General features: G+C 69.0%; 57 protein-coding genes (2 of these 57 only partly in view). 25 read left to right on the forward strand and 32 right to left on the reverse strand.

The window, feature by feature from the left end:
• Positions 1–117, forward strand: the end of a protein-coding gene (locus Psi02_RS18725) for a metalloregulator ArsR/SmtB family transcription factor (protein ID WP_203975788.1). It extends 825 nt beyond the left edge of the window; only the last 117 of its 942 coding nucleotides appear in the window; its start codon lies beyond the left edge, outside the window; it ends in the stop codon at positions 115–117.
• Positions 114–716, forward strand: coding sequence for a dihydrofolate reductase family protein (locus tag Psi02_RS18730; RefSeq protein ID WP_239094980.1), 603 nt, complete (start codon positions 114–116; stop codon positions 714–716). Before Psi02_RS18725 ends, Psi02_RS18730 begins: the two co-directional genes overlap by 4 nt.
• Here the strand turns inward: Psi02_RS18730 and Psi02_RS41090 are convergent.
• Positions 698–1,372, reverse strand: coding sequence for a nuclear transport factor 2 family protein (locus tag Psi02_RS41090; RefSeq protein ID WP_373317633.1), 675 nt, complete (start codon positions 1,370–1,372; stop codon positions 698–700). The genes Psi02_RS18730 and Psi02_RS41090 overlap by 19 nt on opposite strands.
• On the opposite strand from Psi02_RS41090, the gene Psi02_RS18740 reads away from it, so the two are divergent.
• Complete coding sequence (locus Psi02_RS18740) at positions 1,345–2,127, forward strand: GNAT family N-acetyltransferase (RefSeq protein WP_203975792.1); 783 nt, start codon at positions 1,345–1,347, stop codon at positions 2,125–2,127. The two genes, Psi02_RS41090 and Psi02_RS18740, sit on opposite strands and share 28 nt — an antisense overlap.
• An 84-nt stretch (positions 2,128–2,211) precedes the next feature.
• Here the strand turns inward: Psi02_RS18740 and Psi02_RS18745 are convergent, their stop codons facing one another.
• The 5 genes from Psi02_RS18745 to helR all read right to left on the reverse strand — a co-directional run bounded on the left by Psi02_RS18745 (position 2,212) and on the right by helR (position 7,540).
• On the reverse strand, positions 2,212–2,604 hold the full coding sequence (locus Psi02_RS18745) for an ATP-binding protein (RefSeq protein ID WP_203975794.1): 393 nt from the start codon (positions 2,602–2,604) through the stop codon (positions 2,212–2,214).
• A 158-nt stretch (positions 2,605–2,762) separates the two neighbouring features.
• On the reverse strand, positions 2,763–3,155 hold the full coding sequence (locus tag Psi02_RS18750) for an STAS domain-containing protein (RefSeq protein ID WP_203975795.1): 393 nt from the start codon (positions 3,153–3,155) through the stop codon (positions 2,763–2,765).
• Between the two features lie 85 nt (positions 3,156–3,240).
• Positions 3,241–4,497 (reverse strand): PP2C family protein-serine/threonine phosphatase, encoded by a 1,257-nt coding sequence (locus Psi02_RS18755; protein ID WP_239094981.1) that lies wholly within the window; start codon positions 4,495–4,497, stop codon positions 3,241–3,243.
• Positions 4,498–4,499: 2 nt separating this feature from the next.
• Entirely contained in the window at positions 4,500–5,300 is an 801-nt protein-coding gene (locus tag Psi02_RS18760; protein ID WP_203975797.1) for an alpha/beta fold hydrolase, read from the reverse strand.
• A gap of 92 nt (positions 5,301–5,392) precedes the next feature.
• On the reverse strand, positions 5,393–7,540 hold the full coding sequence (gene helR / locus Psi02_RS18765) for an RNA polymerase recycling motor ATPase HelR (protein WP_275415207.1): 2,148 nt from the start codon (positions 7,538–7,540) through the stop codon (positions 5,393–5,395).
• Between the two features lie 665 nt (positions 7,541–8,205).
• Here helR and Psi02_RS18770 point away from each other — a divergent pair.
• Positions 8,206–8,733 (forward strand): EF-hand domain-containing protein, encoded by a 528-nt coding sequence (locus Psi02_RS18770; protein ID WP_203975799.1) that lies wholly within the window; start codon positions 8,206–8,208, stop codon positions 8,731–8,733.
• A 546-nt stretch (positions 8,734–9,279) separates the two neighbouring features.
• Here Psi02_RS18770 and Psi02_RS18775 read toward each other — a convergent pair.
• The 4 genes from Psi02_RS18775 to Psi02_RS18790 form a co-directional block, all read right to left on the reverse strand.
• Positions 9,280–10,380: a winged helix DNA-binding domain-containing protein gene (locus Psi02_RS18775; RefSeq protein WP_203975800.1), complete on the reverse strand. Its 1,101-nt coding sequence runs from the start codon at positions 10,378–10,380 to the stop codon at positions 9,280–9,282.
• 174 nt (positions 10,381–10,554) lie between these two features.
• On the reverse strand, positions 10,555–10,809 hold the full coding sequence (locus Psi02_RS40725) for a winged helix-turn-helix domain-containing protein (RefSeq protein WP_275415208.1): 255 nt from the start codon (positions 10,807–10,809) through the stop codon (positions 10,555–10,557).
• 312 nt (positions 10,810–11,121) lie between these two features.
• Complete coding sequence (locus Psi02_RS18785) at positions 11,122–12,426, reverse strand: PAS domain-containing sensor histidine kinase (RefSeq protein ID WP_203975809.1); 1,305 nt, start codon at positions 12,424–12,426, stop codon at positions 11,122–11,124.
• A gap of 92 nt (positions 12,427–12,518) precedes the next feature.
• Entirely contained in the window at positions 12,519–13,739 is a 1,221-nt protein-coding gene (locus Psi02_RS18790) for an MFS transporter (RefSeq protein WP_203975811.1), read from the reverse strand.
• Positions 13,740–13,880: 141 nt separating this feature from the next.
• On the opposite strand from Psi02_RS18790, the gene Psi02_RS18795 reads away from it, so the two are divergent.
• Positions 13,881–14,339: a MarR family winged helix-turn-helix transcriptional regulator gene (locus Psi02_RS18795; protein ID WP_203975813.1), complete on the forward strand. Its 459-nt coding sequence runs from the start codon at positions 13,881–13,883 to the stop codon at positions 14,337–14,339.
• Positions 14,340–14,394: 55 nt separating this feature from the next.
• On the opposite strand, the gene pdxR is transcribed toward Psi02_RS18795, so the two are convergent.
• Complete coding sequence (pdxR, locus tag Psi02_RS18800; protein WP_203975815.1) at positions 14,395–15,834, reverse strand: MocR-like pyridoxine biosynthesis transcription factor PdxR; 1,440 nt, start codon at positions 15,832–15,834, stop codon at positions 14,395–14,397.
• Between the two features lie 82 nt (positions 15,835–15,916).
• Here pdxR and Psi02_RS18805 point away from each other — a divergent pair, with 82 nt between their 5' ends.
• A complete protein-coding gene (locus Psi02_RS18805) occupies positions 15,917–16,489 on the forward strand; it encodes a TIGR03086 family metal-binding protein (protein WP_203975817.1) in 573 nt (190 codons plus the stop codon).
• A 124-nt stretch (positions 16,490–16,613) separates the two neighbouring features.
• On the opposite strand, the gene Psi02_RS18810 is transcribed toward Psi02_RS18805, so the two are convergent.
• Positions 16,614–17,219 (reverse strand): cysteine hydrolase family protein, encoded by a 606-nt coding sequence (locus Psi02_RS18810; RefSeq protein ID WP_203975819.1) that lies wholly within the window; start codon positions 17,217–17,219, stop codon positions 16,614–16,616.
• A gap of 263 nt (positions 17,220–17,482) precedes the next feature.
• Here Psi02_RS18810 and Psi02_RS18815 point away from each other — a divergent pair, with 263 nt between their 5' ends.
• Positions 17,483–17,848 carry a hypothetical protein gene (locus Psi02_RS18815; RefSeq protein WP_203975821.1) on the forward strand — a complete coding sequence of 122 codons (366 nt, stop codon included), beginning with the start codon at positions 17,483–17,485 and terminating at the stop codon, positions 17,846–17,848.
• Positions 17,849–17,890: 42 nt separating this feature from the next.
• On the opposite strand, the gene Psi02_RS18820 is transcribed toward Psi02_RS18815, so the two are convergent.
• On the reverse strand, positions 17,891–19,060 hold the full coding sequence (locus tag Psi02_RS18820) for a PAS domain-containing sensor histidine kinase (RefSeq protein ID WP_203975829.1): 1,170 nt from the start codon (positions 19,058–19,060) through the stop codon (positions 17,891–17,893).
• A 494-nt stretch (positions 19,061–19,554) separates the two neighbouring features.
• Between Psi02_RS18820 and Psi02_RS18825 the strand changes: the two genes are divergently transcribed.
• From Psi02_RS18825 to Psi02_RS18840, 4 genes are all read left to right on the forward strand, one after another.
• The gene (locus tag Psi02_RS18825; protein WP_203975831.1) at positions 19,555–19,992 is read left to right on the forward strand and encodes a cupin domain-containing protein; all 438 of its coding nucleotides are present in this window, start codon (positions 19,555–19,557) and stop codon (positions 19,990–19,992) included.
• 175 nt (positions 19,993–20,167) lie between these two features.
• A complete protein-coding gene (locus tag Psi02_RS18830; RefSeq protein ID WP_203975840.1) occupies positions 20,168–21,928 on the forward strand; it encodes a ferritin-like domain-containing protein in 1,761 nt (586 codons plus the stop codon).
• A gap of 185 nt (positions 21,929–22,113) precedes the next feature.
• Positions 22,114–22,836: a nuclear transport factor 2 family protein gene (locus tag Psi02_RS18835; protein ID WP_203975842.1), complete on the forward strand. Its 723-nt coding sequence runs from the start codon at positions 22,114–22,116 to the stop codon at positions 22,834–22,836.
• Between the two features lie 55 nt (positions 22,837–22,891).
• Complete coding sequence (locus Psi02_RS18840) at positions 22,892–23,374, forward strand: Ohr family peroxiredoxin (RefSeq protein WP_203975844.1); 483 nt, start codon at positions 22,892–22,894, stop codon at positions 23,372–23,374.
• Here the strand turns inward: Psi02_RS18840 and Psi02_RS18845 are convergent.
• Complete coding sequence (locus Psi02_RS18845; RefSeq protein ID WP_203975846.1) at positions 23,361–24,377, reverse strand: enolase C-terminal domain-like protein; 1,017 nt, start codon at positions 24,375–24,377, stop codon at positions 23,361–23,363. The two genes, Psi02_RS18840 and Psi02_RS18845, sit on opposite strands and share 14 nt — an antisense overlap.
• Positions 24,378–24,519: 142 nt before the next feature.
• On the opposite strand from Psi02_RS18845, the gene Psi02_RS18850 reads away from it, so the two are divergent.
• Positions 24,520–25,281, forward strand: coding sequence for a GNAT family N-acetyltransferase (locus Psi02_RS18850; protein ID WP_203975848.1), 762 nt, complete (start codon positions 24,520–24,522; stop codon positions 25,279–25,281).
• Here Psi02_RS18850 and Psi02_RS18855 read toward each other — a convergent pair.
• Positions 25,251–25,982 carry a C39 family peptidase gene (locus tag Psi02_RS18855; RefSeq protein WP_239094982.1) on the reverse strand — a complete coding sequence of 244 codons (732 nt, stop codon included), beginning with the start codon at positions 25,980–25,982 and terminating at the stop codon, positions 25,251–25,253. The two genes, Psi02_RS18850 and Psi02_RS18855, sit on opposite strands and share 31 nt — an antisense overlap.
• Here Psi02_RS18855 and Psi02_RS18860 point away from each other — a divergent pair.
• Together Psi02_RS18860 and Psi02_RS18865 are read left to right on the forward strand one after the other, a co-directional pair.
• Complete coding sequence (locus Psi02_RS18860; RefSeq protein ID WP_203975852.1) at positions 25,955–26,671, forward strand: purine nucleoside phosphorylase YfiH/LACC1 family protein; 717 nt, start codon at positions 25,955–25,957, stop codon at positions 26,669–26,671. The genes Psi02_RS18855 and Psi02_RS18860 overlap by 28 nt on opposite strands.
• Positions 26,672–26,698: 27 nt before the next feature.
• Positions 26,699–28,909 (forward strand): hypothetical protein, encoded by a 2,211-nt coding sequence (locus tag Psi02_RS18865; protein WP_203975854.1) that lies wholly within the window; start codon positions 26,699–26,701, stop codon positions 28,907–28,909.
• A gap of 97 nt (positions 28,910–29,006) precedes the next feature.
• Here Psi02_RS18865 and Psi02_RS18870 read toward each other — a convergent pair whose 3' ends face one another.
• Positions 29,007–29,606 carry a TetR/AcrR family transcriptional regulator gene (locus tag Psi02_RS18870; protein WP_203975856.1) on the reverse strand — a complete coding sequence of 200 codons (600 nt, stop codon included), beginning with the start codon at positions 29,604–29,606 and terminating at the stop codon, positions 29,007–29,009.
• A gap of 97 nt (positions 29,607–29,703) precedes the next feature.
• Here Psi02_RS18870 and Psi02_RS18875 point away from each other — a divergent pair, with 97 nt between their 5' ends.
• Positions 29,704–30,321 carry an NAD(P)-dependent oxidoreductase gene (locus Psi02_RS18875; RefSeq protein WP_203975857.1) on the forward strand — a complete coding sequence of 206 codons (618 nt, stop codon included), beginning with the start codon at positions 29,704–29,706 and terminating at the stop codon, positions 30,319–30,321.
• Positions 30,322–30,527: 206 nt separating this feature from the next.
• Here Psi02_RS18875 and Psi02_RS18880 read toward each other — a convergent pair whose 3' ends face one another.
• The 4 genes from Psi02_RS18880 to Psi02_RS18895 form a co-directional block, all read right to left on the reverse strand.
• Positions 30,528–31,388: a calcium-binding protein gene (locus Psi02_RS18880; protein ID WP_203975859.1), complete on the reverse strand. Its 861-nt coding sequence runs from the start codon at positions 31,386–31,388 to the stop codon at positions 30,528–30,530.
• A gap of 136 nt (positions 31,389–31,524) precedes the next feature.
• Entirely contained in the window at positions 31,525–32,442 is a 918-nt protein-coding gene (locus tag Psi02_RS18885; RefSeq protein ID WP_203975861.1) for an NADPH:quinone oxidoreductase family protein, read from the reverse strand.
• A gap of 247 nt (positions 32,443–32,689) precedes the next feature.
• Entirely contained in the window at positions 32,690–33,643 is a 954-nt protein-coding gene (locus Psi02_RS18890; RefSeq protein ID WP_203975863.1) for a sigma-70 family RNA polymerase sigma factor, read from the reverse strand.
• The gene (locus tag Psi02_RS18895) at positions 33,640–35,061 is read right to left on the reverse strand and encodes an MFS transporter (RefSeq protein ID WP_203975865.1); all 1,422 of its coding nucleotides are present in this window, start codon (positions 35,059–35,061) and stop codon (positions 33,640–33,642) included. Before Psi02_RS18895 ends, Psi02_RS18890 begins: the two co-directional genes overlap by 4 nt.
• 128 nt (positions 35,062–35,189) lie before the next feature.
• On the opposite strand from Psi02_RS18895, the gene Psi02_RS18900 reads away from it, so the two are divergent.
• Positions 35,190–35,492: a hypothetical protein gene (locus tag Psi02_RS18900; RefSeq protein WP_203975867.1), complete on the forward strand. Its 303-nt coding sequence runs from the start codon at positions 35,190–35,192 to the stop codon at positions 35,490–35,492.
• Positions 35,493–35,583: 91 nt separating this feature from the next.
• Here the strand turns inward: Psi02_RS18900 and Psi02_RS18905 are convergent, their stop codons facing one another.
• Entirely contained in the window at positions 35,584–36,162 is a 579-nt protein-coding gene (locus Psi02_RS18905; RefSeq protein ID WP_203975870.1) for a TetR/AcrR family transcriptional regulator, read from the reverse strand.
• A gap of 151 nt (positions 36,163–36,313) precedes the next feature.
• On the opposite strand from Psi02_RS18905, the gene Psi02_RS18910 reads away from it, so the two are divergent.
• On the forward strand, positions 36,314–38,422 hold the full coding sequence (locus Psi02_RS18910; RefSeq protein ID WP_203975872.1) for an MMPL family transporter: 2,109 nt from the start codon (positions 36,314–36,316) through the stop codon (positions 38,420–38,422).
• A gap of 59 nt (positions 38,423–38,481) precedes the next feature.
• Here the strand turns inward: Psi02_RS18910 and Psi02_RS18915 are convergent, their stop codons facing one another.
• The 3 genes from Psi02_RS18915 to Psi02_RS18925 all read right to left on the reverse strand — a co-directional run bounded on the left by Psi02_RS18915 (position 38,482) and on the right by Psi02_RS18925 (position 41,295).
• A complete protein-coding gene (locus tag Psi02_RS18915) occupies positions 38,482–39,666 on the reverse strand; it encodes an MFS transporter (protein ID WP_203975874.1) in 1,185 nt (394 codons plus the stop codon).
• Positions 39,667–39,803: 137 nt separating this feature from the next.
• Complete coding sequence (locus Psi02_RS18920; RefSeq protein WP_203975876.1) at positions 39,804–40,583, reverse strand: GntR family transcriptional regulator; 780 nt, start codon at positions 40,581–40,583, stop codon at positions 39,804–39,806.
• A 160-nt stretch (positions 40,584–40,743) separates the two neighbouring features.
• Complete coding sequence (locus Psi02_RS18925; RefSeq protein WP_203975878.1) at positions 40,744–41,295, reverse strand: helix-turn-helix domain-containing protein; 552 nt, start codon at positions 41,293–41,295, stop codon at positions 40,744–40,746.
• Between the two features lie 36 nt (positions 41,296–41,331).
• Between Psi02_RS18925 and Psi02_RS18930 the strand changes: the two genes are divergently transcribed.
• Complete coding sequence (locus Psi02_RS18930; RefSeq protein ID WP_239094983.1) at positions 41,332–42,669, forward strand: alpha/beta hydrolase; 1,338 nt, start codon at positions 41,332–41,334, stop codon at positions 42,667–42,669.
• Between the two features lie 45 nt (positions 42,670–42,714).
• On the opposite strand, the gene Psi02_RS18935 is transcribed toward Psi02_RS18930, so the two are convergent.
• Complete coding sequence (locus tag Psi02_RS18935; protein WP_239094991.1) at positions 42,715–43,728, reverse strand: hypothetical protein; 1,014 nt, start codon at positions 43,726–43,728, stop codon at positions 42,715–42,717.
• Between the two features lie 254 nt (positions 43,729–43,982).
• Here Psi02_RS18935 and Psi02_RS18940 point away from each other — a divergent pair, with 254 nt between their 5' ends.
• The 4 genes from Psi02_RS18940 (at position 43,983) to Psi02_RS18955 (ending at position 47,062) form a co-directional block, all read left to right on the forward strand.
• Positions 43,983–44,249, forward strand: a complete 267-nt coding sequence (locus Psi02_RS18940; protein ID WP_203975880.1) for a hypothetical protein — start codon at positions 43,983–43,985, stop codon at positions 44,247–44,249.
• 223 nt (positions 44,250–44,472) lie between these two features.
• Positions 44,473–45,018, forward strand: a complete 546-nt coding sequence (locus tag Psi02_RS18945) for a SixA phosphatase family protein (RefSeq protein ID WP_203975882.1) — start codon at positions 44,473–44,475, stop codon at positions 45,016–45,018.
• Positions 45,019–45,137: 119 nt separating this feature from the next.
• A complete protein-coding gene (locus Psi02_RS18950) occupies positions 45,138–45,698 on the forward strand; it encodes a TetR/AcrR family transcriptional regulator (RefSeq protein WP_203975884.1) in 561 nt (186 codons plus the stop codon).
• Complete coding sequence (locus Psi02_RS18955; RefSeq protein ID WP_203975886.1) at positions 45,695–47,062, forward strand: threonine/serine exporter family protein; 1,368 nt, start codon at positions 45,695–45,697, stop codon at positions 47,060–47,062. Before Psi02_RS18950 ends, Psi02_RS18955 begins: the two co-directional genes overlap by 4 nt.
• 59 nt (positions 47,063–47,121) lie before the next feature.
• Here Psi02_RS18955 and trpD read toward each other — a convergent pair whose 3' ends face one another.
• The 3 genes from trpD to Psi02_RS18970 form a co-directional block, all read right to left on the reverse strand.
• Positions 47,122–48,180 (reverse strand): anthranilate phosphoribosyltransferase, encoded by a 1,059-nt coding sequence (gene trpD / locus Psi02_RS18960; protein WP_203975888.1) that lies wholly within the window; start codon positions 48,178–48,180, stop codon positions 47,122–47,124.
• 184 nt (positions 48,181–48,364) lie between these two features.
• The gene (locus Psi02_RS18965) at positions 48,365–49,075 is read right to left on the reverse strand and encodes a hypothetical protein (RefSeq protein WP_203975891.1); all 711 of its coding nucleotides are present in this window, start codon (positions 49,073–49,075) and stop codon (positions 48,365–48,367) included.
• A gap of 124 nt (positions 49,076–49,199) precedes the next feature.
• Positions 49,200–50,147, reverse strand: a complete 948-nt coding sequence (locus Psi02_RS18970; RefSeq protein ID WP_239094984.1) for a helix-turn-helix transcriptional regulator — start codon at positions 50,145–50,147, stop codon at positions 49,200–49,202.
• Between the two features lie 161 nt (positions 50,148–50,308).
• On the opposite strand from Psi02_RS18970, the gene Psi02_RS18975 reads away from it, so the two are divergent.
• Complete coding sequence (locus Psi02_RS18975) at positions 50,309–51,790, forward strand: MFS transporter (RefSeq protein ID WP_203975895.1); 1,482 nt, start codon at positions 50,309–50,311, stop codon at positions 51,788–51,790.
• A 161-nt stretch (positions 51,791–51,951) separates the two neighbouring features.
• On the opposite strand, the gene Psi02_RS18980 is transcribed toward Psi02_RS18975, so the two are convergent.
• From Psi02_RS18980 to Psi02_RS18990, 3 genes are all read right to left on the reverse strand, one after another.
• Positions 51,952–52,269 (reverse strand): hypothetical protein, encoded by a 318-nt coding sequence (locus Psi02_RS18980; protein ID WP_203975897.1) that lies wholly within the window; start codon positions 52,267–52,269, stop codon positions 51,952–51,954.
• 250 nt (positions 52,270–52,519) lie between these two features.
• The gene (locus Psi02_RS18985; protein WP_203975899.1) at positions 52,520–52,960 is read right to left on the reverse strand and encodes an ester cyclase; all 441 of its coding nucleotides are present in this window, start codon (positions 52,958–52,960) and stop codon (positions 52,520–52,522) included.
• A gap of 257 nt (positions 52,961–53,217) precedes the next feature.
• Entirely contained in the window at positions 53,218–53,373 is a 156-nt protein-coding gene (locus tag Psi02_RS18990) for a DUF6131 family protein (RefSeq protein ID WP_203975901.1), read from the reverse strand.
• A 326-nt stretch (positions 53,374–53,699) separates the two neighbouring features.
• Here Psi02_RS18990 and Psi02_RS18995 point away from each other — a divergent pair, with 326 nt between their 5' ends.
• Complete coding sequence (locus Psi02_RS18995) at positions 53,700–54,338, forward strand: nitroreductase family protein (RefSeq protein ID WP_203975902.1); 639 nt, start codon at positions 53,700–53,702, stop codon at positions 54,336–54,338.
• A gap of 60 nt (positions 54,339–54,398) precedes the next feature.
• Positions 54,399–54,686, forward strand: coding sequence for a DUF1905 domain-containing protein (locus Psi02_RS19000; protein WP_203975904.1), 288 nt, complete (start codon positions 54,399–54,401; stop codon positions 54,684–54,686).
• 275 nt (positions 54,687–54,961) lie between these two features.
• Here Psi02_RS19000 and Psi02_RS19005 read toward each other — a convergent pair whose 3' ends face one another.
• Positions 54,962–55,348, reverse strand: the end of a protein-coding gene (locus Psi02_RS19005; protein ID WP_239094985.1) for a DUF3616 domain-containing protein. It continues 621 nt past the right edge of the window; the window shows 387 of its 1,008 coding nt (coding positions 622–1,008); its start codon lies off the right edge, out of view — the gene reads right to left on this strand; the stop codon is at positions 54,962–54,964.

Below are 55,348 nucleotides of genomic sequence, written 5' to 3' on the forward strand. Positions count from 1 at the left end.
GACACCGACGACACCGACGACACCCACGACACCGACGACACCGACGACACCGACGACACCCACGACGCCGACGGCACCGCCGACGACGCCGACACCGACACAAGGAGCACGAAGTGACAGAGCAGACCGCCGGCCGCAGAGTCGTCACCAACATGAGCCTGTCCCTCGACGGCCGCTACGCCGGGCCGGACGACCCCCAGGACATGGGCTGGGTGATGCCGTACGCCGTCACCGACGTCGCCCGCGACCACCTGACCAGACTCTGGGAGCCGGCGACGACGGCCCTGCTCGGGCGGGTCAACGCCGAGGGGTTCCTCGGTTTCTGGCCCGGCGTCATCGGCATGGAGGGCGCCGACCCGCGCGACGAGGGCTTCGCGAAGTGGCTCGTCGACACCGACAAGGTGGTCCTGTCCTCAACCCTCGGCGAGGCGCCGTGGGAGCGGACGACGATCGTCGACAAGCCGACCGCCGAGGTGGTCGCGGACCTCAAGGCGACCGAAGGCGGCGACATCCTCGTCCTGTCCAGCGCGAGCGTCATCAAGGCGCTGCTGGCGGCCGACGAGGTCGACCGGCTGGCGATCACGATCTTTCCGATCTTCCTCGGCGGCGGGCCGCGCCTCTTCGACGACGGTCTGCCCGCGGGGCGGTGGGCACTCGCTAGCCAGGCCGCGGGCGAGCACGGCACGTTGGCTCTCGTCTACGACCGAGTCCGCTGAGCCGGCCGACTGTCGTTCCGACGCTGCTCAGAGGGCCGACCCGATTGATCGGATTGGCCCTTTCGGCTTCTCGGGGAACGCGGGACCGATCCTCCATCGAGGCCGCAGGAACTCACGCGCTTCCTCACTGGCGGATCTCCATGTCCGTCACGAGGCCGCCGAGGAAGCGATATAGGTGCGTGACCTGGCCGTCCATGATGACCGCGCCCTCCTTGTCGCGCTTGCACCGTGACGGCGAGGCGACCGTCGCTCTCCCTCGTGAAGCCGGTGGGTACGACGGTCGGCTCGATGTGAGCCCACTGGCGCGTCCAATATTCGCGTACTTCATCGTGCCCGCGGACGGTGCCGCCCTCCCAGCCGTTCGGCCACACGACATCGACCGCCAGCGCTGCGAGCAGCGCCGGCATGTCGCGCCTGTTGAAGGCCGCATAGAGATCGGTCAGTGCGCGCTGCGGGTCGAGGGACTCTTGGGGGCTCATACCGCTCAGTCTCGGCCACACCACGGAGCACCTGCACGCCTGTTCACACCCGGTGAAATCTCCAGCTCGGCATCTGGGGCGCCCTGTTCCAGCCGTCACGAAATGAAACCCCTTTGCGCCGTTCATCCTTTCACTGCTCGAATGTACGGATGAATCATGACGAAGTGCTGGCGACATTCGATGCCCAGATGCGGCGGAACGCCCGTCCCGACGGCCCCGGAGCCCGGGTCGAGAGAGCGGGGACGACAACACGGCAGACCGGCGGTGAGAGCGGTTGGAACGGCGTCCTGTGGTCCGGCCTCGACGCGGAGTCCGCGGACGCGGCGATCCTGGAGCAGGTGAAGCACTTCACCGAGCTGGGGCTGGAATTCGAGTGGAAGCTCTACGCCCATGACCTTCCGCACGACCTGCCCGAGCTGCTCCGCGCGGCCGGGTTCACGTCCGAGCCGGAGGAGGCGCTGATGGTGGCCGAGGCCGGTGTGCTGTCCACCGCCGTCGTTCCTCCTGAGGGGATCACGTTGCGCGAGGTGACCGACGCGGCCGGGGTGGAGCTCATGGCGATCGTGCACGATCAGGCCTTCGAGACCGACGGATCCAGGATCAGAACGCAACTCCTGAAGCAGCTCACCGAAGCTCCGGACACCGTCGTCGCGGTCGTCGCCATGGCCGGCGACGTTCCGGTCAGTTCGGCGCGGATGGAACTCCCGCCGGACGCGGACTTCGCCGGGTTGTGGGGCGGCGGCACCGTCGAAGCTTGGCGCGGCCGAGGCCTCTACCGCGCTCTGATCGCCTACCGTGCCCGCATCGCCGCCGAGCGCGGCTACCGCTATCTGCAGGTCGACGCGTCCGACCAGAGCCGGCCGATCCTCGCCCGACTCGGTTTCGCGCAGCTGAGCACCACCACGCCGTACGTGTATCAGCCGAGGAGCTGACGTTCCCCCAGTAACGACGAGGCCGTCGCGGAAGCAAGATCCCGCACACGCGGCGGAGTCGAGGTCCGGGGGAGCGGCATCGCATCAGTGGGCGGGCAGTCGCATCCTGAGCTGGAGCCGTGATCGTCCGCTCTCCTGGTCGACGGCGACCTCGTCGCACAGCTGACTCATCACCCACAAGCCGAAACCGCGGGTCGCGCCGGGGGACGGACGTTGGTGGCGGAGGTCCTGGGGAGTGAGCAGGCCGGCGGTGTCGGCGACTTCGACGACGAGATGTGTCCCGTCGTTCCAGGCGCTCACAGAGCCAGATCCGCCGCCGTGTTCGAGGACGTTGATCGCGGCCTCATTGACCGAGATCACCAGGTCGTCGATCCGCTCTCCCGTCAAACCCGCATCGGCCGCATGCTGATGGAGTTGCTCCCGTAACAGAGCAAGGTCGGCGGTGATCGGCCAGTGCTCTCGCCAATCGGTGCTCACGAACATGTCCCTTCTCGGGGTGAACGCGGTCTCGGTTCTCACGGGCGACCGGCTCACCACCAGGACCAGGACGGATGTTGAGGGGTAACTACCCGCCTGGGGGCGCCCAATCCAGCCATCGGCTGGACGCGGAGCCCCGGCGGCGCCGGCGCGCGGGCTCAGCCTGCGGACGGAGATTGATCGGCGGAAGGCGCGGCGCGCAGCAGGGCGACGGCGTCGGCACGAGTGGGCTGTACGGCGAAGAACTGCACCAGTCCAGTCACCTGGAAGATTTTGAGAAGCCGGGGCCCTAACCCGGCCACGGAGATCGACCCGCCGCGCGCGGTGATCAGGGTACGCAGGGCGAGGAGAATCCTGATCCCCGTGGAGTCGCAGAACGTCAGCTCAGACAGATCAAGGATCAGTGAGCGATGGTCGTCGGCCAGCAGGTGGACGGCCCGTTCCCGCAACTGCTCGGCGTTGGTGTAGTCCAATTGGCCCTCCAACGCCAGGATGAGCGTCTGCGGCAGCGTGTCGTCAGGGTACGTGGCGAGGCTGACGGCGGCGGTCACGAGGACTCCTGTGGCAGTGGGCGGGCAAGGGACCCGGCGGGTACGGACGACGGCGGGAAGCCGGGCTTCGGGCGGTTCATCGGCGTCATGTCGGCTCCTGAATCAGGGAGGCAGGGACGCCGAGGGCCAGCGCGGCGGTGTCGTCCTCCACGCCCTCTCCGAAGGCGGCCAGCAGATCGGTGACCGCCCTGATGGCCCCGGATGCGGTCGTGGGGGCGAGATCGGCGGCGAAGGCGAGCAGCGCTTCGTCGCCGTAACGAGCTCCGGCGGCCACGTCCGTGAGCGCCTCGGTCAATCCGTCGGTGTACAGGAGCAGGGTGTCGCCGCCGGTGATCCGTACGGTGGTGGCGGTGAACCGAGCGTCGGGAAGGATGCCGACGAGCAGCCCGCCGGGGGTGAACTGGTAGTCCGCGGTGCCGTCGGCCCGGAGCAGCAGCGCCGCCGGATGCCCGCCGCTGGCAAGGGTGGCGGTGAAGCCGTCACCGTCCGGGACGAGGAGGCCGTAGATGACGGTGCAGTAGCGCGGATCGTCGCTCGAGTACTCCTGCCGCAGGACCGCGTTGAGGTTCCCCAGCACCGCCACCGGATCGGGATCGTAGGCGGCTGCCGCGCGCAAGGTGTAGCGGGTCAGTGAGGTCACCGCCGCGGCGTCGGGTCCCTTTCCGGCCACATCGCCCAGGAAGACTCCCCACCGGCCGTCGCCGAGAGGGAACAGGTCATAGAAGTCGCCGCCGAGTTGGTCGGAGGAGGCGGTGTGGTAGTACGCGGCGGTTTCCAGCCCCGGCACGGTCAGCAGGGTCGGGGGCAGGAGAGTGCGCTGCAGCGTCGCGACCAGGCTCTGAAGACGTTCGCGTTCGAGGTCGGCTTCCTGCCGGGCGCGGAGCAGTTCCCGTTCGTACGTACGGCGGTCGCGGGCGTCGAAGATGGTCGTGCGGATCAGCAGCGGCCGGCCGTCGGCGCTGTTCTTGACCGTGGAGGTGACCAGAACGGGCAACTGCGAGCCGTCGGCGGCCCGGAGTTCGAGGGCGACCCCTCCGATTTCCCCTTGCATGCGGAGCAGGGGGGCGAAGTGCGTTTCGTGGTAGAGCTTCCCCCCGACGGTGAGCAGGTCGGCGAACCGGCGCCGCCCCACCAGGTCGTCGCGGGTGTAGCCGAGCCATCTCAGCAACGTGGTGTTGACCTTGGCGATCTGGCCGTCGAGGAGAGTGGACAGGTAGCCGCAGGGCGCGTTCTCGTACAGGTCCTCGGCGCTGTCCTCCAGCAGGGCTGTGAAGATCGTTTCCTCGGTGACGTCCCCATTCTCGGGTCCGGTCGAGCTCGGAACGTGTCCGATGCCGGACATCATCAGGAGTCGGCGGCGAAGGAGGCGATCGCGCGGGTGGTGGCTTCGGGCGCACTCAGCTGCGGACAGTGCCCGACGGCGTCCAGGGTGACCAGACGGCTGCCGGCGATCTTGGCATGGATGAACGCACCCACTTCCCGCGGGGCGATGACGTCGCTGGCACACTCGATCACCAGGGTCGGCACGGTCACCTTCTCCAGGTCGGCCCGGTTGTCGGAGAGGAACGTGGTACGGGCGAAGACGCGTGCCATCCGCGGGTCGGTGCGGCAGAAGCTGTTGGTCAGCTCCTCACCCAGTTCGGGACGGTCCGGATTCCCCATGATCACAGGTGCCATCGCCGCCGACCAGCCCAGATAGTTGCTGTCCAGGGACTCCAGCAGCTCTTCGATGTCGGCCTGCGTGAAGCCGCCCCGGTAGCCGGCGTCGTCGACATACCGGGGTGACGGGGTGAGGAGGACAAGTTTGGCGAACCGGTCCGGTTCTCGGATCGCCGCCAGCACCCCGATCATGGCGCTGACCGAGTGTCCTACGAAGACGACCTGTTGCAGATCGAGTTCCCGGCAGATCTGCAGGACGTCGTCGGCGTAGCCGTCCAGCGTGGAATACCGCTCGGTCCGCCAGGCCGACGGATCCGACCGGCCCGAGCCGACGTGGTCGAAGAGCACCACCTGGAAGTCTTCGGCGAGCGCCGGCGCCACCAGACGCCACAGGTTCTGATCACAACCGAATCCGTGTGCGAGCATCACCACCGGTCCGCCGTTCTTTCCGGTCACCACGACGTTGTACCGGCTACGTACGTCCATGTCGTACATCCTCGCATTCATCCCTCCGATGGTGTGCCGGTGCCCGGGAACGCCACGGGCTCGGCCCGGAGCGGGCGTTCGCCCGGACGGCGTCAGGAGCTCGTGAGGATGACGAGTTGCTGGGTTGCCCGGGTCATGGCGACATAGCGGTCGACCGCTCCTTCGATGTCCCTGCCGAACGACTCCGGGTCGATGAGGACGACCAGGTCGAACTCGAGCCCCTTCGACAGCTCCGGGGTCAGCGACCGGACGCGGGAGGTCGCCCGGAACGCGGGATCTCCGATCACGCAGGCGATCCCGTCGGCATGCGCGGCGAGCCAGGTGCCGAGGATCGAGCCCAGATCCGAGGCGGATCCGTGTACGACTCGGACGTCGTTGCTGCGGATGGAGGTCGGCACGTTGGCGTCCGGGAGCACGGCCCGGATGACCGGCTCGGCTTCCGCCATGATCGCTTCCGGAGTCCGGTAGTTGATGCTCAGGGAGGCCAGGCTGATCCGGTCGAGCCCGACGCGCTCGAGCCGTTCCTGCCACGACTCCGTGAACCCGTGCCTGGCCTGGGTGCGGTCCCCGACGATGGTGAAGCTCCGGGACGGGCAGCGGAGCAGCAACATCTGCCACTCCGCGTCGGTCAGTTCCTGCGCCTCGTCCACGACGATGTGCGCGAACGGGCCGGCGAGCAGGTCCGGGTCGATGCCGGGCAGTACGGTCTCGTCGACCAGGTTGCGCTGCAGGTCCTCCCTGCGCAACTGCGTCACCAGACCCTCACCGTCGTCATCGGCCTCGATCAGGTTGTCGACGACCCTGGCCATGTACTCGCGCTGGGCGGCGAGAGAGGCGTCGTCCCGGCGCTTGCGCAGCGCCGCCTCCGGGTCGCCGAGCCGCTGCCGTGCGGCGTCCAGGAGCGGCAGGTCGGACACCGTCCAGGCCTGGGCGTCCGCGCGTTGCAGTGTCCGAACGTCGTCGGGGCCGAGCCAGGGAGCGCACTTGCGCAGGTAGGCCGGTACCGACCACAGGTCTCCGACGAGGTCGGCCGCTTCGATCAGCGGCCACGCGCGGTTGAGGGCCGTGAGGAGTTCCCTGTTCTGCAGCAGCGACTTGCGGAGCCGGTCAGCCGGGGCGTCGCCGTCGTGCTTGTCCATCAGGATCGTGAGCAACTCCGCCAAGATCTGGTCGCGCGCCTCGTTGTGGGGAGTGCCGGGTTCCGGTGCCTCGAACGCCTCGGCCCAATCGTCGGGGCTGAGCCAGATGTCGGACCAGTGGGTCGTGACCGTCATCCCCTTCGCGGGCGGGTGCTCGTAGAACCTGACGGCCGGCTCGATCGCCTTCACCAGGTCCGCGGACGCCTTCAGGCGGGCCACGTCCGGATCTGTCTCGATCGCCGCCGCGGCTCCCTCGGGGACGAGGTCCCGCAGGGTGCAGGTCTGCACGCCCTCCTCTCCGAGGCTGGGGAGGACGTCGGCGACGTAGGCCAGGTAGGGCTGGTGCGGACCGATGAACAGCACGCCGCCCCGGTGGTGACCGAGACGAGGGTCGGAGTAGAGGAGGTACGCGGAGCGGTGCAGCGCGACGACGGTCTTCCCGGTGCCCGGACCGCCGTCGACGACGAGTGCGCCGCGGGACCCCGCGCGGATGATGGCGTCCTGGTCGGCCTGGATGGTGCCGAGCACGTCTCGCATCCGGTCCGACCGGTCGCTGCCCAGGCTGGCGATGAAGGCGGACTGGTCGTCGAGCGCGGCGTGCCCTTCGATCCCGTCCGAGGTGAACACCTCGTCCCAGTAGTCGCTGATCCGGCCGCGGGTCCAGCGATACCTGCGGCGGCTCGCCAGGCCCATCGGGTTGGCGTGGGTGGCTCCGAAGAACGGCTCAGCCGCGGGGGAACGCCAGTCGAGTAGCAGCCGGCGACCCGCGCTGTCCGTGAGGCCGAGCCGTCCGATGTACACGGGCTCGGGGTCGTCTGAACCGACCATGTGTCCGAGGCACAGGTCCAAGCCGAAGCGACGCAGGGCTCGCAGACGAGCGGTCAGCCGATGGACCTCCAGGTCCCGGTCCAGCGCCTGCCGGCCTTTGCCGCCGGGCGACTTGCGCTCGGCATCGAGGCGCCCGGACAGGTCGGTGATCGACTGCTCGAGGCTCTCCGCGATGGCCGAGAAGTGCTGCTCGTCGCCGGCGATCAGCGCCGGGTCGGCCTTGGGGGAGAGGTGGTCGGGAAGGTCGAATGCGCTGGTGGTCAGGGGTTCCACGTCATCAGCTCCGCTCTGGGTCGCTTGCGCCATTGCACGCGGCAAGGCGTCTGGACCGGTGTGACGAACCTGGTGGCATGACGGGCAAGGCTCCGCCTGATGTGGAGCCGAGTTCCCGCAGCCGCACCGCGAGTTCCACCATCGGTTCGACGTCCCCGCGCGACCCATACGTCGACAACGACACACGCACTTCGCATCCCCCGTTTCCGCAGGTTCCGGCCTCGGCCGTCGATTCTGCGGCACGACCCGGGTCTTGCCGCAAGCCCCCCGGTGCGCTATAGGTTGAGAGTGGAAAGGGATGGGTAATCCCTTTCTCTTCATTGTCCGCTGTGGACGGACCTCCTCCTCGCGAAGCGGCGGCGCAGCCGCGTACGGCGGATACCACCGGACCTCGAGGATCTCCCATGAGCCCGGCTGCGGACGAGGTCGTCGTGCCCAGGGCACACGTGCCTCACAGTGGCAGATGTCCGGACAGAGCGCGACCGCCGCCGAACGACCGCCGCCCTCGTCCGCCGCCCTCGACCGGCTCGTTCCCTCGTCCCCGTACCGGCGGGCACCGTCGACGCCCCCCCACACGGTACGTAACGGATTCGTCACTCATATGGGTATGGTCGCGGACAGTGACCGCCCGAAAGCATGAAGCCTCCCGAAGAGCGGAGGCTGATGTGGCCAGTGAGTTCCAGCGCAGAAAGATCATCGGAGTCTTCCGTGCGATGGACATGGACGGAGACGGCCGGCTGACCGAGGTCGACTTCCAGGCGCTCGCCCATCGATGGAAGGCCGTCGCCGGATCCGTCGATCCGGAGCGGCTGGCCTCCATCATGACCGGCTGGTGGCCGGTGCTCCGGGCCGCCTCCGACGCTGACGGCGACGACGCCGTCACCATCGAGGAGGTGCTCCTCGTCGTGGAAGGGCTCGGTGCCATGGCGGACGCGGTCTCCGGTACCGCCGATGCGATGTTCGAGGCCATCGACCTCAACGGAGACGGCCTCATCTCCCGTTCGGAGTACGGCGCGCTCATCGAGACATGGAACGGGACGCCTACGGCGACCGATGAGATCTTCCCTCGTCTGGACCTGGACGGTGACGGCCACCTCACCCGCGACGAGTTCCGTACACACTGGACGGAGTTCTGGGCGGGCGACAACCCGAACGCTCCCGGAACCTACGTCTTCGGTGCGCTGGTCGAATAGTCGTCCACGTCTCGGACCTGCGGCATCGGTTCCTCACGCAATTCTCGGTCGGCACACGAAACCTCGCCCGTGATCATGCACGCATTCGTGGATGTCCGGCCCGACCTGCTGCGACTCTCCCCGTGATCATGCGCAGATTCGTGATCAATGCGGTTGACCAGCCGAAATCTCGCCCGTGATCATGCACGCATCCGGCGGATCGCGCCCACAAACCACGGGCATCCCGTACGGCACCAAGGTGGACAACGCCGCGAACGTGATCACGGGAGGCTCGGTTCCGCATGATCACGCTCGACGTCTTCCCAGGCAGGCCCACGCCCGTACGAATCTGCGCATGATCACGAATCGAGGATCAGCAGGTCGGGAGGGTCACACACGAACCTGTGCATGATCACGGGCGAGGTTTGCCTGTGCATGATCACGGGTGAGGTTTGTCGTGCCTGTTCGGCATCGAGAGACGGGCCGGTGAGACCCCGGCCGACTTCCGCGCTCACGCGAGGGGCTGCGCATGAGCATGGCGGGTGGAGCGGTTCGCGGATGTGTCGCTCAGCCGGAGGACGTGGCGATCTGTGCGCGGTCGCTCTCATCGTCGGACAGGAACGACGCCAGGCTCCGGCCCTCCTCGATGACGGCGGTGTGCTCGGCTCGGGTGAAGCCGCGCAGCGGGGTGACGACGACGGTGCCCGCGTCGACGGTCCAGGTCGCGGAGACCCGGCCGTCCACCAGCACGACGCGCGCGCCTGTGACGGACAGGCCGCGATGGGCGTCGTCGATGATCCGGCTGCGGTCGTGGTAGCCGAGGATCGCGTTGTCGAACGCCGGCAGGAACCGCACCGGGGCGGGTGTGCCGGGGTCGGGGCGCGGCGCGTCGGGCAGGTCGAGCAGTTCACGGCCGCGCTCGTCGCGGAAGGTGACCAGCTCCGCGCGGACGGCGGCCACCGCGGCGGGCAGTCCGGCGAGGCCGCACCAGGCGCGCAGGTCGGCCGAGGCCGCGGGGCCGAAGGCGGCCAGGTAGCGGCGCACCAGCGCCGCGCCGACCGAGTCGGTCCGCTGCGACGCGGGCGGGTCGATCTCGCGGCCCAGCCAGTGGGAGAGGGGGGTGGTGCGCACTCCCGACTTCACGCGCCACAGCCCGCGCGGCGGTAGCTGCACGTTCGGGACGAGGGCGGTGATCACCATCTCGCCCAGTGCTCTCGGGCCCGGCGCCGGCCAGCGGTCGGCGAGCATCCGCGCGACCTCGGTCATCGAGCGGGGCACGCCGTCGGCCAGCACCGCGCGGGCCGCCACCGCGAGCTCGTCGAGGTCCACCCCGTCGAGCTCGCGGCGGTAGGCGCCCAGCACCCGCTGGCGCAGCATGGTGTCGTGACGGGCCCGCCAGGCCAGGGCGTCGTCGGCGGTGAGGAGGTGGACGGTGCGGCGCATGAGGTGGGTCCGCACCACGCTCCGCCCGGTCAGCAGTTTGTCCAGGGCCGCCGGATCGAACGCGCGCAGCCGTGACCAGAGCCCGGTGAACGGCTCCTGCGGCTCCTGCGCCTGCAGGCCGCACAGGTGTGCGACGGCGTCGAGGACCGGGGTGTCGGCGCGGTCGAGCAGCAGCTGCCGGGCGAGCGCCGCGCGGTTGAGCGCCCTGGCGCCGAGGACGATCATGACGTCGCGGTGTCGGTCGTGGCGGTCATCGCCTTCAGTCCCTTCCGGTCCATCTCGGGTACGGGATGACGATCGCAGGTGAAGCGGCCAGATTGTGTCCGCTTCTCCGGGCGAACATGGAGCCATGCCGAAGTCCTCGGCGCGACTGCTGTCGCCGTCCACGACCAAAGATCGTCAGGTGCCGGTGGCCTTGAGGCGGTAGCCGGCGGAGGGGTCGGTCTGCAGGAAGCGGCCTTGTTCGTCGTGGAGTTTCTTGCGGATCCGGTAGGCGTAGACCTTGAGGTAGTGCGTCTCGTTGGCGTACGAGGGTCCCCAGACGTGCCCAAGGATCAAGCTACGTGTGCAGACCTTGCCGACGTGACCAGCGCGACGATCGTCCACGCGAAGCCCATTAGAACCACTCCGCTTTGAAGAGCGCGATGCCCACATAGATGAACACCGCGACAGACACAGTGAGTAACAGAACGTTGACGACGCTCATACGCGATCGAGCCCCTTGATCAGGCCCGGCATCGCGAGCGTGAACCCAACGATTCCCAGTACAACCAGCACGTCAGACACGAAGACAGTGTCGTCACCAGGCCGGTGGAGGCGAGGTGAAGCCCCGGCCCGTCCCAGTGGAGAATCGGTGAACGCCGATCGGTGGCCTCAGGTCCGCCGGGACACCCAGGTCGTACGCGGAGCCGAGGCGTCTATGGTTGCGCTGGTCGCCGCAAGCCTGTCACGCGTGCGCCGAGCACCTTAGACGGCGAGGGGGAGGCGGAGGACGAATCGGGCGCCGGTGGGATGGTCGTCGATGTACAGGTGACCGCCGTAGCCATGGGCGATCTCGCGGGCGATGGGCAGGCCGAGCCCGGAGCCGCCGGGATCCTGGCGACGGGCGTCGTCCAGGCGGCGGAGGCGTTGGAAGACTCGTGCACGGTCGGCCGGGGCTATGCCGGGTCCGTCGTCGATGACTTCCAGGACCGCATGGGGTGGGTCGGTGGTGACGATGATCTCGATCGTGGTGGTGGTGTGCCGTTCGGCGTTGGTGAGCAGATTGTTCAGGAGCCGGGACAGCCGGATCTGGGAGGCGCGCACCACCACCTGTCGATCGAGCCGGGTGAGGACGGCCACGGTCGGAGTGCGGCGTCCGAGTTCGTCCACGACGAGCTGGGCCAGGTCGACCGGTTCGGTGGTGGCGGGCGTCGCGGTGTCCAGGCGGGCGAGTTCGAGCAGATCGGTGACGATGTCATTGAGTCGCTCGGCGTCTCGCAGCGATTTGCGCAGGACCGGGTGCAGGTCGGTGCCGGATTCCGAGAGCGCGACCTCAAGCTCGGTCAGCAGCCCGGTGATCGGGTTGCGCAGGTCGTGGGAGGCGTCGAAGACGAACCGCCGCTGCCGGTCGAGGGCCTCTTGCAGGGCCGACGTGGTGTGCTTGAGCCGTTCGTTGAGATCCTGGAGTTCCCGGGCGCGAGCGTAGACGTCGGCACTCGTCGCCTCCAGTTCCGCCCTCGTCCCCGCGACACCGTGTTCGCCGGACCGTCCTAGCTGTGCAAGGAAGTCGGTGACCTCCTCGGTACGGTGAATGAGCAGTTCCACTTCACCTTCAGGACTCAGGACGGGCGTGTTGATCATGTTCCAGTACCGCTCCTCGAACACCCCCGGTCTGTCGCTCGCCTCGATGTCGTAGCGCTTCAGCGCCATGGTGTCCCGCTCTCCGGTGGCCAGCACCCGTTCCAGCGAAGCACGCAGACACTCCGGCCCCTGGGCGTCGGGATCGTGGGGATCGCCGGGGAAGACGGCGAAGAAGTGCCGGCCGAGTAGGTCCGCCCGGCTCCGCCCGGTCACCTTCAGATAGGAGTCAGTGGCCGCCACGATGACGAAGTCCGGCGTCATAACCAGCAATGGGGCCACGAGGACCTTGAACACGGCCCCGAAGTCGACCACCGGGTTCATCACCCGGGCCTCACCTTGATGCCCGTCGGCGGCCCGGCTGCCCGCGGGGCGGGAGCGTCCCCGGACGGACGGCCGGCCCTGGTCATCAAGGAGTCGATCTATGTCCACTTCGCCACCATATGCCGCATATGGCGGGTTTTGATAGCTCTAGACTGGAACCTTTAAGAAAAGCACCTCTTTCGCCTATGTAGCCCTCGGCGTCATGTTCGCGAGGTCCCCGCCGGTTGAGTACGGAGGACCCCTGTGGCGTCGCCGGCGTCCGTGTGATCGCCGGCAACCGGAGGCCGCTCGAGCAGGGCGGACAGGACGGCCAGAACGAGGGCGGATGCGGCGAGGACGGCACCCACCCAGTTGGGGGCGGTGTATCCCAGGCCTGCCGCGATGACGAGGCCGCCGAGCCAGGCCGACAGGGCGTTGCCGAGGTTGAAGGCGCCGATGTTGACCGCGGAGGCCAGGGTGGGGGCGCCTTGCGCGTGGTCCAGGACCCGCTTCTGCAGCGGGGGGACGGTCGCGAAGCCGAGGCCGCCGATCAGCGCGATGGTCACCGCCGATGCGATCTTGTCGTGCGCCGTCAGCGTGAACAGGGCCAGCACCACGGCGAGGCCGCCCAGTGAGACGTACAGCATCGGCATCAGGGCGCGGTCGGCGAACCTGCCGCCGATGAGGTTGCCGGCGACCATGCCGAGTCCGAACAGGACCAGCAGCCAGGTGACGGAGCCGTCGGCGAAGCCGGCGACGTGCGTCATCATCGGCGCGATGTAGGTGACGGCCGCGAACACTCCGCCGAAGCCGAGCACCGTCATCGCCATGGCCAGCAGCACCTGCACGTTGCGGAACGCGGACAGTTCCCGGCGCAGGCGCACGCCCTCGGGTCCGGGCATCTCGGGGACGAGCCTGGCGACACCGAGGAGGCCGGCGACGCCCAGTGCGGCGACGATGGCGAAGGTGACGCGCCAACTGGCGGACTGGCCGATCAGCGTGCCGAGCGGTACGCCGACCACGTTCGCCACGGTCAGTCCCGTGAACATCATGGAGATCGCTCGGGCCTTCTTGCCGGGGGCGACGAGAGTCGCCGCGACGACGGAGCCGATGCCGAAGAACGCACCGTGCGCCAGTGAGGCGACCACGCGGCCGGCCAGCATCATCCCGAAGGTGGGGGAGGCGGCTGAGAGCAGGTTGCCCGCGATGAACAAGCCCATCAGCAGCATCAGCATCCGTTTGCGGGGCACCTTGGTCCCCAGCACGGTCATCACCGGGGCGCCGACCACCACACCGAGGGCATATCCGGTCACCAGCAGGCCCGCGGTGGGAATCGAGACGCCGAAGTCGCCGGCGACCTCCGGAAGGACCCCCATGATCACGAATTCTGTGGTTCCGATCCCGAAGGCTCCGATCGCGAGAGCCAGAAGCGCGAGCGGCACGAGGTCTCCACCTCCCAGTGTTTGCATAAGCCATTAGAGCGCGCCAACAATAATTGCAGACGCGCACTATATGCAAGCGCGGCATATTGCATGAGTGGCCTATCCTGGGAACCGGCGCTCCGGCAGGGAGGAAGAGACGTCATGACAGCCACAGATCCCGTGCTCACCGCACTCGCACAGGGCTGGTACGCGCTCTCCTCGCTCTACGGGAGGATCGAGACTCACATCGAGCGCGCTCTGCAGGCCAGGCACGGCTTGAGTGTGCGGGAGTACTCGCTGCTGAACACCCTCAGCCGGCAGCACGACGGAGAGGGCGGCCACCTGCAGATGAAACAGGTCGCCGACGCCGTGGTGCTGAGCCAGAGCGCCACCACTCGCCTGGTCACCCGGCTTGAGGACCGAGGCCTGCTGTCCCGCTACCTCTGCCCGACCGACCGTCGAGGCATCTACACCAATGTCAGCGAAGCGGGTTTCCGGCTCCTCGCCGAGGCGCGGCCGACCCATGACGCCGCGCTGCGCGAGGCGCTCGACGAAGCGGCGAAGAACCCTGAACTCGCGCCACTCGTCGAAGCGGTGGAATCTCTGCACGTGCCCGCATGATCACCTGGCCCAGGTAGGGGGCGCCGGAGCGGCCGGAGGCGGCCCGCGGCCTCAATCACTCACCGGGCCGATCCTCGAGGACTGTCCGGAGCAGGTCCAGGGCCTCGTCGATGGCGGACAGCGGGATGGCTCCGTAGCCGAAGACGAGGCCGTCTGGAAGCCCCTGGTCCATCTGGAAACGCGAGAGGGGGTAGAGGCCGACGCCACGGGATCGAGCACGCCGGGTGATCGCCCGCGCGTCGAGGCCGGGAGCCGTCCAGGCCGCCAGATGAAGACCGGCCGCCGAAGGCACCAAGGTAAGCGTGTCGCCGAAGTCCTGGGCCAGCCTCGTCGCGATGCGCTCGTGCCGGGCCTGGTATTCGCGGCGCATCCTGCGGACGTGGCGGGCCAGCAGCGCCTCGTCGATGAAGCCCGCGAGCGCGGCCTGGGTCGGCTGCGGGGAGTGCCAGTCGGTCACGAACTTGGCGGTCCGCAGCGCATGCCGGAGCGAAGCCGGCGCGACCATGAAGCCGAGCCGCAGCACGGGGAGCATGACCTTGGAGAAGGTGCCGACATAGACGACCCGGCCCGAGGCGTCGAGGCTCTGCAGCGGCTCGATGGGGCGGCCGCCGTAACGGAACTCGGTGTCGTAGTCGTCCTCGATCACGACTGCGTCGCGGCTCGCGGCCCAGTCGAGCAGGGCCAACCGGCGTTCCAGGGACATCGGCATCCCGAGCGGGAACTGGTGCGAAGGCGTGACGTAGACGATGCGCGCGCGGGAAGGAAGCGCGTCCACGAGCAGGCCCTCGGCGTCGACCCGGACCCCGACGACCTCGGCTCCCAGCGCGCGGAACAGCTCGCGAGGCGCCGGATAGCCGGGGTCCTCCACGGCCACGCAGTCGCCCGGACGCAGTAGCACCCGGCCGACGAGATCCAGCGCCTGCTGGATGCCCTGGGTCACGATGAGGTCCTCGGGGGTCGCGCGTACCCCGCGGGAGACACCGACATGACGGGCGATCGAGGCGCGCAGACGGGGTAGGCCTGCCGGATCGCTGTGCATCCCGGTCCCCATCGCCGAGGCGCGCAGTTCCCGCGTGATCAGCCGCCGCCACGCCTCATAAGGGAACAGCCGTACATCTGGAATCCCGGTGCGGAGGTCGTACTCAGGGTCGTCCGAAAGAAAATCCGGCCGGGGCGCCTGGATCCGCGACCACATCGGCACCGGCCGTACGCCCACAGTTCCGGCGAAAGGAGTGCCGGGCCGTCGCGGCACGGAGACTCCGGCCCGGACAAAGGTTCCCGCGCCCACCCGGCTCTCCGCGAACCCCTCCGCGACCAGCCGGTCGTAGACGCCGGTCACCGTGTTGCGGGAGACCGCCAGCCGCTGCGCCAGTTCCCGCGAGGGGGACAGCGGTTCGCCCGGCCGCAGCCGTCCGTCCAGGACCGCCGCCCTGATCTGCCGGTAGATCTGGCCGCCCAGATCCCCGCCGCGGTTCAGGGTCACGTGAAAGTCCACCCCCCGACCCTAAATCGGCCCAGTGTGATTCGCCGATTTCGGCTCTTCTCCAGAGCCGCTGCCCCCTTCTAGCGTCGAGGGCGTGGACATCAGAGAACTCGACCTCCGGGCCAGTGCCACCCTCGGCGATGTCATCGCGAAGGTGCGGCTTGACCAGCTCCGACTGCCGACGCCGTGCGACGACTGGACCCTGCACGGCCTGATCCGTCACCAGGTGAGCGACAACCTCGGGTTCGTCGCCGCCGCGAACGGTGTGACCGATGACATCCTCGCCTGGGACGCGGGCCGCCTGGGCGACGATCCACTCGCCGCCTACAACGAGGCCGCCGACGCGATGGCCAAGGCCTTCGCCGACGACGTCGTACTCGACCGCAGTCTGCAGATCAGGGAGTTCGGCTTCTTCCCCGGAAGCATGGCGCTCAGCATGCACGTGACCGACTGCGTGGTCCACGGATGGGACGTGGCCCAGTCGATCGGCGTCCCCTATTCTCCCGATCTCGACCTGGTGGAACACGCCCTGGGCGTTGCCGCCTTCATCCCGACCGGCGCGGACCCGAACGAGCGGCCGCGCTCCGCCTTCGCCCCGATCATCAAGATCGCCGACGACGCGGCGCCGCTCGATCGCCTGCTCGGCCTCGTCGGCCGCCGCCCGTAGCCGCCTCGGCCAAGATCATGGCACCCGAGGAGCCCGGGGTCCGTCGCCGGCCTGGTGGCATCGCGCGACGACGCTGGAGTCGTTCTGGAGCAAGGGGGGGGCCGCCAAGTAGCTCACCCGCGGCTCAGGAGAACAGCCTGAGCACCTGCTCGGACGTCAGGCAACCGGCCGTCGCCAGATCCAGGTTGGCCAGCGACATGTGGTGAGCCTCGTCGGTCGCGGCGGTGACGCAGTCGCTGACCGTGTGGACGGTCAGGCCGAGGTCGGTTCCCTGCCTGGCTGTCTGCTCGACGGTGAGATTGGTGGCCACTCCGGTCACCAACAGCGTGTCGATCCCGTGCTCGGCCAGCCACTGGGGGAGGTCGTTCCCGGCGAGGCCGGACAGCTTCTGGTTGTCGACGACCTGGTCGGCCGCGGCCAGGGTCCGCATTTCCGGGATCAACTGCGCCCCGGGAGCGTCCGGGCGGAAGGACTCCTGCGCGTCGCCGACCGCGTTCATGAAGCCCGTGTTGCGGACCAGGCCGCCCTCTCCCTCGGGCACGGTGAACCGGGTGAAGACCACCGGCACTCCTGCGGTGCGCATGGATTGATGGAACCGCACGGCGCGCTCCACGACGCCACTGCGCGCGACAGGCTCGCCGAGCATCGCGCCGAAGAACCCCTCGGGCTTGATGACGTTCACCTGCCAGTGCAGAGCGAGAACGGCGGTGGTCCGCGGATCGAAGGCCATGGTCACGATCCTGCCGTACTTTCTCCCCGAAACCTCCACCTTTGGGAGAAACGCACCCTGCCAGGCGGGTACGGCTCACGCCGAGGGGAAGCCGAGATCGAGGGCGGCGGTCGTCATACAAAGAGCCGGCAACGTTCTGCACCGAGCATCGCTCGGAGGAGGACCCCGCTCAGGGTCGCGGGGTATGGAAAGCCATATCCGATCGATCCGAAGTGCCCAGCACTTAGCCTGAAGGTGCGCCACTAATGAGTCGTCATCGTACGGTGAACACGCTTGTCAGGACGGCGCCGACCCTGCGCCGACTGTCGCTGCTGCCGGCCGTCATCACGATAGGGACCGTTGTCATGGCGTCGCCTGCGATCGCGGTGCCGGCAGGATCGGGCTACGGGAGCGGAAACGGCTCGCAGCGCGACAAGAACACGCAAGGCGCGCAGGGCAACGAGAGTCAGAACAAGACTCACCACACCAAGAGGAACATCGCGCACGTGCGGTCGAATCACAGCCCCATCAGGCTGAGTGGAGTACAGCAACTGAACAGCAACAGCGGCGTCACCGCTCTTCAGGCCGCGTTCTGCAAGAAGAGGCGCGATTGCAGGATTACGCAGAACTACTGGGTGGGCCACATGTAAGCGGGGTCGCCCGCTAGGAATCTACAATGTAAAGGCGGCGGATCAGGAGACGAGCGGTATGCGGAGGACGAAGCACGCGCCACCATCGACGGATTCTTCGACGTGCAGAGTGCCGTAGTGGGCGGAGGCGATGTCACGGGCGATGGCCAGGCCCAGACCGGCGCCTCCGCGGTCGCGGCCGCGGGCCGTGTCCAGACGGACGAAGCGCTGGAAGATGCGGTCGCGGTCGTCCGGGCGGACACCTTGCCCGTCGTCGGCCACGGCCAGCTCCGCGTGGTCACCGGTGCGGCGCAGGTCCACCCTCAGTCTGCGCGAGGCGTGACGTCGGGCGTTGTCCAGCAGGTTGGCGAGCAGCCGGGTGATCTGCCACGAGTCCGCCCCCACCGTCACCGCGCGCTCGAGATCGAGCCGCACGTCACAGCTCCCGGTCCACCGAGCCGCCACTGCCTCGACCAGACTCGTCAAATTCACCTCCTCCAGTCTTGCGTCGAGGTCGACCTCGAGCGTGGCCAGCAGGAGCAGGTCGTCGATGATGTTCTCCAGCCGGTCGAGGTCGGCGGTCAAATGGTCGAGCAGATCGGGCATGTCGATGTCGTCCGGGTGCAGTTGCGCCTCCTCCACCTGCAGCCGTAGCGCGGTGAGCGGCGTACGCAGCTCATGTGAGGCGTCCGCGGTGAATTGGCGTTGGCGGCGCAGCAACTGCTCCGCATACGTAGTCGCCTTCCTCACCTGCTCGTTCAGCTCTTGCATCTCCCTGGCGTGCGCGCTCGTCCGGCTCACGCCGGATCGAGTCCTTCTCCGCTGTTGAAGGAACGCGGACATGTCCTCCGTACGGTGGACGAACAGCACCACTGCTCCGTCCGAGCCGAGCACAGGCGAATTGATCATGCTCCAACAGTGGGCCTCGGACCGGTGTGCGCCGCGGGAGATGGGCATGGCGCACTTGTGCGGCGCCATCACGTCGGGTTTGCCCGTGGCTTCGGCCCGGCGCAGAGACGCCTCGAGGTTCCGCAGCGCGCGCTGCTTGACCGGATCGGCGTGGTCGAGGGCGCAGGAGTCGAGCACGTGCCGGCCCAGCAACTCCTCTCGCCGACGTCCGTGGGCGTCGAGATATGCCTGGTTGACGGCCACGATGGTCATGTCCGGCGTCATGGCCAGACAAGGGCTCGGAACGGCCGCGAACAGGGCGGCGTAGTCGAGGTTCTGCCTCATCGGTTCCTTCCAAGCGCGCTCAGCAGGGCTCGGGAATCCATCACCCTGTGCAGGTGTCGCTCCGAACCTCAGGCGTCCGGAGCGGCCGGACCTGCGAGAGGAAGTCGCAGGACGAAACGTGGATTGGCGGCGTACCCCCGGCCCGCCACGATCTTCGGGCTTGTCGGGGGGCCATCCGCTGTCATATGGATACGCAGCTATGACAAGACAGCCCTGCGGCCTGTGACAGCTTTGACAAAGCGCCATTGATCCGGCTCCCGGTTCGGCGTTGTCACTGATCGGAATGCCGCCCGTCTCCCGCGGCACTCACGCCGCGCGTTCCGTGGGCGGGAGCCGCCCGTCCGCGACGCGGCGGCAAGGACTGAAAGAGGTTCGCCGACAGCTGTCACAAGCACGGAGGCTGTCCTGTCTTTCCTGGCGAACCGGTCGGCAACGGGGGAGTGGCGCGCCCTCGCCCGGGTTTCATCGCCACCAGTTCACGAAAGGTAGGTCCCATGTCCGATATCGACCCGGCATCCACCGGGCCCAAGCCGAGATCAGTCGCCTGGCAGACCGCGGTCACCGTGCTGCAGGAGGCCGAACCGCCGTTCATCCCGCAGGGAGCGCACGCGATGACCTTGGTCGTCGCGTACCCGCCCGGCGACCCGGGCACGCCGCCGCACCGGCACTCGGGGCCGGCGTTCGGCTACGTGCTGGAAGGGGAGATGCTGTTCGAGTTGGAGGGCGAGCCGGAGCGGGTCGTCCGCGCCGGTGAGGTGTTCTGGGAGCCGGGTGGCGACGTCATCCACTATCAGGACGGCAACAACCGCGACGACATGCCGCTCCGCTTCACCGTCACGATGCTGTGCGAACCAGGCCAGCCGATGCTCACCCTGGTGGGCGACCAGGAGCTCGCCCAGCGCAAGGACCGTCGCGCTCCTCGCCCGTCCTGAGCGCGGATGGACGTGTCGCAGCATGGTGACGCAGCCGCCCGGCCTGTTGCGGATCCATCACGGCCAGACGATCACCGTTCGTGAGAAGCCTGAGCACCCGCCCGGGGTCCGTCAGGCACCCGTTGAATCCGCCCCTCCAGACAGCCGAGGCAAGACACCGGAGTCAAGACACCACATGAAACAGCAGCAAGGATCGGCCGTTCCGGGTTCGTCGGTGCGGATCGACACGCTCGACGGCCTTCGTGAGCATCTGCAGTGGGCGATCGAGTTGGAACATGCGACGTTGCCGCCTTACTTATGTGCGTTGTATTCGCTGGACCCGGAGCGGAATCCGGAAGCCGTGGATGTGGTGGGCGGCGTCTTCGTCGAGGAGATGTTGCATCTGACGTTGGCGGCGAACCTGTTGAACGCCGTCGGGGGCCGCCCGCGGCTGGACATGCCGGGGATGTTGCCGTCGCATCCGCGGCGGCTGCCGCATGGCGATCGGTCTTTGGAGTTGTCGCTGCTTCCCTTCGGCGGGGAAGCGCTTGAGATGTTCTTGCGGATCGAGCGGCCGGCGCCGCCTGGTGCTGCGGCGGAGGGCGAGGACTACGAGACGATCGGGCAGTTCTACGACGCGATCGAACAGGGATTACGCCATCTGTGCGACCGGCTCGGGGAGCGGGAGGTCTTCAGCGGTGATCCGGTTCGCCAGGTGGACGCCGGTCACTTCCGGCACACCGCGGGGCGGTTGATCGCGGTCACGGATCTGGCGTCGGCGCTGGCGGCGTTGGAGGAGATCGTCGAGCAGGGCGAGGGTACGGCCCGCGGTGAGGTGTGGGACGGCGACCGGGACGTCTGCCATCCTGATCGGGATGAGGTGGGGCACTTCTACCGGTTCCAGGAGCTCAAGGTGGGCCGGCGGTACCGGCGTGGGGACACGCCTCAGTCCGGCCCCACCGGCGAGGCGATCTGCGTGGATCTCGACGGTATCCGTCCGATGAGACGCAACCCGAGGCTGGCCGATCATGCCGTGGGCAGTGCGATCCGTACGGCTCAGGAAGAGTTCAACCACACTTACTGCGCCATCCTTCACCTGCTGGAACAGGCGTTCAACGGCAGCCCGAAGCTGCTCGCCGTCGCCACCGGCACCATGTTCGCGCTCAAGGCCCAAGCCCAGGCCCTGATGCGGATGCCCGATGAAGGAGGCGCGACGGCCGGCCCCACCTTCGAATACGTCGCCCCCGACCTGCGCCGGTGGAGTGTCGGAGACTCACAGCGGATCGTCGTCCTCCGCGACGGCCCTTACATCGTCTACGGCGGTGTGCCGCTCCGGCGCAAAACCAAGATCGTCTCTACGGAGAACAACGCGCTGACCTGGAAAACCGGCCGGCCTCTGAAAACCGAGGACACCTACGCGCTGTGCCGCTGCGGCCACTCGGGCTCCAAACCGTTCTGCGACGGGACCCATGCGGTGATCGGGTTCGACGGCACGGAGACCGCGGGGGTGCGACCGTACAAGGAACTCCAGCACGTCCACGACGGGGTGGGGATCTCGGCTCAGCGGGTGGGGGAGTTGTGCATCCATGCCGCCTTCTGCATCGGACGCACCAGGCCGATCGCCGAGATGCTCGCCGACACCGGCGACAGCGACGTGCGGTCCGACGTCATGGGTCGCATCGATCACTGCCCCTCCGGCTCTTACAGCTATGCCCTCCAGCGGGGCGGCGACGTGCTCGAGCCCGATCTTCCCGAGGCCGTCTCGATCCTGGAGGAAGAGGACGGGCTGGCCAGCGCGCTGTGGGTCACCGGCGGAGTGCCGGTCCTGCGGGCGGACGGCCAGGCACTGGAGACCCGCAACAGGATGACCCTGTGCCGTTGTGGCCATTCGGGCAACAAACCGCTGTGCGACGGAACCCACCGAGAGATCGACTTCCGCGAGGAGACACCGGGCTGACGGCGGTGTCACACCAGGACGTGCTGTCCCGTCTTAGCTGGTGACACCAAGACGACAGAGGACCTCGTGTGGACGATCTCGTCAGCCGGCGCTCGCGCCGGCCGATCAACGGCCTGGGAACGGGAAGGGCCTGTCTGCTTCCACCGGCACCCTCCTGGCCGCACGGCCGGCGAGGGCGGCAGGACATGACCGAGGCGGGCGCCAGGTCGCTGGCGGAGATGCTCGACGAACGCCGGCACCTGCTCGAGATCGCTCTGTGGATGTTCGGTTCGGCCGCCACGGCCGACCTGATCGTCCAAGAGACCTATCGCCGCTGGTACGCCCTCAACGATGAGGAGCGTGCCGGCATCGCGGTGCCGCGAGCCTGGCTGACACGGGTCGCCGGAGGCATCTGCCTGGAATCGCTCGCCACGCCCGCCGCCTTCCGGCCCCCCAGTGCCGCACCGAGGTCGGACTCGGCCTCGGCACCTGTCGCCGACGGCCCGGTTCTTCGCGGCGGCGCGGCACGGCACGTCTCAGGTCGGCCCACGTTCCGGAAGGCGATGCTCGACAGGCATGATCGTGTCGCGCGCCGGTTCGCGGCGGCGTGCGGCACCGGAGACGTGGCGGCGCTGAAGGCGGTCCTGGCCGCCGAGGCGCTGGTCGTGAGTGACGGCGGCGGCAAGCTGCGCACTTCAGTGCGTCCGACCTACGGCGCGGACGCCGTCGCCCGGTTCATCGCGGCTTTGCTGGCCGGTCCGCCCGACATCCTGGTGACCATCGAGTCCGTCAACGGCCGTACTGGTCTGGCGCTGAGGAGGGCGGGCCGCGCTGTGGCAGTGGTCAGCGTGAGCGTCGCCGGGGACGAGGTCACCGCTGTGTGGATCGTGCTGAACCCCGACAAGTTGCATCGCTGGCATCGCCCATGACGCACCCGCCCGGACCACGGTCTCCTCGTCCCTTCGGCAGGGAAGGGGCCAACCGGTGAACGACTCGATGCTCTCTCCGGATCATGACGACGGCGGCACCGCGTTCAACCCGATCTACATCGGTCACGTCGCCGTCAGCGGCGGCAGCTCCGCCCACGGTCGGGCCACCGGCAAGGCCCGCTCCGCCGACGGCGCCCTCGACGTGGAACTGCGGATGCCCAGGGAACTGGGCGGCGACACCATCGGCCCGAACCCCGAGCAGCTCTTCGCCGCCGGATACGCCGCGTGCTTCCACGGCGTCCTCAGCCTGGTGGCCCGGCAGCATCTCCTCGACCCCGGCTCCATCGTCGTGGAGGCGACCGTCGCCCTCGGCCGTGACCCCGACGACGCTGGTTACCAGTTGCGAGCCGACCTCGTCGTGATCTGGCCTGGAGTCGAGCGGGAGTCGGCCACCCCGCTGCTCGCGCAGGCGAGCGCGCTGTGCCCCTACGCGAAGATGACCCGCCAGGGCATCCCCGCCACGATCAGCCTCGCCTGAAGAGCGCGCTGACCGGCCGGACGCCCAGTCCGGGCGCGCGGCGCGGACGCTGGCGGCCGCGGCTCCAGACCGGCCCGTGCCAGGGGTCTGCCGCCAGCAGGAGGTTGCCGTCGAGGTCGGCGTCGTCGGCCAGGGCGGTGAGATGCGCGGCGGCGGCGATGCCGAGACCCGATTCCAGGTTGCAGCCGATCATCACGCGTAACCCGAGCTCCCTGGCCCGGCGGATCATCGCCAGCGCCGGATGGAGCCCGCCGCATTTGCCGAGCTTGATGTTCACGCCGTCGCCGCGCTCGGCGGCGGCTTCCAGATCCTCCACGCCCCTGCACTCCTCGTCGAGGACTATCGGCAGGTCGTAGCGCGCGTGGACGGCGGGGGCCTCCGGATCGCCTGGTGCGAGCGGCTGTTCGACTTGCCGGACGCCGCACCGGCGCAGCACGGGCAGCATCTCGACGGCCTCGGCCGCGTCCCAGGCCCCGTTGACGTCGACGGTGATCACGTTGGGGACGGCCGCCCGGACCGCCGCGACCCGGTCGGCGTCCAGCCCGTCCCGGCCGCCCAGCTTGAGCTTCACTGTGGCGGACGCGGGCAGCCGCCGCGCGCGGGCCGCCATCGCGGCCGGGGTGCCCAGCGTCACGGTACGCATCGTGCTGAGCCGTCCGCGCCGCAGCCCGAGCAGCCGATAGACGGGCCGGCCCACGCGTTTGCCGAGCAGGTCGTGGAAGGCGGCGTCCACGCCCAGGCGGGCGGCCGGCGTGATCCCGTCCATCCGGGCGTGCAGGGAGGCCAGGTCCCGTCCCAGCGGCCCGCCTTCCGCCACGGCCCGCAGCCCGTCACGGACGCCGTCGACGTTTTCTCCCAGGTATGCCGCGGGCCGGGCCTCGCCGTACCCGTGGAGGCCGTCCTCGCTGACACGGACGAACACGGTCGTGACCTCCTCGACGCTCGCCCGGGAGATGACGAACGGCTCGGCCAGCCGCAGCCGGTGAACGGTCCACGACAGCACGGCGGTTCCTCGCGATCGTGATTGGATGTCTCGAAACAAGCCTCGTACCTCGAACGCCCTGGAGCATGGTGTCATGCCGGACACTGCCGTTCGCCCAGCCATAGATGCCGATTTTTCCGGAATCGCGCAGCTCTATTCTCAGGTGGGATTCCGGGCCGGCCTGGTGGACGATGTCCGGTTCGTCCGTGACGTTCTTGGCGGCAGGGTGTTCGTGGCCGAGCGTGGCGGCGAGGTGGTCGGCGCCTCCGCCGGGCTCCTGTTCGGCCGGAGCGGCTGGCTCGGCGGGATCGCGGTCTCGCCGTCCGCCCAGCGCCAGGGGTTGGGCGGCGCGCTCACCGCCGAGACCATGGAGTGGCTGTCCGCCTCCGGGGCCGGGACCCAGTTGCTGCACGCCACGGCCGTCGGCCTGCCCCTCTACGCGCGCCTCGGATTCGTGACCGAGGTCGCCTGCGTCCAGTACCACTCGCCGGATCCGCTCCCGCCCGCCACGCCGTACGGCGTCCGCGACGGCCGGATGTCCGACCTGCCCGCGGTGCTCCGACTGGACCGCGAGGCGACCGGCGAGGACCGGTCGGCTCTGCTGACTCGCTGGTGGCCCTCCGACGCCCTGGTCTGCCTCGAAGGTGGCGAGATCACCGGCTTCCGTCTCGCGGCAAGCGGCAACCACACCGCCGGGGCCGTCATCGGCAGCACCCCGCAGTCCGGCCGAGCCCTCCTGCAAAGCGTGTACGGCGACATCGCCAAGGGCGGGGTCGCGATCCCCGTGTCCAACGGCGACGCGGCGGCCACCCTGGCCGCGGCCGGTCTCAGGGAATCGGTGACGACGACCCGGATGTACTACGGAGAGCGTCCGATGTGGCGGCCCACCTGGCTCTACGGCCTGTTCAACCTGTTCTGGGGATGATCCCTGGGCACGGTGATGATCCCGGTGCCCTTCCAGTTGGCCAGGAACATCTCCACCGAGACCTCCATTCGCTCGCCGTCCCGCTCGGCCGGGTCGTGGTACCGAAGCCCTCCCTCGGCGTTCCCGATCAGCACGATCTGGTGCCCCGACCCGCGATGGTCGCCGAAGGGCCGGTAGACCGACGTGATCACCGGGACGCCCTGGGCGAGCAGTCCGGTCACTGTGGCGAGCCCCTCCGCGAGCATCTGGTCGCGAACCCATTCGAGTTCCTCGGCGGTGTCGGCGCCGGGCTGCCGCCCGGCCAGGTAGGCCTTCTCATGGCCGTCGAGAAGCCGCCAGTTGCGGCGGCACGCCATGAGCCCGTGGTCCTGCAGGACGGCGACCAGTCCGGTGTGCAGCCAATGGCGATTCTCGTCCCAGGCCCCCGCTGCCAGCGCGCGGTCGAGGACCTGGGCCAGCGTGACCCGTGCGCCCCAGAATTCGAGCACCATCGTCAGGCAGGCGATCGCGCAGCATTTCGGCGCCCATGATCTCGTGCCGGGCTCGTCCTGCAAGCCCCATTGGGTGAAAAAAGGAACTCGCAGCAATTTTCGTCCGTCGCAATCCGGAAATAGTCGGCTATTACCAATTTGCGCTGCTTTCGCGGTCTGAATATTAGTATTGCAAGGTGCCGATGACCACTCTGCTTTCCCACGGTCCACCGGCCCCCGCGATCACCGCCGGGTTCTCGACGCGGCCCGACGGCAATGTCAGCCTCGCCCTCGGGGACGACCCGGCCGCGGTCCACCGGACGCGGGCCGCGATCCTCGACGCGGCCGGACTCGGCGGCCTGCCCGTGGCGACCGTACGGCAGGTCCACGGTGCGCGCTGTGTGACCGTCGACCCCTTCTACCTGGAGCGGGAGCCGTACCAGGCGGACGGGATGGTCACGGCGTCCCCCCGGATCGTGCTCATGATCGGCGTCGCCGACTGCGTTCCCATCGTGCTGGCCGACCCGTTCGCCGGATGCGTGGGCGTGCTGCACGCGGGCTGGCGCGGCCTGCACGCCGGGATCGTCGAGGCCGGAATCAACGCGCTTGTCGCCTTGGGCGGCGATCCGGGCAGGATCCACGCCTGGCTGGGCCCCTCCATCTGCCCCGATTGCTACCCCGTGGGGCAGCACACCAGGGCCCAGGTGACGCGACGATATCCGCAGGGAGCGGCCGTGACCCCGGCAGGCGAGGGCTCCCTCGACCTGATCGCGGCGTCGGTCGAGGCTCTGCGTAACGCCGGAGTAGATAAGCGCGACATCGTGGGGGAGTGCACCCTGGAGAACCCGGCCCGATGGTTCTCCAGGCGGCGTGACGGCCGGTCGGGCGTCCAGGCCGCGCTGGTGGCGATCTCCCGCTGAACGCAGGACTCTCCGAGGAGCGTCTCCATGTACCGTGTGGCGCTGGTGCAGAACCAGTCCGAGATGGCGCACTACGGCTACGCCGACGCCCGGCAGATGGTCGGCGACCGCGGCTACCGTGTCGAGCTCTACACCGGCGACAACATCTCCACGTTGTCCCGCCGCATGCGGGACGACGACCTCGACTGCGTCGCACTGGCCTCGAACGCCCTCAACGACCGTACGATCATGGACGAGCTGTGCACCCCCGAGTGGGCCGCCGAGCTCGGCCGCTTCCTGGAGCGCGACCGCGGCCTCCTCTCCTTCCACCAGCTGGGGCTCGCCATGCGCAAGGGCCCCACGATGCGGCTGCTCCCCGACCCGCTCGCGGCCATCCGCCCGGTCGTACGGCCCGCCACCGAACCCCTCGTCGCCGGGGATCCTCGTTTGCCTCGCGACGCCCCTCACGTGGCGCTCCTCTACCCCAACCCGGTCGACGCCGAGCTGGTCGCCGAGCGATGCATGAGCCTGCACAACCCGCGTGGCCTCTACTGGCACTACTGGGACGACGTCGACCTGACCGACTGGGACGTGCTCCTGTCCGACGCGCTGCCGCAGGCCGGCCCGCGGCCGCTCGTGGTGTCCACCAAGGAGTCGTCGCGCGGCCGGGTGGTCCTGTCGGCCCTTCCCCTCGACTGGCAGAAGCAGCACGAGCTCGCCGCGAACCTGTTCATCTACGCCGTGGAGGGGCGGCACAACACGGCGGTGCTGGCCCACCGGTCCCGCGAACCCGTCGGCTTCTCCTACCTGCTCGCCGGCATGCGCGACCGCCGCCTCGGCTTCCGCGTGTACGACATGGAGGCCGAGCAGGACGCCCTGATCGACCACCTCACCAACGGCATCCACACCTCCCTGGTGATCGAGCCGGCCGTGGACCACCGCCTTCCCGTGCCGCTCGAACGGGCCGTCGCGAGTTCGGTGGGCGCCGGGGAGCTGCGCGTCTTCACGTTCGCCGAGCCCAGATACGGTCACTCGATCCGTCCGCTGTCCGTGGTGAGCCCCGAGCTCTCCCCCTTACGGCTGCTGAGGTCCGTCGAGTTCCAGATCCACGCCGACATGGAGGGCGGGTACGTCGACGACAGCCTGTGGGGCCACGTCGAGACCCTGCAGACGCTGAACGAGCTGCCCGAATGCACAGGAGACTTCACCAAGGCGATGGCCGAGTCCTGGGTGATCGTGGCCAACCACGACAGGGCCGGGTCGTACGACGAGGTCTTCGGCGCGAGCGTGGCGCTGTGGTGGATGCGGGCCCGCTGTCTGGGCCTCGACGACTCGAGAACAGCCGAGACCCAGCGCTGGCTGCGCCGGACGATCCTCGTCTGCCCCGACCGCGACCGGGCCATGGCATACGTCACGTTCGCCGGCCTGCGTCCGCTCGAACGCGAGGAGACCGAGGACCTGCGCGGCATCGTGAACCGCCTCAAGATGGGAGACGCGGACAAGCCGAGTGAGGCCGACCTGGTCGTCTATCTGCGCGCTGCCGTGCTGGCCGACCTCATGGAGATCGTTCCCCGCATCGTCGACGTGCTGGCCGACTGCCAGGACGCCGACAGCCGGTGGGTCGACCCGATCACCACGGCGACGATCGTCAGCGCGCTGCTCGACGTCCATCCCCTGCTGCGCGGCCTGGAGGGGGCGGGCTCGACGGTGGCGCGGATCGAGGAGGTGTGTCTGCGAGCCGTCGTCTACATCCTCGACGAGCTGGGCCGCGCCTCCGGCCACGCCTACCCGTGGGGCGGCAAGGCCAGCGTGAGCGTGCGCTGTCTCCAGGCGTGGATCAAGTTCGACAGCCTGGTCGACATCCCGGTCCACACGGTCGTCGACGTCCTGACCGACCACCATCGGGAGGGCGGCGCGATGGCCTCCAGCCGTACGGCCCTGGCGGTGCTGGAGCAGATGAAGCAGGAGAACCAGCGCCTGAGGCAGAAGCTGCGCGTCGCCACGGACGACGCGGTCGCCGCCCGCCGCCTCGGATCCCGCGGGAAGGTCGCGATGCTCGGCACGGCCTTGGCCCTCTACCTCCTCGTGGGCGTCGGTGGCGGCATGGTCGCCAACGGCGGCTGGTCCGGCCTCGGCCAGGCCCTCGGCACCGGCTTCGGCGAAGCCTGGGGCATCCACCTGTCGGTACTGGGCCTGGCAGCCGCGCTCCTGGCCGTCCCCTGGCGCCAATGGTTCAGCCGCGACAACTCCCGCCCATGACGGCAGCGACCGGCGTTGCGCTGTCTGTGCCGAAGTTCGTCACCGGAGATGCGGGGACTGCTCCCTGGACAGGAAGGCCGGCTGAACGTTCCCATGCTTACGGTCGATCGGGTTGATCTTCCCGGGAGGAGCCGTCGTGCCACCTCCCCAAGCTGTCGATGAGTTGCTCGATGAGCTGGTGGGAGACGGTTCCTGCCTGCATGGCGGTGCGATAGACGATTGGACCGACCAGTAGTGCCGAGAGGTCGATCGGGTCGGCGGAGATGTCGATCTCTCGGTTCGTGACGGCCAGCGCCAGCGCCACCTCGAGCCTTTCGTTGAGCGCTTCGAGGCACTCGTCGCGCTGCGTCGCGATGTAGGGATCCCACAGCGCGCCCTGCATCAGGGTGAGCGTGGCACCGGCGACCTGGGGCGTGGCGAGTTCGTCGGCGAGCTTGCGAAGCTGAGAATGCAGCCACGGGCGGACCGGCGTCTCCGGCTCGTGGAAGAACGGTATGTCGACACCGGTCATGACGTCGTGAAGCAGTTCCTCGGCCTGCGGCCAGTGCCGATACACCGTGGCGCGGCCGACGCCGGCCTGCTGGGCGACCCGTTGATGAGTGACCGCGGCGGGCCCCTCGTCGAGCAGCAACGAGCGGGCGGCGACCAGGATCGCGGCTCGGCTACGCGTGGCACGGGGATCGGTCGAGTTGCTCACGCCGCATTCTATGAGACAACTTGACTCAGAGGCGACTTTACTGCCACCCTCGCCCTGCGAGACAAATTGTCTCATAGTGCTTGGGTGGAGGATCGTCGTGAAAATAGTCGTCTTCGGAGCCACCGGCGGCACCGGGCGGGAGACCGTCACACTGGGCCTCGCCGCAGGTCATCACGTCACCGCGGTGGTGCGCCGACCGGAGGCCCTGCAGGCCCGGCCCGGTCTGCAGATCGTCGTCGTGCCGGACCTGGCCAACGCCGAGATGGTCGATGACGTGGTCGGTGGCCGTGATGTGGTGATCAGCGCGCTGGGCACCAACGCCAGGGGACCGGTGAGCGTCTGCACCGACGGCGTCCGCTCGATCCTCGGCTCGATGACGCGGACCGGGGTGCGGCGACTGATCGTGGTGAGCGCCCACGGTGCCGCCGAGAGCAACGACGGTTCCCTCTATGCGCGCAGTTTGTGGGCGATGCTGGGCCACAAGATGCGCGACAAGGACGAGATGGAAGAACTCATCCGAGCCTCCACCGTCGACTGGACGATCGTGCGCCCGCCCGCGCTCAGGAACAAGCCGCATACCGGCGTCTACCGCGTGGGCACGGACCTGAAGATCCGGCTCACGTCCGCGATCTCGCGCGCCGACCTGGCCGATTTCCTGCTGCGCGAGGCCACCACACCTGCCTTCCTCCACCAGGCCCCGCGTATCGCCGCCTGACCGCCGTGCCTCCGCGGGCGTCATGCCACTCTGGTTCGCCGGGGTTTTCCGACGCGGGGGTCAGCCGGCTACGCGGAGGGCGCGCGGGTCGTGCCCGAGACGTTGTCAGTGCCCGGAACGAGTGCCGGATTGCTGGGCCCCGACCGGTCGCACTCGACCGTTGCCAGGGACTGCCCGGTAGACGGACAGTCCCTGGATCGAAAGCGTCAGTTCTGACGGATGGTGTTCCTGCCGGGCCCGCCGGAGAGCTTGTCCTTGCCGGGTCCGCCGTACAGCTTGTCGTTCCCGCTGTTCCCGTACAGCGTGTCGTTGCCGCTGTTTCCGTACACGATGTCGTTGCCCTTGCCGCCGTACAGCAGGTCGTTGCCGACCCCGCCGTATATCGCGTCGTTGCCGTCCATGCCGTACAGGATCTGGTTGCCCTTGGCGCCCCGGATCTTGTCGTTGCCCCTGCCGCCGTCCACGCGGGTGTAGTTGCCGGCGGCGTAGATCGTGTCGTTGCCGTCTCCGGCGAAGACCAACGAGGCCTCGCCCACCGAGATGGTGTCGTCGCCCGCCTGCCCGAAGACATTGTTGCCGTCGACCCTGCCGGTGTCGGTCAGCTTGTCCTTGCCGGCGCCCAGGTAGATCACGTTGAAGTAGTAGACCTGACCGGTGGCGTTGTTGAAGGCGACGGTGTCGTTGCCGTCGCCGAGGTCCATCTTCAGAGTGGAGTACGGGTCCTGGCTGTCCAAGGTGGCCACCTTGCAGGAGACCTTGGTGCGGTCCGCGGTGTCGGGGTAGCCGCAGCCGCTCCCGGCACTGATCGGGACGCTGTCGTCGATCACATAGACGATGTTCGTGTAACCGCTGGTGAACGACTCGGTGACGCTCACCTTGTTGGTCTGGGCGGCGGCGGCCTTGTAGAGGAGCACGTTGCCGTTGTCGCCGACCGCGGCGGTGGCCGGCGCCGACGCGGCGCCTGCCGTGGCGGCCAGGGCGACCGAAGCGGTGAGCCCTGTGCAGAGAGCCAGCGTCAGCGCCGATGTGGTGCGTAACACCCGGCGGCTGACGAGGGGAGAGCGCATTGCGAACCTCCATGAGGCATGAGCGGTACTTCCAATACGTTTGACTCCCGGAACGCGCAGTTGGTTCTGCCGGGATCGAGGGGTTCTTCGCCGGATACGCGCAGGTCGAGCCGTCGGACGAGCGGAGTGGAGTCCCTCATCTTTCAGGGACGAGCACGACCTTCCCGGTGACCCGGCGATTGAGCAGGTCGTCCATGGCTTGTCCGGCCTCCGCGAGCGGCCTGGTCCGCGGTGGCATCGGGTCGATCCCCGGCATCGAGAACAGCCTCTCCAGCATGGCCCGGTTCTCGGCGGCGTTGCTCATCGACCATGCGCCCCAGTCGACACCGACGACCGCGCGGTTGCGCAGGAGCACCTGATTGGTGGGCAGCCGGGGGATGTCGCCGGCGGCGAAGCCGATGACCAGGAGCCGCCCGCCTTCACGGAGCGCGCGCAGGGCCTCCTCCGACGAGGTTCCGCCCACCGGGTCGACGACCACGTCCACACCCCAGCGTCTGGCCGTGTCCTTCAGGCCTTCGTAGCCGATCACCTCGTCCGCTCCCGCCTGTGCGGCGAGTTCCCGCTTGCCCTCCGTCGATGCGGCCGCCAGCACTTCGGCGCCCAGTGCCTTGGCCACCTGGACGGCGGCCAGGCCCACGCCGCCGCCGGCGCCCAGCACCAGCACGCGCTCGCCGCGCCGCAGCCCGGCACGCCGCTCCAGCGCGTACATGGCCGTGCAGTAGCTCTGCGCGAACGCGGCCGCCCGGACCGGGTCGAGCTTCTCGGGCAGCGGTACGGCCTGCGCCGCGGGCACGAGCACGTGCGTGGCGAAGCCGCCCAGCCCGGTGATCGCCAGCACCCTGGTGCCGTCGGGGAGCCGCCCCGCCACCTCGAAGCCTGGAGTGAACGGCAGGGGCGGCTTGATCTGGTAGCCGCCGCGTGCCATCAGACCGTCGACGTAGTTGACGCCGGCCGCTTCGACCTCGACCACCACCTGACCTGGGCCGGGGACCGGATCGGGCAGCTCGACCAGCTCGACCGGCTTGCCGTACTCGGTGCAGACGATGGCCCTCATGAGATCAGCTTCGTCGACCGAACATCATTCTGGCAAGATGCCGGCTCCTTCTCGTCGTCGCCGCGATGTTCCTCATCGCCACCGTCGCCGACCGCTCCCTGTCCCGCATCGGTCACGCCGCCGGCGGTGCCGACGGCCGGGCCCCGGGTGGCCTCGATGACCGGAGCGAGAAGGGTGCGCGGCCCGTGCGCCGATAGACGGCCGTCCCTTCCCGGCTTCTTTCGTCTTCTCACGCGCCGCCGTGCCTTCACACCTGTGGGAGGCGGTCGATCGGGAGGCCGAAGGAGCCGAACAGGTCCGCCCGATGGAAGGCGAGCACCGAGGAGACGCCTGCTTTGGTCAAGGTCAGCACCTGGATCGAGTGCGCGTGGAAGGCGCCGCCGCGACCGCGGATGTACTTCGCGAACGCCGGTTGCCCGTTCGCGGACGTCTCCACCATGATCCGCTGGGCCTTCCCGGGTGTCATCTTCGCCCTCAGCAGGCGCAGCACGTCGTCGCGACCGTCGAACCAGGTCGGGATCGGCGGCATCTCCCACCGGGTGTCCTGAGTCAGCAGACCTTCCAGAGCGACCAGGTCCGCCTTTTCGAAGGCCTTGGCGTACTGGTCGAGCAGGGCACGACGTCCGGGCTCGTCCGGCTCGCTGAACTGGTCCTCGGCAGGTGCGATCTTGGCCAGCGCGGCACGGGCCCTCTGGAGTGAGCTGTTGACCGCCGCAGTGGTCGTGTCGAGCAGACCGGCCACCTCGGATGCCTGCCATGCGAGCACATCCCGCAGAATCAGTACGGCGCGTTGCCGCGGCGGCAGGTGCTGCAGCGCGGCGACCATCGCCAGTCGGAGGCTCTGCCGAGTGCCCACGACCAAAGCCGGGTCCGCGCTCGACATCAGGTCCGGGAACGGCTCCAGCCAGCTGGCCTCCAGGGCCTGCGCCTCCAGGTCATCCGGGTCGGTGCCGGGAGCGCCCAGAGCCGACGGCACCATCCGGCGACTGCTGTGCTGCAAGGCGTTCAGACAGACCCGGGTCGCGATTCGGTAGAGCCAGGTCCTGACCGACGAACGCTGCTCGAACTCCGCGAATCCCCGCCACGCCCGCAGGTACGTCTCCTGCACCGCGTCCTCCGCGTCGTGCAGCGAACCGAACATCCGGTAGCAGTGCGCGACCAGCTCACCCCGGTACTGCGCGAACTCGTCCTCGAGGTTCAACTCAACTCCTCGACCGGCTCTTGCCGGGCGGCCTGTGCACCCGGACTCGTACGACGCCGCATGGCGATCCCGAGTCCTGCGAGCGCTCCGAGCAACGACAGTACGCCGCAGACGGCCAGGGCCCGGGTGAACCCGGTGGTGAAGGACTCGTAACCTCCGGCGGCGGCGAACACCGCGCCCAGTACGGCGACTCCGACGACACCGCCGAGTTGCCGCATCATGCTGTAGATGCCCGAGGCGATTCCGACGGCTTCGCGGGGCAGCGCTCCGATGGCGGCGCTTTGCGTCGCGGGCATCGCCATCGAGACGCCGCAACCGGCCACGATGAGCGGCGGCACCAGTTCGGAGTAGTGGACCGCGCTGCCGCTGATCTGACTGATCCAGAACATGCCGACCGCTTGACCGGCCAGCCCGGTCACCACCAGTGGACGTTCACCGATCCGATCCACCAGACGGCCGGCGACGGGCGCCACCAGGAAGAGCGTGGCCGTCCAGGGCAGGAGTCGCAGCCCGGCCTGCAAGGGACCGGAGCCGAAGGCGACCTGCATGAACTGGGCAAGGAAGAACACGGCACCGTAGAGCGCCGCGGTCAGGAAGAAGCCGGCCGCGTTGCCGGCCGAGAACGCCCCCGACCGGAAGAACGCCGGCGGCACCATCGGCTGCGGCGCACGCCTCTCCCAGACCAGGAACCCCAGCGACAGGAGGCCTCCGAGCACGAACGAACCGATCACCTCTGGGCTGCCCCAGCCCGCCGCGGTCCCGCGGACGACGCCCCAGACCAGGCCGAGGACGGCGAGCGTGATCAGCGTCGCTCCGCCCGGATCGAGCCCGCGAGTCTCCCCCCTGCTTTCGGGGATCCACCGGCGGACGAGGAGAACCGCCAGGGCGCCGACCGGCACGTTGATCCAGAAGATCCATTGCCAGGCGAGTCCTTCGGTCACGGCACCGCCGATCATCGGGCCGCCCAGCACCGCCAGACCGGTCAGGCCGCTGAAGACGCCGATCGCCCAGCCGCGGCGTTCAGGCGGGAAGGCGGCGCCGAGCAGGCTCATCGCCAGCGGCATCACGAACGCCGCGCCGATTCCCTGGACGGTCCGGGCGGCTATCAGCAACGGCATCGAGGTCGCCAGCGCACAGGCGGCCGATGCGACGGAGAAGAGGGTCAGGCCGGCCGCGAACGTCCGGCGCCGGCCCCACCGGTCGCCGACCGCCGCCGCGGTCACCAGCAGCATCGCGAAGCTGAGGCTGTAGGCGTTCACCGCCCATTCCAGCTGCTCGATCGAGGCACCGAGATCCTGCCTGATGGTGGTCAGGGCCGCCGCGACCACCAGGACGTCGAGCGCCACCATCACTGAGCCGATCGAGGTCAGGCCCAGCACCCGGCGTTGCTCGGCGGTCGTCCGTTCCTTGCTGCTCACCACGGTCCTCCAGAAGTTCGCTTGTCACTGGTACTGACAGCGGCGCAGGGCCGAACTCATCGCGGCGATGAAATCGGGGTGCCGGCGCGGTCAGAAGAAGTGACAGCCGAAGACAGAGGAGAACCGCGATGACCGCAGCAGTGATCCGCTACCAGACCAAGCCCGAGGCCGCCGACGAGAACCAGCGCCTGATCGAGAACGTCTTCGCGGAGTTGGCGAGCACGGCGCCGCCTGGCCTGCACTACAGCTCCTTCCGGCTGGCCGACGGCGTCACCTTCGTCCATGTGGTCGACGGTGAGGGCCTGCCCGAACTGGCGGCGTTCCAGGAGTTCCAACGCGCCTTCGGTGACCGGCTGGCCGTCGGTCCCACCCGCGACGACGCCATCCTGGTCGGCGCGTACTCGGCAGGGGTGGTGCTCGCGAACGGCTAGCGCGAAGGCCCGGCGGCGAGCCGGGCGCCCCACGGGGCGCCCGGCTCGCTCAGCCACCGAAGTGCCATGTGGCGTGGCCGGCCGGGAGAGCTCAACGGGACAGTGCGCTGACGCCGGCCTTCAGGAACGCGAACGCGATCTCGAGAGCACGCTCCTGCTCGAGGTCGTGCCGGCTGCAGTAGACCTCGTACATCACGGCCAGGGTGGCGGCCGCGACGATCCGGGGACCGACGTCCTCGGGGGAGGCGCCGACGTCGGCCGCGATGGCGGCGGTTCCCTCCTGGATGGCGTCGGCCAGGTGAGCACGCTGCAGGGCCTGGAGTTCCGGGTTGGCGTCGAACATCCGCCGCTGCAGATCGTCCAGGTCGCCGCGGGCGGCGGCCTCGGCGCGCAGCCACTCGCCCAGCACGTCCAGAGCGCTCTGTTTCGGAGATCGTCCCTGTAGCGCGTCGGTGAGCCGTTGCGTGGAGGCGATGAAACGCGAGAAGGCGATGTCGTGCTTGGAACGGAAGTACAACGTCACCGTACGCGGTGCCACATCGGCCTCGGCGGCGATGTCGGCGATGGTGGTCGCGGCGAAGCCGCGCTCGGCGAACAGGCGGTACGCCGTCCTGGTGATCGCGTCACGGCGGCGGGCCTTGCTGCGCTCGCGCACTCCTCCGACGGACATGCGCCCCACGATACCCCCCGTCACCGTGTATTTACCACGGGATGTAAGTTTGCCGTCGAATGCAATCTTTCTGTGGACGGGAAGGGGTCGGGCCTTGGCCGGACGGCTGTATGGACTGGGGCACTGGGCGGCACGCCGGCGAGGGCGGGTCGTGCTGGCATGGCTTCTGCTGCTCACGGTGGTGGGGGCACTCGGGGTGACCCTGAGCGGCAAGCTCGCGACGTCGTTCTCGGTGCCTGGAATCGAGTCCCAGAAGGCGCAGGACCTGCTGACGAAGGAATTCCCCGCTGCCGCAGGCGGCACCGCCCGCGTGGTGTTCGCCGCGCCGGCGGGCAGCACGCTGGACGAGCCGGGCATCGCGAAGGCCTTGACCGCCGGCTTGGAGAAGGCCCAGGCCGTACCCGGAGTCGAGCGGGTGTCGAACCCGGCGCAGACGCGCACGATCTCCGCCGACAAGCGGATCGGCTACGCCGACGTCGTGTTCCGTGAAGCTGCGGCGGACGTGCCCGAGTCGGCGAAGGACGAACTGACCGGCGCCATGGAGCCGCTGCGCGCCGCGGGCGCCCAGGTGGATTTCGGCGGATCCGTCATGACACCGAAAACCGAGGTGGGCGGGCCGGGTGAGATCGCCGGCGTGGTCGTCGCGTTCGTGGTCCTGGCCGTCGCGCTCGGGTCCCTGGTCGCGGCGGGGTTGCCGCTGTTGACCGCCCTGGCCGGGGTGGGGGTCGGCGTCTTGGGCGTGCAATTCCTCTCCCGGTTCGTGGAGATGACCAGCACCGCCACGATCCTCGCGCTCATGATCGGTCTGGCCGTCGGCATCGACTACGCCCTGTTCGTCATCACCCGCCACCGTGAGCAACTGGCGGAGCCCGGCAGCGACGTCCATGACTCCATCGCGCGCGCCACCGCCACGGCCGGAAGCGCCGTGGCCTTCGCCGGAATCACCGTCGTGATCGCTCTTTCGGCGTTGGCGTCCACCGGCATCCCCTTCCTCGCGATCATGGGATTGGCGGCGGCGGCCACCGTGCTGATCTCCGTCGCCGTAGCGCTCACCCTCCTGCCCGCGCTCCTCGCCTACGCCGGTGAACGCCTGCGTCCGCGTCCCCGCACGCGTGGCGGGGAGCCGGGTGCCTGGGGCCTCGCATGGGCGCGCGTCGTCACCCGCAGACCCGTTCTCGTCCTGCTGGTCGGAACCGTGGCGCTACTCGCCGTGGCCGTGCCCGCTCTGAACCTGCGCCTGGGCCTGCCCGGCAACCAGAGCCAGCCGGCCGCGAGCACGCAGCACCGCAGCTACGACCTGCTCTCCGAGGGGTTCGGCCCCGGCTTCAACGCGGCCTTGTCCGTGGTCGTGGCCGACGTCCCCGCCGACCGCGCCAAGAGCGTCCTGACGGAGCTGCACACCACCCTCGCCGCCGATGGAGACGTGGCAGCCGTCGCACCTCCCGTCACGAACGGCGACGGTACGGTCGCCGTGATCGGCGTGGTGCCCAAGACCGGCCCTGACGATCAGGCCACCACCGACCTCGTCCTGCGGCTCAGAGCCGACCACCATGCGGTGACCTCGGCAGGCGGGACCATGTACGTCGCCGGCACCACGGCCGCGGCCATCGACCTGGCGGCGAAACTCTCCGGCGCGCTGCCGGTGAACATCGGCATCATCGTCGTCCTGGCGTTGATTCTGCTCATGTTGGCGTTCCGGTCGGTGCTCGTCCCCGTCAAGGCGGTCCTGGGCTTCCTGCTGTCGATCGCCGCCAGCCTCGGCGCCGTCGTCTGGGTCTTCCAAGAGGGCCACCTCGGCGGCGTTTTCCAGGTGGCCGCCGCAGCGCCCCTCCTCTGCTTCCTCCCGGTCCTGCTCATCGGTGTCCTGTTCGGACTCGCCATGGACTACGAGGTGTTCCTCGTCTCCCGGATACGGGAGCACTACGCGCACACCGGCAACGCGCGCGAGGCGATCCACCACGGCCTCGCCCGCAGCGGCCGTGTCGTCTCCAGCGCAGCGCTGATCATGGCGGCCGTCTTCGGCGGATTCATCTTCAGCGCCGACCCCATCATCAAGTCCATCGGCTTCGCTCTGACCGTCGGCGTGCTCATCGACGCCTTCGTCGTCCGCTTGACACTCGTGCCGGCGGCCATGGCTCTGCTCGGCGCCCGAGCGTGGCGACTTCCCCGCCTGATCGACCGCGTCCTGCCCCATGTCGACGTCGAAGGCGGCTCGCACGCCGGAAGCGCCGCCCAGGTGCATGAGCGAGTCTCGGCTTAGGTGTCCGGCTGCCGCCACCCCTACTCGAGCCGATGGGTCAGTGGGGGTGGCGGCCGGTGTCAGGCCTGTGCCGGAGAGGTGATGAACATCCGCCGGCCGGCGAGCATCAGCGCCGCGCCCGCGGTGACTCCGCACGCGCCCATCGCCGCGGCGACGGTCGGCCCGCCGTGGAGCAACAGCGAGCCCCCGGCGGCCGAGCCGCCGGCGATGCCGGCGCCGACCAGGGTCACCAACCAGGAGAACGCCTCGGTGACGGTTCCCTCGGGGGCGAGGTCGCCCACCATGCCGAAGGAGACGGAGAGCAGCGGTGCGAAGAAGACCCCGGTGACGACGGCGACCACCGCCATGCCGATCGGTCCGGGCACGAGGGCCACCAGCCAGTAGGAGGCCGCCATGCCGAACGCCAGTAGCGCCGCCTTCCGCGCGGGTGCGGCCTGCCAGTGGCGCGCGCCGTAGGTCCCGTAGCAGACCGCCCCGACGAGGGCCCCCGTGGCGTTCAGCGCCAGCAGGGTCCCGGCTCCGCCCGGAATGTGGTGGGAGTCGGCGTAGGCCACGCTGAAGACGTTGAACGACCCCACCGCCAATCCCGCACCGGCCAGGCCGAGGATGAGCAGCAGCAGGGCGGGGCTGTGCAGAGCACCGAGCCAGTGCGGCGTCCGCACGGCCGGTGCCCATGATCGTGAAGGCTCCGAGGTGCTCATCACGAGGGCGCCCACGAGACCGAGGATCGCCGACACCCACAGGGCCGCCCGGGGTGACCCCGCCGCCGCGATGCCGGTCACCGCCAGCGGTCCGGCGATGAAGAGCAGTTCCTGGGCGCCGGCGTCCAGGGAGTAGGCGGATTCCAGTTCGCGGGGCTCCACCAGTCGCGGCCACAGGGCGCGCAGGCACGGCTCGAGGGGAGGGGTGGCGGCTCCGGCGATGATCGCGCCGAGGAAGGCGAGTGTGGTGCTGTGCGGTGCCAGCGCCAGCACCGCGTATCCGCCTGTGGCCACGATCGCCGAGGCGGTGAGGACCTTCGGTTGCCCGAGACGGTCGACGCAGCGTCCCAGGAGCGGCCCCGCGATCGCCTGCGCCACGGCGAAGGTTCCGGTGACCAGGCCCACGGTCGCGTAATCGGCGCCTACTTGTCGGAGTGTCAGCGCGATGGCCAGCGCGGCCATCGCCGCGGGGAGGCGCCCGATCAGGGAGCCACCCAGGAGACGGCCGACGTAGGGACGGCGCAGGACGACGGTGTACGGCATGGGGATCCTTGCAGCGGGGTGGACGACGGCTGCGGCCCGACGCGCATGCGGGCCGTGAGCGGAGGGCGGGGAGGGCGCCGCTCGTGAGCGGGGAGCGGGAGGGTGCCGCTCGTGAGCGGGGGGCGGGCAGGGTGCCGCTACCCGGTCTGCAGGATGGACAGGTGGCCTGCCCGGCTGAGGACCAGGTGCTTGGCGAGGTAGCACGGCGCGCCGTTCAGCGCGGCCGTCTGCGTCACGATCAGGACCGGCTCGCTTGTGGAGGTTCCGAGGAGTGCCGCGCGTGAAGCACCGGGAACGCCCGGCGTGATCCGGACGGCTCCGCGGCCGATCTGGGATCCGTACCTGCTCAGGAGGATCGACAACAGGCTTCCGCCGCCGGTCGCCCGCATGGCGGCGGCGATGGCGTCGCTGTTCTCGGCGTCGATCGCCCCAGCGGCGGGGAAGTGCTCCTGACTGAGCGCGACCGCCTCGCCGTCGCGGGACAGGACGGTCTCGAAGAACCAGGTCGCCGCGTTCGCCCGCAGTCCGAGTCCTTCGGTGACGAAGGTGGCGGACAGCTGTTGGAGCGTCACTTCGCTGCGGTGGAGTGCGACCGGAGACGTCGGCGTTCTCAGCAGCTCCTCGAGCGGCCGGATGCGTTCGAGCCCTCTCGGCGGGAGGGCGTCGGCCACGAAGCGGCCGACGCCGCGGCGGGAGAAGAGGAAACCATCTTCGTCCAGGAGCATCAGGGCCTCACGCACGACAGTGCGGCTGACCCCCATGAGCTGTCCGAGTTCCGTCTCCGTCGGGATCATGGACCCGGGCGGCAGCACCCCCGAGCGGATGGCGTCGAGGATGCGGCTGTGGACCCGCGCCCGCAGCGGGACACCGGAGTCTCGCGGGATCTCCTCGGACAGGAAGGAGAGGCGGTCGACCACGTGGCATCGTCTCCAGGGGTGCGGGCCAGGTTGTTATACAAGCTCATCATACAACCCTGCCGAATTCTGGAATGTCTGCCTTGCGATGGCGTGCGCGAAACAGTCCGCGGACTGCTGGCCGGTACCCCGATCGTCGACGACGCGACCGTCGCCGTCGGCGCTATCCGGCCCCAGGGCCGATGGGCGGCTCCTCGATCGGGAACAGAATCGGGCTGAGCAGGTATTGCGCACGGTCCGGCGCCGGATGGTTCGCCAGCCGGGGGGCGATCGCACCGCGCAGTTCGCCGATCATCTCCAGGAGCTCGTCGTGGCTGAGCCAGACCGCATGCTGCCGGTAGCCGACGAGGTCTGTAGCCGGGTCGACGTGGTCGCGGTCGAGGTAGGCGTTGAACTCGGCCAGTAGGGCGGCCATCGCCGCGGCGAATCCGCGTCGATGATCGTCGAGCGTCAACGTCTTGATCGTGTCGGCGTCGATCACCGCCCGGTCCTGACGCAGCCGGTATCGGCGCTCCACCGCGCCGCGTACCCGCCGCTCGTCGGCCACCTCCAGGATTCCCCCGGCGGTGAGCAGGTCGACGTGCCGGTAGACGGTGGCCTTCGACACATCGGGAATCCGAGCGCACAGCTCGGAGGTCGTCAGCATCCGTCCTCCGCGCATCGCGTGCACGACCCGCAGCCGCACCGGGTGGGCCAGAAGCTCCAAGGTGTCCATTCGCCTACGATCTCACATGTGTTACCTTTCTCAAGTATGAGAATGGATGTGATGGGGATGGCGCCGGGAATCGGACCGGGGGCAACCGGCGTCGGGGTCGCCGAGATGGCGCGCGACGGACGCTTCGCGGAGATCGAGGATCTGTTCGCGCCGCCACTGCGGGCGGTCGTCACCGCTGAGAGATTGCAGGCCGCCTGGGCGGCCGAGGTGGGAAGGCACGGATCGGTTTCCGCCATAGGGGAGCCGCAGAGTGAGCCGCGCGAAGCGGGGCTGGTCCGCGTGAGTGTCCCGGTGACCTGCGAACACGGGGGACTCATCATGGTCATGTCGGTCGACCACGCCGGCATGCTGCACGGTTTGCGTCTTGCGCCTGCGGCCACCACGTCGTGGACACCCCCGCCCTACGCCGTCCCGAAGAGATTCGGCGAGCGTGAGGTCACGATCGGTGCAGGTCCCCTTGCCGTGTCCGGCACGTTGAGCCTGCCGCGTGGACGCGGTTCGCGACCGGGCATCGTGTTGCTCAGCGGAGGAGGGCCGTTCGACCGCGACGCCACCAGCGGGCCCAACAAACCGCTCAAGGATCTGGCGTGGGGGCTGGCCAGTCGCGGTGTGGCGGTGTTGCGGTTCGACAAGGTGACCCACACGCACAACAGCCAGGTGACGAACGCGCCCGACTTCACGATGACGGACGAGTACGTGCCACACGCGGTCGCCGCCGTCCGTCTGCTCCAGGACCAGTCGAGTGTGGACCCCACGCGGGTCTTCGTCCTCGGCCACAGCATGGGCGGCAAGGTCGCCCCGCGTGTCGCGACAGCCGACGCGTCCGTCGCCGGGTTGGTGATCCTGGCCGGTGATGCACAGCCGATGCATCAGTCCGCCGTCCGCGTCGCCCACTACCTCGCCTCGCTCGATTCCAGCCTGATCACGGACGCCGACGTCGAGGCGATCACACGCCAGGCGGCGATGGTCGACAGCCCCCATCTGTCTTCCGCCACGCCGGCCGCGGAACTGCCGCTCGGCCTGTGGCCGGGCTCCTACTGGCTGGATCTGCGCGGCTACGACCCGGTCTCGACCGCGGCGGTGCTCGACAAGCCCATGCTCGTCCTCCAGGGAGGCCGCGACTATCAAGTGACCGTTGAGGACGATCTCTCACGGTGGAGGGCGGGCCTCGCTCATCGGCCGGATGTCACGATCCGCGTCTACGCTGCCGACGACCACCTGTTCTTTTCCGGGACAGGTCCCTCCACGCCCGCCGAGTACGAACCGGCCCAACACGTCGACCCGGTCGTCATCGCAGACATCGCCGAGTGGCTGACAGCAGGCCAAGGCAAGATCACTCGATTCCTGTCCAGCCTCAGGCGCCTCAAGAACTGACCACGCCCCAGTGGCGGTGCGCGGTCACTGATTCGAGCACGCCGATCAGACGGGCAGGGTCGCGGTCAGCGGCGCGCCGATCTGGATGTCGAAGTACGCCACGAGATCGTCTTTGCCGACGGATCCCCGACGCGCGTCGATGATCACGATTGTTCCGGCCACGATGCCGGTGAAGCCGGTGCCGGAGCGGCGGGACTGTTCGATGCGCTCGGTGACCGGGCGGCGAACCGCCTCGGTGAGAAAGGTGAGGCCGTGCGGGAACTCCTCGCTGAGCAGATGCCGTTGCCGCCCCGACTCGATCAGGCTGCCGATGCCGAACTGGGCCGAGACGATCTGATCACCGCGGAGGGTGACACGGAAATAGCCGTTCGACTGGGGGCGGTTGCAGTTCTGCTGGGGTGGATAGAAGCAGTCGTAGCCACCGGCCAGAAGATCGTCGACGGCGGAGCTCATCGTGGTCGCGTAGTGCTCAGAGCCGAACGGCCAGCGCCGCACGGAGGTGTCCCGGGCGGTGACGACCAGTCCGTTGAGCCCGTCGTAGCTGTAGTCCGCGTGCGTGTCCCGCCAGCCCGTCCGGGGAATCTCGCCGCTCTGCCGCCCCGTCCGGGTCAGGAGATCGCGATCGAAGTCGTCGATCTCCTGCCGGGCGCGATCACCGGCGTCTGGCCAGATCGCGGTCAACGCCGGTGCCGCGGCTGCGGCGACCTGATTGTCCTGTTGGTTCACCGGCTGCTCGGTGTACGGGAACCACGCCCAGGCGAGCCGGTCGTCGCGGTCGAGCAGGAACTGCGCCACCTGCGGATGAACCGTGTCCGCCTCGTCGCGGCGACCGATCCGGCACCACAGGGCACGGCTGTCCGCATCGGCTCGAACCTGCGCGCAGAACCAACCGGCCTCCCTCAACGGCCGAGTGAGGGCCCCGGCCGTACCGTCGGTCGGGGCCGGCACGGCCTGCGAGTCCTCGCCCGACCCGTCGTGGTCATAGACGCCGGCGGGCGGCAGCGCCGGCGGCTCGGCCGATCGGGTGCAGCCGGTCAGAATGAGCGGGCCGAGAATCATGATCACAATGGCGACGATGATCGTGCGGATGGCCGGCCGACGGCGTGTGGTCGTGGGGAACGGACGGGACACGGGTTCATCGAAGCCGCTGGATCAGTGATTCGGCAACTTCGGCTATCAGGCGCAGTGGAGGACCTGCCCGGGCCGGTTACCTACGCCCTGCGCGTCCATGCCTGGAGCGCCACCCACCGTGGGAGGACCGGAGCCTCTGGGAGATCGTGCAGCGTCGCCCCCTGCACTGACCGTTCTGAGTGATGGTGGTCCCACTGACGCTGTTCACCTGCTGGACGCCCCTGACGGTGTTGGGGCTGTTGATGGCCGGTGCGTTCTGGTTGTGCCGCCCGCTGTTGTGGTTCCGGATAGGGCCGGGCTTGTCCGCGAAGCTGGGTGCCGACGCGGCCCGGGCGCTCGCGTTCGCCTGTGGTGCGGCGACGAATCCGGAAAGTGTGACGGCGGCAGTGGTCAGGGCCAGCAGTCGGACGCCGACGGTCATGCCGGCGAATGAGTTCCCTGCACGATGACGACTCATTTCGTCGTGCACCTGCCTCTCGTCCATCGGCGGTCGATCTCTCCGAACGGACATAAAGGACAAAAGGGGCATAACGTGCATACCCTCAGGCTGGGTGCCGGCCTCCTGTCTGGCGGTCTACGGCGGAGATGATTGCTCCTTCTTTGTCGTCTGATGTGGGGAGAGATCATCGGGTCGGGCGGAGCTTCCTCGCGCTGCTGGTTAGTGTCGATGGCATGACCGCCGATACGCCCAAGTCGCTGGTTCTCGTACGGCATGCCAAGTCTGCTTGGCCTGATGCGCCAGATTTGCCCGATCATGAGCGACCGTTGGCCGAGCGGGGGCGGCGGGACGCGCCGCTGGCCGGGCGGTGGCTGCGCGACCACGGTCATGTGCCCGACCGTGTCATCTGCTCCACCGCCCGCCGGACCCGTGAGACGTGGGAGTTGGCCTCGGGTCATCTGAACGCCTCGCCGCCCGTCACCTACGACCGGCGGCTGTACGGCGCGGATCTGCGGCAGTTGCTCGATGTCGTGGCGGAGAGCGGCGGTGACATCGGCACGCTGCTTCTGGTCGGGCACGACCCGGGCCTGTGGGAATTGGCGCTTCACCTCGCAGGTGATCGCGCCGGGGACGCCCTGGAGCGGGTGCGCGTCAAGTTTCCCACCGGCGCGATCGCGACTCTGGCGATCACATACCCATGGGCCGAACTCGGCGCGGGTTCGGCGGAGCTGACCGACTTCGTCGTCCCGCCGCGGCATGGTCGCCCGCATCACTACTAATCCTGGGGTCCGCCGACCCGATCCCCCCGTCGATGTAGCGCTGTACGGGGAAGCCGCCGCTCTGTGTACCACTGGTACGGTGTGCACATAAAGGGGCAAATGGGACGGTGGCGGGCGGAATGACGGATAGACAGGACGCCCGTCTGGCGCTCCTGGACAAAGCGGTGGCATATGTCGACGAGCACGGCCTCAACCGCGTATCGCTGCGAGATCTGGCCCGGGAACTGGACACCAGCCACCGGATGCTGATCTACCACTTCGGTTCCCGGGACGGACTTCTGTCGGCGGTCCTGCATCGGATCCGCCAGGACCATCAGCGCACCGTGCCCGCCGACGCGGGGGTGGGCAGGCGTAAGGCCCTGGATCTCCAGTGGCGTGCCTGCACCGCCCCGGAGGCGGAACATCGAGTCCGGGCCTTCTTGTACGTGCTGGGACAGGCGGCCCAGGAGGCTGAGCCGTACGAGGAGTTTCTGGCGTCGTTGAACCAGTGGATCGGCCCGCTGACCGATCTGGGCGTCGCCGAGGGGTTGGACGAGGGCACGGCGCGGGGGCAGGCGGAGTTGGTGAACGCGGCCGTGCGCGGCCTGCTGATCAGCCTTGTCGTCACCGGGGACAGGGACGGCGCGGAGAGCGGATTCGTGGCCCTCCAGCGGCTCTTCGACGAGAGCGTGACCCGATGACCGTCGTCGACGGGCCGAAGGCCTCAGGGCAGGCGGGGGAGCCGTCCGCGCCCGCGGGCGAGGAGGCCAGCGAGATCATGCTGATCGTCCTGCGCATGGGCGAGTTGCTGCTGAGAAGCGGAGCACCCGCGGCCGACGTGGTGGCCACGATGACGGAGGCCGCCGAGTCCCTCGGGCTGCGGAACTGCGCGGCGGACGTCACCTCGGGCTCGATCGTCCTGTCCTACCGAAGCGGGCCGCGGGCGGTGCCGCTGACCGAGATCAGGGTCGTCCGCGCCGCAGTTCTGGGATACGCGCGCATCGAGGCCCTGCACCGCCTCGCCGAGCAGATCAGAGGCGGGCGGATGGACATGCCCACGGCCTCGGCTCGTCTGAGCGAGATCGAGGCCGCGCGGCCGGCTCATCCCGCGTGGCAGGTCACCCTGTCGTGGGCGTGCCTCGGCGGGTTCTTCACCGTGATGCTGGGTGGCGGGCCGGTGGTGTTCCTGGCCGCCGCCGGCGTGACCGCGTTCATCGACCGCGCCGGTCGCCGGCTGTCGCGCCGTGGCGTCCCCGCCTTCCACCAGGCGGTACTCGGCGGAGCGGTCGCCACCGCTGTCGCGACCGGGCTCTTCCTCTCCGGCGGGACGACCCAGGCGCCGCTCGTCGTCGCGGGCGGAATCGCGATGTTGCTGCCCGGGCTGTCGTTCGTCGGTGCGGTGCAGGACGCGATCGCGGGCTATCTGGTCACCGCCGCCGCGCGGGCGATGGAGACCGCGGTGGTCGTGGCCGCGATCGTGGCCGGGGTGGGAACGGTCCTGTACGCCGCGGTGCGTTACGGGCTGCGCGTCCCTCAGGTTCAGCCGGACGGATTGACGCCGCACGGTTGGGCCGGACTCCCGGTGGAGATTCCGGCCGCGATGATGGTCTGCGTCTGCTTCGCCTTCTGCGTCCAGGCGACGCGTTGGAACATGCTCACCGCCGGATTGGCGGGGGCGGTGGGCTGGACGGTCTACCTGGTGCTCACCCAGGAGTACAGCCTCCCGTCGGCTCTGGCCACCGCCGTCGCCGCGGTCGTCGTCGGGCTCGGCGGCCATGCCTTCGCGCGGCGCACCAACGGCACGGCGCTGCTGCACACCGTCGCGGGCATCGTGCCGCTGGCCCCCGGTTACACCATCTACCGGGGCCTGCTTCAACTCAGCCACGGCCAGGCCGGGCCGGGATTCCTGGCCATCGGGCAGGCCGCCGCCATCGGTCTGGCGATCGGAGGAGGTCTGACACTCGGCCAGGCGATCCTCAACCGGCCCGCGCGTGCGGTCCCGCAAGCCGAGACGGCGCCCGGCGGTTCGGGACGGCGACGCCTGATCGGTGGTCGTCGGCGGTGAGCCTCGGCCGGCGACCATCCGAGCCGCCCGCACCGGCCGCGACGCCGGCGCATCGTCTGTCAGCGCCGCCGGTCGGCCAGGGACGACGCGAGCTTCAACCAATTCTCCAGGGTGGTGGCGGCGGCCCCGCTGTCGATGGCGTGGCGCGCTTCGTCCAAGCCGGTCGCGAAGGCCTCATGGAGACCTCCGCCGAGGCCGCGGTGGGCGGCGAGGGCTCCGGCCGCGTTGGCGAGGACGGCGTCGCGGGCGGCGCCCGGCTCGCCGGCCAGGACCCGGTGGACGGCCGAGGCGTTGTAGGCGGCGTCACCGCCGCGGAGTGCCTCCGGTGTGCTGCGCGCGAGCCCGAAGCCGGCGGCGTTCAGCGACTCCCGCCGGACTCCGTCGCCGTTGGCGATCCAAACGTCGGTGGGTGCGGCGGTGGTGATCTCGTCGAGGCCGTCCTGTCCGCGCACGACCAGGGCACTGGCCCCCCGCTCGGCGAGGACACTCGCCAGGACCGGGGCGAGGGCCGAGTTGGAGCAGCCGACAAGGGCGGCACGGGGACTGGCGGGGTTGGTCAACGGCGCCAGGTAATTGATGGCGGTGGGGACGCCGAGCGCCTTGCGCACCGGACCTGCATGACGCAGCCCGTGGTGGAAGCGCGGGGCGAAGGTGAAGCCGATGCCGACCTCACGCAGGCACCGGGCGATGTCGTCGGGGGTGAGGTCGAGCGAAAGGCCCAGGGCTTCGAGGACGTCGGCGGAGCCGGCCTTGCTGGACACCGACCGGCCGCCGTTCTTGACGACCGGTACGCCGGCGGCGGCGACGACGATCGCCGCCATGGTGCTCACGTTCACGGTGTGGGCGCCGTCGCCGCCGGTACCGACGATGTCGACGACGTCCGCGCCGTCGACCGGGAGGGGGACGACCCGTTCCATGAGGGCGTCGAGCATTCCGCGGAGCTCCGCGGTGCTCTCACCCTTGGCGCGCAGGGCGACCAGGAATCCGGCGAGCTGAGCGGGGTCGGCCGCGTCGTCCATGACCCGCCGCATGGCCCATCGGGTGTCGTCCGCGGTGAGGTCCTGCCCGCGCAGGAGCGTCGCGAGCAGATGCGGCCAGGAGCGGGCGGGCTCAGTCACTGAGGTCCTCTCGATACGACTGCGAACTCACCGGCGATGGGTGTCGCCGCTCACCGACGAAATCTACCGGGAGACCAGGTGGGGGACCGCACGTCATGCACACGGCCGGACGACGCCCACCGGTCCCGCGAGTGCGGTCGCACGGCCGGTGGCCGCAGTGATCTCCGTGTGGTGGTTCGATCGATCATGCACGCCTGCCCCAGACAGAGCCCATCCGCCTCGCGGCTCTGACCGCGACGACACACGACGCCAGGTAGAGGCCGATCGTCAGAGAGAACACCAGGTGCCACAGGACGTCGCCGCCGAGTGTGAACTCCCCGGTGCCGAGCCATCCGAACGCCGCGAAGACGACCTCGAGCACGGTCAGCACCGCCACCGAGAAGCCCCACGGCATCGCCGGTATGCCGATCAGGAACGCCAGGAAGTTGACGTTCGGTTTCCTGGAGAAGACGGCGGCTACCAGAATTGCCGCCGCCACCAGGGCGTACACCTTCGTGAACGGCGTCAGGTCCAGCCACGACACGGCCGATGCCGCGTTCTGGGCCTCCAATTCCAGGAAACGCCTGCCCGACCCCTGGTAGGCGAAGGTGAGCATGTCGCCGACGACGAGCAATCCGGCGAGCCACACGAGTTGCACCACCAGGAGAACGGCCGACATGACGGTGGCGAGCGTTCTCTGGCCCGAGGGCATTTCGCGCAGACGCGAACGGGCCTCCTGCGCGGTTCCCGCCAGCCACCGGGCCGCCGACCTGGTCGATTTGATCGCGCCCAGCCAGGAGACCACGAAGTTGTAGACGAGGAAGACCGTCACCGCCAGGCCGGGGCCGAGCGTCGCCTCGATGGCCCATTTCCAGACGTCGTCGGGCTGGGGGATGTTCTGCAGGAAATCGTTCATCGATTTTCCTGTCTACGGGGGAGAGGGCGAGGAACACCATAATCACGTGGTCGCCCCGGTGCAGATCGAATAGACGCAGATCGAATAACGGGACGGGACGCCCAACGTCACCGGATTCGGTCGATCACGGCATGGTTCGCGACAGGTTGGCGCCTGTTTTCGACGATGCCGCGTCGCGGGACGCGGAGGTCGGTTCCTGGGGCGTCGTGGTGGCCCACGGGTGGTCGGCCAGGAGCCGGAGGGCCGCGTCGGACGGTGTGCCGGGGACAGAGGTGTAGGTCAGGATGCGGTGCCCGGTGTCGTCGGGCAGGTGGAGGACTTCGAACCCCAGCTCGACGTCGCCGACCTCGGGATGGTGGAACCGCTTGACCCCGGACAGGCAGTTGTGGACGGGGTGTCCGGCCCACAGGGAGGCGAAATCCTCGCTCTTGAGGGTCAGTTCTCCGACGAGCTCGGCCAGCTCCCGGTCGTCGCGGTGGCGGCCGGCGATCAGCCGCAGGGAGGCGACGGCGCGGGCGGCCTCTTCGCCCCAGCAGGCGTACAGCTCGCGCGTGTGCGCGTCGAGGAACAACATCCGCGTCAGGTTGGGCCGCTCAAGCGGACGGTTCGGGGCGTCGAAGTCGTAGTGCCCGGCCAGCAGCGCGTGTCCGAGACGGTTCCAGGCAAGGATCTCGCTGCGGCGGCCCATGACGATCGCGGGCACCTCCGCCATCGCGTTGATCAGACGCACGGTGCCGGCGCGCGCGGCATCCGGCCGGGCGGGGCGGCGCCGCTTGGTCCTGACCGGCCGTGCCAGGTCATGGAGGTGGGCGCGCTCGTCCTCCTCCAGGTTGAGCGCCCGGGCGATCGCGTCGATGACGGCTTCTGAGGCGTTGCCGCTCTGTCCCTGCTCCAGACGGGTGTAGTAGGTGGCGCTGACACCGGCGAGCTGGGCCAGTTCCTCCCGGCGCAGCCCCGGCACGCGGCGGGCGCCGTAGGACTTGATGCCGGCGTCCTCCGGGGTCAGCCGCGCCCGGCGACTGCGGAGGAACTGACCGAGAGCTCCCGCCGCTGACGCATCCGCTCCATTCATGCCCTCCATTGTGCCTATTCGCCCGCTGCGTGCCTGCCCCTGTCAGTGCTAGGCAGCGCGGTGCTCGATTGAGCCGGGTGTGGTCGCGGATCCCGGCCTCTTCCAGAGTCTGAGGCGGGACGGCGGGACCGTCCCCACCGCTCTGAAAGGGATCACCTGGTATGACCAGCCTTCATCAGTCATCCGCCGCCGGCGGTGACATCGCCTCCCGAGGCGGGGTCGGCGACGGCACGTCGCGCAGCCTGCGCATAGGCGGCCGAGAGCGCTTGATCTTGGCCGTGTTGCTGACGGCCGGGTTCACTCTTGCCGTCGATTTCTCCATCCTCAATGTCGCCCTGCCGACCATCGGCGCCGACGTCGGGTTCTCTCTGAGCGGCCTGCAGTGGATCGCGACCGCCTTCTCACTGTGCGCCGCGGGCTTCACGCTCTTCTTCGGGCGGATCGCCGATCTGTTCGGCCGGCGTCGCCTGTTTCTGGCGGGCGTCGCCGTACTCGGCATCGCCTCTCTCATCGGAGGCCTGGCCGGCACGCCGTGGGTGCTGATCGTCGCCCGGGTGGCGCAGGGGCTGGCGACCGCCGCGGTCACGCCCGCGGCACTGTCGCTGCTGACCACCTCCTTCCCCGAGGGCCCGGTGCGGGACAAGGTGCTCGGTCTGAACGGCGCGCTGATGGCGGCGGGGTTCACGACCGGAGCCGTCCTCGGTGGCGTGCTCACCGATCTGCTGAGCTGGCGATGGGCGTTCTTCATCAACGTCGTCGTCGCCGTCGCCGTTCTGGCACTCGCTCCCGTGGTCCTGGCCGAGAGCCGGCCGGGAGACCGCCCCAAGGTGGACGTGCCGGGAGCGGTCACCGTGAGCCTGGCGCTGCTGGCGGTGGTGTACGGACTGACCCAGGCCGGGGAGAGATCCTGGGGGAGCCCGCACGCATACGGCGCGCTCATCGCCGGCGCGGGGTTGCTGGTCGCGTTCTGGGCGATCGAGAAGCGGGTGCCGCAACCGCTGGTGCCGATGCGGGTGCTGCGCCGGCGGACCGTCGGCTGGGGCAACGTGGCCGGACTGGCGGCCTTCGCGACCGAGACGTCCGTGGTGTTCTTGCTGACGCTCTACCTGCAGAAAGTCCTTGGTTACTCCCCTCTGGCCGCGGGTCTGTCCTTCGCGGTGCTGGGTGTGGGCACCGTCGTCGGCGGCATCCTCGGTCCGAGGGTCATCGGCGCCGTCGGCGGCAAGAACGCCCTCGTGGGGGGCCTCCTCGTCCAAGCGGCCGCGACGATCCCGCTGATCTTCCTGGGCGACCGGCCCGGGTGGATCGCCGTGCTGCTGGCCGCGACGTTCGCCGGCGGGATCGCCAACCTGGTCGCGATCGTCGGGTTCATGGTCACCGCGACGTCCGGGCTGCCCGACGACGAGCAGGGCCTGGCCACGGGCCTGGCGACGATGAGCCAGCAGGTGGGCATCACGATGGGCATTCCGATCATGTCCGCCGTCGCCACCGCACGGATTCACGCACTCGGCGGCCCGACCGCGCACACCGTTCTGAGCGGGATCAGCACCGCTCTGATCCTGAACACGGCGGTTTGCGTCGTCGCGGCGGTCCTGCTCGCGGTGTTCTTGCGGCCATCCGGGCGTCTACGGGCGACCGCGTGAGCGCGGTGCCCGTAAAGATCGGAGTGGATGTTCGTCTCGTGCCGGTTCGCGGACGTCCGTAGGCAGACGGCCCGGCCTCGTGGAGATCGACCGGTACGGACGGCCCGGCGTCCAAATCCACCTCGACGCGCACCTCGCCCTCGTCCTCGGCCGCCGCAGGCCTACCGGTGAGGTACGTCCGGGGTGGCCCGGGACGGCTCGTGATGCCCTGCCGGCGTGTGCCCGGCGACGTGCGTATTCGTGTTGATCGCCGCGGCCCGCGTGCTGACGACGAAGCCGGGCTGGAAGTCTGTGGGTTCAGTCTTGGCGGTGGAACATTGGGCGGGGGACGGGGCTCCGTACATCTCTACGTCCGCCACCGCCGTACCGGTGTCCTGTCCGCACCTCTCCCAGGCGAACACATCGCGCACGAAGATGACCATAACGATGATCCCGACGCTGACGAGCGCCACGAACAACATCGTGCTCAACCGTCTCATCGCCGCCTCCAGCCCCTGCTGGATGGACGAAATCGGTACTGGCGAGGATGACCCGAGAGCGGAGGCCATCCGCCGGTCCTAGTCCACCGAGAAGGGGACCATCACCCACGATACGGCCCCTGCCCGGGCTGGTCACCTGCCCCCTGCTCCCCACCCTGACTCGACTTCGGCCCCCAGGCCTCCCGCGAGGATCTCGGTGCGATGCGTAAGGGGTGCTGTGCACGCACCGCGGTCAGGGCCGTGAACGTCGCTATCCAGCAGGCGAAGGCAGTCGTACCAATCCGAAGCCGAGTTGGCTGTAGAGCTCCAGCTGATCCCAGTAATGCTGATGCGTGACGATCTTGTCGTTCTCGACGTGGGCTTCACATGATGCGCGGAGTCTGATCGGCCGGCCGGTCCCCTCCATCTCGGTCCCGTCATGCAGAAGGAAGGGTCCCGTATGAGTGCCGGTGATCGTCCATTCGGTGACCGCGGGATCGTCGCAGTCGACCTCCAGCCAGGGCGTGTAACGCAGGTCGGGGAAGCCCTTGAAGAACCGCTCGAAGCACCACTCGATCTGGTCGTGTCCTTCCGACACGCCCAACGGGGTGACGAGGACCGCGTCCGGGCTGTAACACTCGCGTATTCGGCGCAGGTCATGAGCATTGATCGCGTCGCCCAGTCGGTGTTTGATCTCCCAAGAAGTAGACATCGCGAAAGTCCTTCTCGTTGGACCAGGGAAGGCAGGCCCGCCGAGCCGCCGATGTGATCGGATGACACCACTGGGGCGCGTGCACGAGCCCGAGTCGGATTGCCCTTCTCTGACGCTGCTCCGCGATGAGTCGGCCGCCGGCGTCACCGGCGTCGTATGCGCGCCACCTGACGAATCCCGGCCGGTCCACGGCGGCGCCGGCAAGACGAAGAGCACACGCCGCCCCCTGCGGCAGGGGGCGTGAATGCCGGGCCGGGTCAGAAGTAGTGCTTGCGTCCGCCGACCGGCTTCCCCATGCGGCCCATCAGCATGAGCACCAGCCCGATGACCAGGACGATGATCCCGATGGTCCACAGGATGGAGATGCCGGTCAGGAATCCGATGATCAGCAGGATGATCCCGATGACGATCATGATGGCTGCCTACTTTCGAGGGTGGTGAATGTGAGGCATCGGCTTGCGGGTCGCGTCGACGGCGCGGTGAACGGTCGACGTTCGAAGGTGTCCCTCAAGGGTCGCCATGTTCGACATCTACCCCTCATGGGGAATGCAGTCCGGTTGTCGGAAACGCATGCCTGAATCTGCCGAATGATTCCCATCTCTTGAATTCCCCGTGGAGAAGCCGTCGAGCGGCGTGATCTGCATCGGCCACGCCGGCGTCTCCGCCGGGGTCCGACCGTAAGTGTCACGCCCGCAGGCCCCGGGCGGGGTGCTCGGCGTGGATCAATAGACTCGCCGGTATGACATTGCTCGATCTCACCCCGGACCAGTTGCTTTCCACCACGCGTGCGGTGCGCAAGCGTCTCGACTTCACGCGTCCGGTTCCCGACGATGTGGCGCGTGAGTGTGTGGCGATGGCGTTGCAGGCACCGTCCGGGTCGAACGTGGTGACGATGCGGTTCGTGGTGGTCCGGGACGAGGAGAAGCGGCGCGCGATCGGTGAGGTGTACCGGCAGGTGTACGCCATGTACAAGGCTTCGCCCGGTTACGCCGGCAGGCCGACCGGTGACGCCGGGCGTGACCGTGTCCAGAGCCGGGTCGCGAGTTCGGCCGACTATCTGGGCGAGTACATGGGCGAGGCTCCCGTGCTCGTGATCGGCTGCAACGAGGGCAGGGATCGGGCCTCGGCCCTCGCGGGGATCGGCAACATCCTGCCGGGAATGTGGAGCTTCATGCTGGCGGCCCGGGCGCGCGGGCTCGGCACCGCCTGGACGTCGATGCACGTGGCCCGCGAGCGGGACGTCGCGGAGATCCTCGGCATCCCGTACGACACCGTCGCGCAGGCGGTGCTGACGCCGCTCGCGTACACCAAGGGCACCGACTTCCGCCCGGCCGGCCGGCCGGCTCCCGACCAGGTGATCCACTGGGACGCGTGGTGAATCCGTCACGTGGACGCCGTTCACCTGCGCCGGTTAACCTCTACGCCGGGAGGCGACCAGATGCCAGCACAGCCGCAACCGCTCGACCACACCTTCACGGCCCCCATCGGAGTCGACGTCAAGGGGGAGATCTGGTCGTGTGTGGCCATGCCCGACTCGGTGGAGTTCTTCGGTACGGGCAGGTCCGTCAAGGTCACCGCGACGATCGACGGTGAGCCGATCACTGCGGCCTTCATGCCGACCGGCACCGGCGGTCACATGCTCTCCATCAACGCGGCCCTGCGAAAGCGCCTCGGTAAGGGAATCGGCGACGAGGTGACCGTCCATATCGAGCGGCGTCTGAGCTGAGGCCCGCTGCTGATCGGACCGGCCGACGGATTCAGGCGGAGAGCGCTGGGTAGGCCCGCGGAAAGGGGTATCCAGGGCGAAGGGGTCATAACCGTATGGCACGTGACTTCAAGATCCGTCCTCTTGGCGGGGCGATGGGCTGCCTCACGATGATCGCGGTGTCGATCCTTCTCTCCGTGCTGCTGACAGTGCTCATCAACGTGTTGCTTCGGTAGCGCGTGAGGCGGCGCCTCGTTTCGGCCCGGCCGTCATCGAGCCGGGGAGAAGGGTTCCGCTCAATCAATGCGGATGAGGTCGGCGTAGACGCCCGTCGCGGTCCGCCTCTCCGGAGACGGGCTGTCGTAGACGACGATCAGCCGTCCGTCGTCCAGTACGGCGAGGCCCTCGGGATGGTCGCATCCACGCCCGAAGGGGAGGTCGGCCACGTGTTCCAGATCCTTGGCGGTGACCACGTCGCGGACGGAACCGTTCCGCCAGCGCACCACCCGGACCGGGCCGTCGAGATCCATGCTCGGGCCGGTGAGGATCAGCAGGTCGTCGCCGTACGGGCACAGGTCACGGATGCCCAGGCCGTCCAGATCCAGAAAATGCGTCCGGTACGGCTCAGCCAGCCGGAGTCTGGACGGGTCGCGCGGATGGGTCACGGGCCGGATCTCCAGCAG

This window comes from Planotetraspora silvatica, from assembly GCF_016863315.1.
GTDB classification, from domain to species: Bacteria; Actinomycetota; Actinomycetes; order Streptosporangiales; family Streptosporangiaceae; genus Planotetraspora; species Planotetraspora silvatica.

What these genes read in the sequence shown, in the direction of transcription:
- Psi02_RS18950 (WP_203975884.1), top strand. Translation starts at nt 45,138, where the DNA reads ATGACGGATAGACAGGACGCCCGTCTGGCGCTCCTGGACAAAGCGGTG.
- Psi02_RS18915 (WP_203975874.1), bottom strand. Translation starts at nt 39,666, where the DNA reads ATGCCGTACACCGTCGTCCTGCGCCGTCCCTACGTCGGCCGTCTCCTG.
- Psi02_RS18970 (WP_239094984.1), bottom strand. Translation starts at nt 50,147, where the DNA reads ATGAATGGAGCGGATGCGTCAGCGGCGGGAGCTCTCGGTCAGTTCCTC.
- Psi02_RS18810 (WP_203975819.1), bottom strand. Translation starts at nt 17,219, where the DNA reads ATGGCCTTCGATCCGCGGACCACCGCCGTTCTCGCTCTGCACTGGCAG.
- Psi02_RS18995 (WP_203975902.1), top strand. Translation starts at nt 53,700, where the DNA reads ATGACATTGCTCGATCTCACCCCGGACCAGTTGCTTTCCACCACGCGT.
- Psi02_RS18860 (WP_203975852.1), top strand. Translation starts at nt 25,955, where the DNA reads ATGACCACTCTGCTTTCCCACGGTCCACCGGCCCCCGCGATCACCGCC.
- Psi02_RS18755 (WP_239094981.1), bottom strand. Translation starts at nt 4,497, where the DNA reads ATGTCCGGCATCGGACACGTTCCGAGCTCGACCGGACCCGAGAATGGG.
- Psi02_RS18775 (WP_203975800.1), bottom strand. Translation starts at nt 10,380, where the DNA reads ATGATCGTCCTCGGCGCCAGGGCGCTCAACCGCGCGGCGCTCGCCCGG.
- Psi02_RS18900 (WP_203975867.1), top strand. Translation starts at nt 35,190, where the DNA reads ATGACCGCAGCAGTGATCCGCTACCAGACCAAGCCCGAGGCCGCCGAC.
- Psi02_RS18940 (WP_203975880.1), top strand. Translation starts at nt 43,983, where the DNA reads ATGGTGGTCCCACTGACGCTGTTCACCTGCTGGACGCCCCTGACGGTG.
- Psi02_RS19000 (WP_203975904.1), top strand. Translation starts at nt 54,399, where the DNA reads ATGCCAGCACAGCCGCAACCGCTCGACCACACCTTCACGGCCCCCATC.
- Psi02_RS18965 (WP_203975891.1), bottom strand. Translation starts at nt 49,075, where the DNA reads ATGAACGATTTCCTGCAGAACATCCCCCAGCCCGACGACGTCTGGAAA.
- Psi02_RS18905 (WP_203975870.1), bottom strand. Translation starts at nt 36,162, where the DNA reads ATGTCCGTCGGAGGAGTGCGCGAGCGCAGCAAGGCCCGCCGCCGTGAC.
- Psi02_RS18985 (WP_203975899.1), bottom strand. Translation starts at nt 52,960, where the DNA reads ATGTCTACTTCTTGGGAGATCAAACACCGACTGGGCGACGCGATCAAT.
- Psi02_RS18955 (WP_203975886.1), top strand. Translation starts at nt 45,695, where the DNA reads ATGACCGTCGTCGACGGGCCGAAGGCCTCAGGGCAGGCGGGGGAGCCG.
- Psi02_RS18830 (WP_203975840.1), top strand. Translation starts at nt 20,168, where the DNA reads ATGAAACAGCAGCAAGGATCGGCCGTTCCGGGTTCGTCGGTGCGGATC.
- Psi02_RS18935 (WP_239094991.1), bottom strand. Translation starts at nt 43,728, where the DNA reads ATGATTCTCGGCCCGCTCATTCTGACCGGCTGCACCCGATCGGCCGAG.
- Psi02_RS18820 (WP_203975829.1), bottom strand. Translation starts at nt 19,060, where the DNA reads ATGAGGCAGAACCTCGACTACGCCGCCCTGTTCGCGGCCGTTCCGAGC.
- Psi02_RS18975 (WP_203975895.1), top strand. Translation starts at nt 50,309, where the DNA reads ATGACCAGCCTTCATCAGTCATCCGCCGCCGGCGGTGACATCGCCTCC.
- Psi02_RS18880 (WP_203975859.1), bottom strand. Translation starts at nt 31,388, where the DNA reads ATGCGCTCTCCCCTCGTCAGCCGCCGGGTGTTACGCACCACATCGGCG.
- Psi02_RS18760 (WP_203975797.1), bottom strand. Translation starts at nt 5,300, where the DNA reads ATGGACGTACGTAGCCGGTACAACGTCGTGGTGACCGGAAAGAACGGC.
- Psi02_RS18945 (WP_203975882.1), top strand. Translation starts at nt 44,473, where the DNA reads ATGACCGCCGATACGCCCAAGTCGCTGGTTCTCGTACGGCATGCCAAG.
- Psi02_RS18980 (WP_203975897.1), bottom strand. Translation starts at nt 52,269, where the DNA reads ATGAGACGGTTGAGCACGATGTTGTTCGTGGCGCTCGTCAGCGTCGGG.
- Psi02_RS18865 (WP_203975854.1), top strand. Translation starts at nt 26,699, where the DNA reads ATGTACCGTGTGGCGCTGGTGCAGAACCAGTCCGAGATGGCGCACTAC.
- Psi02_RS18795 (WP_203975813.1), top strand. Translation starts at nt 13,881, where the DNA reads ATGACAGCCACAGATCCCGTGCTCACCGCACTCGCACAGGGCTGGTAC.
- Psi02_RS41090 (WP_373317633.1), bottom strand. Translation starts at nt 1,372, where the DNA reads ATGTCGCCAGCACTTCGTCATGATTCATCCGTACATTCGAGCAGTGAA.
- Psi02_RS18825 (WP_203975831.1), top strand. Translation starts at nt 19,555, where the DNA reads ATGTCCGATATCGACCCGGCATCCACCGGGCCCAAGCCGAGATCAGTC.
- Psi02_RS18835 (WP_203975842.1), top strand. Translation starts at nt 22,114, where the DNA reads ATGACCGAGGCGGGCGCCAGGTCGCTGGCGGAGATGCTCGACGAACGC.
- Psi02_RS18885 (WP_203975861.1), bottom strand. Translation starts at nt 32,442, where the DNA reads ATGAGGGCCATCGTCTGCACCGAGTACGGCAAGCCGGTCGAGCTGGTC.
- Psi02_RS18990 (WP_203975901.1), bottom strand. Translation starts at nt 53,373, where the DNA reads ATGATCGTCATCGGGATCATCCTGCTGATCATCGGATTCCTGACCGGC.
- Psi02_RS40725 (WP_275415208.1), bottom strand. Translation starts at nt 10,809, where the DNA reads ATGTGGGCATCGCGCTCTTCAAAGCGGAGTGGTTCTAATGGGCTTCGC.
- Psi02_RS18740 (WP_203975792.1), top strand. Translation starts at nt 1,345, where the DNA reads ATGAATCATGACGAAGTGCTGGCGACATTCGATGCCCAGATGCGGCGG.
- Psi02_RS18925 (WP_203975878.1), bottom strand. Translation starts at nt 41,295, where the DNA reads ATGGACACCTTGGAGCTTCTGGCCCACCCGGTGCGGCTGCGGGTCGTG.
- Psi02_RS18930 (WP_239094983.1), top strand. Translation starts at nt 41,332, where the DNA reads ATGAGAATGGATGTGATGGGGATGGCGCCGGGAATCGGACCGGGGGCA.